The organism is Gimesia sp., assembly GCF_048260065.1.
Taxonomy (GTDB): Bacteria; Planctomycetota; Planctomycetia; order Planctomycetales; family Planctomycetaceae; genus Gimesia.
On the sequence record NZ_JBLXHC010000002.1, the window covers coordinates 115,343 to 173,013 of the forward strand.

The 57,671-nt window shown below is 51.3% G+C and carries 38 protein-coding genes (2 of these 38 running past the window's edge); 13 read left to right on the plus strand and 25 right to left on the minus strand.

Going from position 1 to position 57,671, the window contains the following annotated elements; all coding sequences use genetic code 11:
- Positions 1–525: the 3' portion of a cytochrome c gene (locus ACN0YN_RS03635; RefSeq protein ID WP_417383628.1), read on the plus strand. Its footprint begins 384 nt before the window's first position; the window shows 525 of its 909 coding nt (coding positions 385–909); its start codon lies off the left edge, out of view; it ends in the stop codon at positions 523–525.
- Between the two features lie 18 nt (positions 526–543).
- Here ACN0YN_RS03635 and ACN0YN_RS03640 read toward each other — a convergent pair whose 3' ends face one another.
- The gene (locus ACN0YN_RS03640; protein WP_417383629.1) at positions 544–2,202 is read right to left on the minus strand and encodes a transglutaminase domain-containing protein; all 1,659 of its coding nucleotides are present in this window, start codon (positions 2,200–2,202) and stop codon (positions 544–546) included.
- A gap of 135 nt (positions 2,203–2,337) precedes the next feature.
- Between ACN0YN_RS03640 and ACN0YN_RS03645 the strand changes: the two genes are divergently transcribed.
- Complete coding sequence (locus ACN0YN_RS03645) at positions 2,338–3,471, plus strand: dienelactone hydrolase family protein (RefSeq protein ID WP_417383630.1); 1,134 nt, start codon at positions 2,338–2,340, stop codon at positions 3,469–3,471.
- 21 nt (positions 3,472–3,492) lie between these two features.
- Positions 3,493–3,969: a phosphohistidine phosphatase SixA gene (gene sixA, locus ACN0YN_RS03650; protein WP_417383631.1), complete on the plus strand. Its 477-nt coding sequence runs from the start codon at positions 3,493–3,495 to the stop codon at positions 3,967–3,969.
- A 73-nt stretch (positions 3,970–4,042) separates the two neighbouring features.
- Here the strand turns inward: sixA and ACN0YN_RS03655 are convergent, their stop codons facing one another.
- The 10 genes from ACN0YN_RS03655 to ACN0YN_RS03700 form a co-directional block, all read right to left on the minus strand.
- Positions 4,043–4,714: an HAD family hydrolase gene (locus ACN0YN_RS03655; protein ID WP_417383632.1), complete on the minus strand. Its 672-nt coding sequence runs from the start codon at positions 4,712–4,714 to the stop codon at positions 4,043–4,045.
- 179 nt (positions 4,715–4,893) lie between these two features.
- Complete coding sequence (locus ACN0YN_RS03660) at positions 4,894–6,255, minus strand: (Fe-S)-binding protein (protein ID WP_417383633.1); 1,362 nt, start codon at positions 6,253–6,255, stop codon at positions 4,894–4,896.
- Positions 6,256–6,311: 56 nt separating this feature from the next.
- Positions 6,312–7,562, minus strand: coding sequence for an FAD-binding oxidoreductase (locus tag ACN0YN_RS03665; protein ID WP_417383634.1), 1,251 nt, complete (start codon positions 7,560–7,562; stop codon positions 6,312–6,314).
- Between the two features lie 71 nt (positions 7,563–7,633).
- Positions 7,634–9,142: an FAD-binding oxidoreductase gene (locus ACN0YN_RS03670; RefSeq protein WP_417383635.1), complete on the minus strand. Its 1,509-nt coding sequence runs from the start codon at positions 9,140–9,142 to the stop codon at positions 7,634–7,636.
- A 177-nt stretch (positions 9,143–9,319) separates the two neighbouring features.
- The gene (locus ACN0YN_RS03675; RefSeq protein WP_417383636.1) at positions 9,320–10,816 is read right to left on the minus strand and encodes a DUF3604 domain-containing protein; all 1,497 of its coding nucleotides are present in this window, start codon (positions 10,814–10,816) and stop codon (positions 9,320–9,322) included.
- Between the two features lie 167 nt (positions 10,817–10,983).
- Positions 10,984–12,507, minus strand: a complete 1,524-nt coding sequence (locus ACN0YN_RS03680) for a mercuric reductase (RefSeq protein WP_417383637.1) — start codon at positions 12,505–12,507, stop codon at positions 10,984–10,986.
- 32 nt (positions 12,508–12,539) lie between these two features.
- On the minus strand, positions 12,540–13,289 hold the full coding sequence (locus tag ACN0YN_RS03685) for a TVP38/TMEM64 family protein (RefSeq protein WP_417383638.1): 750 nt from the start codon (positions 13,287–13,289) through the stop codon (positions 12,540–12,542).
- Between the two features lie 72 nt (positions 13,290–13,361).
- Positions 13,362–14,990 (minus strand): transcription termination factor Rho, encoded by a 1,629-nt coding sequence (gene rho, locus ACN0YN_RS03690; protein ID WP_417383639.1) that lies wholly within the window; start codon positions 14,988–14,990, stop codon positions 13,362–13,364.
- Between the two features lie 1,152 nt (positions 14,991–16,142).
- Positions 16,143–16,940: a M48 family metalloprotease gene (locus tag ACN0YN_RS03695; protein WP_417383640.1), complete on the minus strand. Its 798-nt coding sequence runs from the start codon at positions 16,938–16,940 to the stop codon at positions 16,143–16,145.
- Between the two features lie 81 nt (positions 16,941–17,021).
- Positions 17,022–23,594, minus strand: a complete 6,573-nt coding sequence (locus ACN0YN_RS03700) for a ThuA domain-containing protein (protein WP_417383641.1) — start codon at positions 23,592–23,594, stop codon at positions 17,022–17,024.
- A 282-nt stretch (positions 23,595–23,876) separates the two neighbouring features.
- Here ACN0YN_RS03700 and ACN0YN_RS03705 point away from each other — a divergent pair, with 282 nt between their 5' ends.
- Both ACN0YN_RS03705 and ACN0YN_RS03710 read left to right on the plus strand, forming a co-directional pair.
- Positions 23,877–25,367 carry a sulfatase gene (locus ACN0YN_RS03705; RefSeq protein ID WP_417384118.1) on the plus strand — a complete coding sequence of 497 codons (1,491 nt, stop codon included), beginning with the start codon at positions 23,877–23,879 and terminating at the stop codon, positions 25,365–25,367.
- Positions 25,368–25,522: 155 nt separating this feature from the next.
- Positions 25,523–29,971: an amidohydrolase family protein gene (locus ACN0YN_RS03710; protein ID WP_417383642.1), complete on the plus strand. Its 4,449-nt coding sequence runs from the start codon at positions 25,523–25,525 to the stop codon at positions 29,969–29,971.
- Positions 29,972–29,980: 9 nt separating this feature from the next.
- On the opposite strand, the gene ACN0YN_RS03715 is transcribed toward ACN0YN_RS03710, so the two are convergent.
- The 5 genes from ACN0YN_RS03715 to ACN0YN_RS03735 all read right to left on the minus strand — a co-directional run bounded on the left by ACN0YN_RS03715 (position 29,981) and on the right by ACN0YN_RS03735 (position 35,216).
- Positions 29,981–30,934: a thioredoxin family protein gene (locus tag ACN0YN_RS03715; RefSeq protein ID WP_417383643.1), complete on the minus strand. Its 954-nt coding sequence runs from the start codon at positions 30,932–30,934 to the stop codon at positions 29,981–29,983.
- 247 nt (positions 30,935–31,181) lie between these two features.
- Entirely contained in the window at positions 31,182–31,784 is a 603-nt protein-coding gene (locus ACN0YN_RS03720) for an anthranilate synthase component II (protein WP_417383644.1), read from the minus strand.
- 5 nt (positions 31,785–31,789) lie between these two features.
- Positions 31,790–33,292 carry an aminodeoxychorismate synthase component I gene (pabB, locus tag ACN0YN_RS03725; RefSeq protein WP_417383645.1) on the minus strand — a complete coding sequence of 501 codons (1,503 nt, stop codon included), beginning with the start codon at positions 33,290–33,292 and terminating at the stop codon, positions 31,790–31,792.
- Between the two features lie 98 nt (positions 33,293–33,390).
- Entirely contained in the window at positions 33,391–34,803 is a 1,413-nt protein-coding gene (locus ACN0YN_RS03730) for a DUF6513 domain-containing protein (RefSeq protein ID WP_417383646.1), read from the minus strand.
- A 68-nt stretch (positions 34,804–34,871) separates the two neighbouring features.
- Positions 34,872–35,216, minus strand: coding sequence for a 4a-hydroxytetrahydrobiopterin dehydratase (locus ACN0YN_RS03735; RefSeq protein WP_417383647.1), 345 nt, complete (start codon positions 35,214–35,216; stop codon positions 34,872–34,874).
- Between the two features lie 424 nt (positions 35,217–35,640).
- Here ACN0YN_RS03735 and ACN0YN_RS03740 point away from each other — a divergent pair, with 424 nt between their 5' ends.
- The 3 genes from ACN0YN_RS03740 to ACN0YN_RS03750 all read left to right on the plus strand — a co-directional run bounded on the left by ACN0YN_RS03740 (position 35,641) and on the right by ACN0YN_RS03750 (position 41,004).
- Positions 35,641–38,550 carry a PSD1 and planctomycete cytochrome C domain-containing protein gene (locus tag ACN0YN_RS03740; protein ID WP_417383648.1) on the plus strand — a complete coding sequence of 970 codons (2,910 nt, stop codon included), beginning with the start codon at positions 35,641–35,643 and terminating at the stop codon, positions 38,548–38,550.
- A gap of 42 nt (positions 38,551–38,592) precedes the next feature.
- The gene (locus ACN0YN_RS03745) at positions 38,593–40,056 is read left to right on the plus strand and encodes a DUF1501 domain-containing protein (protein WP_417383649.1); all 1,464 of its coding nucleotides are present in this window, start codon (positions 38,593–38,595) and stop codon (positions 40,054–40,056) included.
- Between the two features lie 207 nt (positions 40,057–40,263).
- Entirely contained in the window at positions 40,264–41,004 is a 741-nt protein-coding gene (locus tag ACN0YN_RS03750) for a Swt1 family HEPN domain-containing protein (RefSeq protein WP_417383650.1), read from the plus strand.
- A gap of 52 nt (positions 41,005–41,056) precedes the next feature.
- Here the strand turns inward: ACN0YN_RS03750 and ACN0YN_RS03755 are convergent, their stop codons facing one another.
- Complete coding sequence (locus tag ACN0YN_RS03755) at positions 41,057–41,419, minus strand: cupin domain-containing protein (protein WP_417383651.1); 363 nt, start codon at positions 41,417–41,419, stop codon at positions 41,057–41,059.
- Between the two features lie 96 nt (positions 41,420–41,515).
- The gene (locus ACN0YN_RS03760) at positions 41,516–42,790 is read right to left on the minus strand and encodes a TIGR00300 family protein (RefSeq protein WP_417383652.1); all 1,275 of its coding nucleotides are present in this window, start codon (positions 42,788–42,790) and stop codon (positions 41,516–41,518) included.
- Between the two features lie 230 nt (positions 42,791–43,020).
- Here ACN0YN_RS03760 and ACN0YN_RS03765 point away from each other — a divergent pair, with 230 nt between their 5' ends.
- Both ACN0YN_RS03765 and ACN0YN_RS03770 read left to right on the plus strand, forming a co-directional pair.
- On the plus strand, positions 43,021–44,127 hold the full coding sequence (locus ACN0YN_RS03765; protein WP_417383653.1) for a calcium/sodium antiporter: 1,107 nt from the start codon (positions 43,021–43,023) through the stop codon (positions 44,125–44,127).
- A gap of 278 nt (positions 44,128–44,405) precedes the next feature.
- The gene (locus tag ACN0YN_RS03770; protein ID WP_417383654.1) at positions 44,406–45,395 is read left to right on the plus strand and encodes a Gfo/Idh/MocA family oxidoreductase; all 990 of its coding nucleotides are present in this window, start codon (positions 44,406–44,408) and stop codon (positions 45,393–45,395) included.
- 36 nt (positions 45,396–45,431) lie between these two features.
- On the opposite strand, the gene xerC is transcribed toward ACN0YN_RS03770, so the two are convergent.
- The 3 genes from xerC to ACN0YN_RS03785 all read right to left on the minus strand — a co-directional run bounded on the left by xerC (position 45,432) and on the right by ACN0YN_RS03785 (position 47,990).
- The gene (gene xerC / locus ACN0YN_RS03775; protein ID WP_417383655.1) at positions 45,432–46,373 is read right to left on the minus strand and encodes a tyrosine recombinase XerC; all 942 of its coding nucleotides are present in this window, start codon (positions 46,371–46,373) and stop codon (positions 45,432–45,434) included.
- 69 nt (positions 46,374–46,442) lie between these two features.
- The gene (locus ACN0YN_RS03780) at positions 46,443–46,673 is read right to left on the minus strand and encodes a hypothetical protein (protein WP_149302705.1); all 231 of its coding nucleotides are present in this window, start codon (positions 46,671–46,673) and stop codon (positions 46,443–46,445) included.
- A 105-nt stretch (positions 46,674–46,778) separates the two neighbouring features.
- The gene (locus tag ACN0YN_RS03785) at positions 46,779–47,990 is read right to left on the minus strand and encodes a hypothetical protein (protein WP_417383656.1); all 1,212 of its coding nucleotides are present in this window, start codon (positions 47,988–47,990) and stop codon (positions 46,779–46,781) included.
- 245 nt (positions 47,991–48,235) lie between these two features.
- Here ACN0YN_RS03785 and dusB point away from each other — a divergent pair, with 245 nt between their 5' ends.
- Positions 48,236–49,321: a tRNA dihydrouridine synthase DusB gene (dusB, locus tag ACN0YN_RS03790; protein WP_417383657.1), complete on the plus strand. Its 1,086-nt coding sequence runs from the start codon at positions 48,236–48,238 to the stop codon at positions 49,319–49,321.
- Between the two features lie 18 nt (positions 49,322–49,339).
- Here the strand turns inward: dusB and ACN0YN_RS03795 are convergent, their stop codons facing one another.
- From ACN0YN_RS03795 to ACN0YN_RS03810, 4 genes are all read right to left on the minus strand, one after another.
- Positions 49,340–50,650 carry a hemolysin family protein gene (locus tag ACN0YN_RS03795; RefSeq protein WP_417383658.1) on the minus strand — a complete coding sequence of 437 codons (1,311 nt, stop codon included), beginning with the start codon at positions 50,648–50,650 and terminating at the stop codon, positions 49,340–49,342.
- A 113-nt stretch (positions 50,651–50,763) separates the two neighbouring features.
- Positions 50,764–51,261, minus strand: coding sequence for an rRNA maturation RNase YbeY (ybeY, locus tag ACN0YN_RS03800; RefSeq protein ID WP_417383659.1), 498 nt, complete (start codon positions 51,259–51,261; stop codon positions 50,764–50,766).
- 18 nt (positions 51,262–51,279) lie between these two features.
- Entirely contained in the window at positions 51,280–53,607 is a 2,328-nt protein-coding gene (locus ACN0YN_RS03805) for an HD family phosphohydrolase (protein ID WP_417383660.1), read from the minus strand.
- Between the two features lie 142 nt (positions 53,608–53,749).
- Positions 53,750–54,715 carry a PhoH family protein gene (locus tag ACN0YN_RS03810; protein WP_417383661.1) on the minus strand — a complete coding sequence of 322 codons (966 nt, stop codon included), beginning with the start codon at positions 54,713–54,715 and terminating at the stop codon, positions 53,750–53,752.
- A 626-nt stretch (positions 54,716–55,341) separates the two neighbouring features.
- On the opposite strand from ACN0YN_RS03810, the gene ACN0YN_RS03815 reads away from it, so the two are divergent.
- A complete protein-coding gene (locus ACN0YN_RS03815; RefSeq protein ID WP_417383662.1) occupies positions 55,342–57,270 on the plus strand; it encodes an ExeA family protein in 1,929 nt (642 codons plus the stop codon).
- Between the two features lie 272 nt (positions 57,271–57,542).
- Positions 57,543–57,671 carry the beginning of a LysM peptidoglycan-binding domain-containing protein gene (locus ACN0YN_RS03820; RefSeq protein WP_417383663.1) on the plus strand. The gene runs 1,236 nt beyond the window's last position, so the window shows 129 of its 1,365 coding nt (coding positions 1–129); its start codon is at positions 57,543–57,545; the stop codon falls past the right edge of the window.

A 57,671-nucleotide genomic window follows, 5' to 3' on the forward strand; every position in this document is an offset into this window, starting at 1 on the left:
TATATTCACTGTCATCACGGCAAACATCGCGGGCCGACGGCAGCAGCCGTGGTCGGGCTCTGTCGAGGCAGTTTCGATCAGAAAAGTGCACTGGAATTTCTGACACAGGCAGGGACAAGCAAGGATTACACCGGGCTCTGGAAAGACGTAAAGAACTTTAAGGTACCCGATGCCCGTGCCATCCTGCCTGAACTGGTAGAAACGGCAAAAGTCCCTCCCATGGTGACTGCGATGGCACAGATCAGTCATGATTTTGAACTCTCAGATCAGTTACAGCAGAGTAAGCCGGAAGATACGAAGGAAAGATTACGGGTATTAGTTCTGCTGCGTGAAGGATTACACGAAACCGCTCGGAAATACTCGGATGACTATGATGAGATGTTCAAAAAATGGCTCACAGAATCAGAGCAGCAGGTTCAGACTCTGGAAGAGGCCCTGCAAAAAGGAAATCAAAAGGCCTTCAGCGCAGGGATGAAAGCCTTAAAGTCACAATGCAAACGCTGTCACAAAGCCTACCGGGACTGAATAAACTCTCACTCTTCTTCAATCGATCTCTTTCCAGATCAGGCTGACTTTCAGGCCTTTGGTATTTCCCGCAGGCTCTGTTGCCAGCTTCAATTCAAAGTCATTATTGCCTTGAGTGATGTGTGCCAGTGCACGTGGCGCAAATTGAAAACGGAGTTCGGCATCCGCCTGTTTGATAAGTGCGGCCGGGTCAGTCTGGTTCGGGCTCTCCAGTCTGATAAAACAGTGATAGACGGCCGTGGGTTGTTTCTTGATCCAGTCATTGAGTGAGATATGCAACCGGTTTTTTTCGAACGTTCCCTGCAGCGGCGTCCAGGATTTCTGGTTATGTGAAATGGAAATGCGTGGCGGAATTTCCGTTGATGTCAGCTCAAGCTTGATCTGTCCCGCCAGTAACACGTAAGGCCAGTTTAATTGCCATACTCTCTGACTGGTTGCAGTCTGCTTGAGTTGATACAGGTCCTTGATCGTGCGTTTGAGAATGCCGTTCCCTGCGACAGGGGGCCGAGGTGTGTCGGTTGCATAATTCCGATGAACCGATTCCGGATTGGTATACTGGAATTCGACGTAGTCTAATGGTTCCAGAACCGGCAATGCGCTGGTCTCTCTGATCTGTGGTTGCCGTTCATTTACCCTGTTGTCGGCTGTGGAAGTATACAGTTTCGCAATCAGTTCAGAGGAACTGCCCAGCGGATCTGTTGGTGTTTTGGTAATGAGCTGCGGTTGTTCTGCCAGTTCTTCGACTCCTGCGATCTGGCCCCGCTGATTGCGATAAAATACCTGGTGATCCGGGTCGAACATATGCCAGCTGCCATCATAAAACGATTCCGCAACGACATGACCTGAGAGCCCCCAGACGCGGCTCTGTAAACCGGCTTTTCTGGCGAGGACCATAAAGTTGGTGGCACAGTCATCACAGAATCCATAGCCATACACGTTCAGAAATTTCACGGGGTCATGAACTTCATCTCCCTGCTCTGCCGGGTAATAGTGATAGCGCCAGTCGACGAGAAACTTCCAGATGGCGATCGATTTCTCTTCCGCGTTCATGTCAGGTTTGAGAATACTGGCCAGCATTGCTGACTGGCTGGAGAGGTCTGGCGCTCCTTTGCGTTTCCAGGCAGGTGTCAGCCGGGTATTGGTATCGAGGTTCTGCCAGATCATTTTGAGCGGTTGTGTTTCCTGGGGAATGATTCCAGGGATCGAAATTTCGGAAATTGAATCTGTCAAAATGAACGAGGCTGTTTTTTGCCGGTACACCTCGGTACTGACCAGCTCATATTTTCTGCCATTGGTTCTGGGGTCAGAGGAATCACTGGTTGAGAAATAGAGTGTGCCTGGAGTCCAGTGGCTATAGTGACCCCCCCCCTGCTCTCGGATTCGGCTGTGAAGTGCATGGGGAAATGGGAGCGGTTTTCCATTTTCCAGCAGTTTACATCGGGACTTCGACTCTTTGTCAGCAGCGCGTGGAATTGTCAATCGGGAGACATAGCTTGAACCCTGTTCATGCGAGATGGCAGTTGGCTGGATTTGTTCGGTGAGAACTTCTGTTTTCTCTTCCGCATGAATCTCGGGCTGGAGAATATCTGTCGCAGCTGGTATCGGTCCCGGCAGAGTTGAAATGATGCAGATAACGAGAAGAAAATTCAATCGCGAATACATACGTATGTTACTCATAATGAACCCATGTTCGATGTCTGTGAGACTTAAGTGAAAAAACGATATAAAAATCTAATATGTAGTTGAGAATCATAGCAGGGCTGGGTGATAATGCACTCTCATTTTAACTTCTTTCCGTGTAGGACCATGCGAATGATTCGAACTGTTTTGGTGATCTGTCTGCTGCTGACATTTTGTTCGGTTCTCAGAAGTCAGGCTGAGGAAAAAATAGACAGAAAACGTTCAGAGCCAGCGAGTATCAACTCATCCTGGGATGATCTACTGGAGGGAATCAACTCCCCGGAGGAGTGGGTTGAGCATAAAAAAGAGCTCAAAAAACGTTACCTGAACCTGATTCGCGATCAGTTTAAACCGGAAAAACCTGACCTGCAGATTCAGTTTCATGATACTGTGATCGTGGACGGTGTCTATCGCAGACAGCTGATCAGCTATCAGGTCGAGGAAGATGAACGAGCTCATGCCTACCTGGGGGTCCCTTTGTTCTTAAGAGGTCCTGCTCCGGCGGTTGTCGCATTGCATGGGACATATAAACAGGGAAAAGAACGGGCAGCCGGCCTGGTTGAGAATCCTGATAAAGCCTACCTCGATCACTTATGTCGACGTGGGTATGTGGTCATTGCTCCCGATCATTTTGTCGCTGGCCACCGTATTCCGGAGGCAGGGCCTTACGATACCGAGGCATTTTACAAGAAACATCCTGAGTGGACTGCTGTGGGAAAATTTACCTACGAACACTCGATTGCCATTGATGTTCTGCAGACGATGAAAGAAGTGAACCCCGAAAAAATTGGCGTACTGGGACATTCACTGGGCGGGCATGGTTCGATGTTTCTCGCAGCTTATGATGATCGGGTGCAGGCCGCAGCCGGTAACTGCAGTGCCTCTTTTTTCCGGCAGAATGCGAAAGTGGAAGCCTGGTCCCGCGATCACTGGTATGTCTATTTTAAACACATCCGCCCCGATCTGTTGAAAGGCGATCTGCCTCCGATTGACTTTCATGAGATTATGGCATTGATCGCGCCTCGGGCTTTTCTGGATCTGTCCGGGCTGAATGACGGCGATCCTCTGACCCAACGCCAGCGGGTATTAATGTTGCTCAAAGTCATGGACGTGTATGAGCTGGAAAAGGCTCCGCAGAACTTCGCGTTTTTTGTGCACGGTAAAGGGCATTCCGTAGCTCACGAATCCCGAGAGCTCATGTATGGTTGGATGGATACTCACTTGAAGCCCTCCGCTGCAACCAAGACTAAACTGGTGACTCCCTGAAAATATGGAAAGTGAAATTAGATGGAACTGATTATTATCAGGCATGGAAAAGCCGAACATGCTGGTGTGGTACCTGGAGGTGACTCTGCCAGACCGTTAACCGAACATGGCAGTTATCAATTTCGGAAAGTGGCCCAATGGATGGTGGAGCATCAGAGTTGCCCGGACCTGATTCTGCATAGCCCGCTGGTAAGAACCACTCAAACCGCACAGATCCTGCAGGAAGCAGCGGATTTGAGTGACGACTTCTGTCAGCCTCAGAACTGGCTTGGTTTCGGTCTGAACCTGGAGAAACTGATCTCGTTCGTCAGTCAGACAGCGTATGAGCGGATCGCAGTCGTGGCACATATGCCCGATGTGGCACGGTGTACAGGGGAACTGATTGGTGGCGGCTACATCACATTCAAGCCAGGCAACGCTGCCTGTATCGAGTTTGATACCGTCATCAGATCAGGTCAGGGAAGCTTGAAATGGCATTTAAGTGCGCCCCTGTTTTAATCTGACTTCTCCGGTAATTTCTGCTGATCGATTGGTGTGACAGCAGGATCTTGGACTGGCCAGGCAATACCGTTTAAGAATGTTGCGGGGAGAACAGGTCCAGCACGCGTGCATCGGTCAGGCTGTCGGCAATGAACTGAGCTGCGCTGAAGTCACCGTAGTTACTGTATTCATGTGGAATCGAAACCACATACGCCCCTGCTCCGACTCCCGACTTGGTGCCTGTCTCGCTGTCTTCGAGAACGAGCATCCGCTCAGGAGTGACATCCATTTTTTGGGCGGCAGTCAGATAGATTTCCGGATGAGGTTTGCCGTGAGTGACATCTTCAGCTGTCAGGCTGATGGGAAAACGATGTATGAGGTCAAACTGGACGAGCAGCGTTTCCAGGTAAGGCCGCGGAGACGAAGTTGCGACACATTTGGGGATATTCAACTCTTCCAGATAATCCAGGAGTTCAAATAACCCTTTCATGGGTTTCAGGTGTTCCTGCAGCAGTGCCTGAAAGATCTCCTGACTTTCCAGCCAGAGTTCATGCGGATCTTCCGGTTTGTCGAGATGGCTGGAAAGATGTTCGAAACCTTCCAGTGCCCGGCGTCCCATCATGCCCCGCAGGATGTCAGGCGTCATTGTTTTTCCGCGTCGCTGCAGCAGGGCATCACCAGAAAGAAAAAACACGTGTTCGGTATTAAACATTAATCCATCCAGATCAAAGGCGACTGCCTGGATGGGAAGGTGGTCTGACATGAGTAAACTCTTTATCGAAAACGGTAACAGATTAAGCGGCTCTCTGGTGTAGGTTAGTGGTTCTTCCCCACAGGTTCAATCGAACCACTCAGACTGTGTCCAGTTTTACTGAAGCGTCTTCCGGTTTTTGAGGACGGAGCCGAATCAATCAGGAGTCACAATGTCTGGAGAAATACGCTTTAGAATGCCGGTTTCTGCCCACGATAACTGAGATCCAGCAGTTCCATGGGATGCGCGACCCAGAGTGGCTGGTGAGACTGACGGAGTTTGGAATCGATCTGCAATGTGCAGCCTACATTACCGCTGATGACAATTTCTGCCCCCGTCTCCAGAATGTTGTTCAGTTTGCGCTGGCCCAACTGGTCTGCCATTTCCGGCTGGGTCAGGTTGTAGCTGCCTGCCGCACCGCAGCAGATCGTCGATTCTTTGAGGGGAATCAGATTGAGCCCGGGAATCAGTTCCAGCAGCTTGCGTGGCTGATTTTGAACTTTCTGGGCATGAACCAGATGGCAGGCATCGTGATATGTGGCGCGGAAAGGAATTTCTCCCTGGGGTGCAATCGGACCCAGTTCAAACAAAAACTCTGAGACATCCTTGAATTTGGACGCCAGCAGTTTCAGTTTTTCCTTGTGTTCTGCAGAGACCCCTTCAATTTCTTCTGCGATATGACCGTAATCCTTGAGCATGGCCCCACAGCCGGCGACATTGACTATGATGGCATCAATGTTATCCAGATCAAAAGCAGACAGATTTTGTAACGCAAACTCCAAAGCGGCCCGGTCTGCTCCACTGTGATAATGAATAGCGCCACAGCAGGCCTGTGTTTTGGGAATGACGACTTCGCAGCCATTGGCCTGCAGAACGCGCACCGTGGCCCGATTCACATGGCTGTACATCGCTTCCGAAACACAACCAGTAAAAAAGGCAACGCGAGCCCGCTGAGTTCCCTGGGCTGGCAATACTTCAGGCAGATCCGGTTCAGCCGGTTTGAGACGCGGCAGCAGATCGTTCATGCGTTTCAGCTTGCCCGGCAGCAGGCTGGTCAGCTTCAATGCGTTCATCGCTTTGTCGATTCGCAGTGCCTGCATGACGCGCGCTGGCAGTAATGTCAGACGAATCCGATTGGGATACGGAAACAGCCGATAGAGAATCCAACGGTGGAACCAGTCCTGCTCTGCTCCTTTTCCCTGGCGGTGATCCATTTTCTGAATGTCGACACGGAAGGGTTCGATCAGGCGTCCGTATTGCACTCCGGACGGACAGGCGGTTTCGCAGCTGCGACAGTCCAGGCAGAGATCCAGATGGCCACGCACGGCATCGGTCAGTTCAACCCGCTGGTCGACGACGGCTCGCATCAGATAAATACGGCCGCGCGGGCTGTCGTTTTCATTCCCCGTTTCCAGGTAAGTGGGACAGGCTGAAGTACACAATCCGCAGTGAATACAGTCCAGAAACTTTTCGTAAGGGATTTCCGAACCAGGAATGTCTGCCGGGGCTTTAGTGGCATCAACGGGTTGAGAGAAAGAACTTCCAGGTTTCATATATAAACTCGTATTCGAGATTCTGTTAGTCAAAGGAGATAGCAGTGGAGACGATTCTAGATTTCAACCAGTTCATTAAACCGTTGTGAATTCAGCAGGTGTTCAGGATCTAACGCGTTTTTAAACTGTTTCATCAGTTCCCAGCCTGCGGGGGGCGAACAGAAAAGCGGCAGCGAATCAGACCAGTCAGACTCACACTGGTAGATATTCAAATAACCTGTTTTCGGATCAATGGTGGTTTTCAGCTCCTTGAAGATCTGCTGCACTTCATCCAGGGAACTGGCGGAGTCGGGTAAATGCCCGAAAACGATTCCATCTGCCGCATGTGCCTGCACGGCGATGTTCAGCTGAGTGGCTTTTTCAATAAACTTGATCATCTGTGAAGGCAGCAGAACCGCTTTGAGTGTCACCGGGTCATCGGACGAGGTTTGATATTCGGTAAATGCGTTATAGAGCCGAGTGGCTTCTTCCGTTTCCACGGTCTGCACACTGAGGGGGGAATATTGATTCCATTCAGCAGCGATTTGTGTTGTCTGCCAGTTGACTTCGTTTTCAGGCCCTTCGTAACAGACGCATAAAATATGATGATCTGCCGGGAGTTCCAGACGCGCTTCTGCGGCGATTTGTCTGGCTGCTTTGGCATTACAGTATTCCACGGCGGTCGGACGTGTGCCTGAAGTCACAATGGCTTCCAGAGCCTGATCAACCGTCTGGCAGGAATCGAACTGAAACCAGACCATGGACATCGATTGTGGTTTTGGTCTCAGGTTGAGCGATACCTGACTGATGACCGCCAGCGTACCCAGTGAACCAACCAGCATTTTTCCCAGATCGTAACCGGCAACGTTCTTCACCACACGGCCACCGGATTTAAACAGGTTCCCCCTGCCATCGATCGCGGAGATCCCGATCACATAATCGCGAATGGTTCCATAAGAAAACCGTTTCGGACCACTGGTATTTGTCGCAATCACGCCGCCGATGGTTGCCCGGTTCGACTGAGGAACGTCCAGGGGGAGTCTCTGACCTTCCGCGGAAACAATTTTTGTCAGTTCATCGATGCGCATGCCGGCTTCGACAGTAATCGTGAGGTCTTTGACAGGGTAATCGACGACCCGATTAAGTTGGGAAGTACAGAGCTGGATACCGGTCTGGCTGGAGGGACAGCAGACAGCCAGTGAAGTTCGTCCCCCGACAGGAAACAGCTGACTGTGATTTGCAGCGGCGTTTTCTGTCATGAAACGGCTTAATTCCGTTTGGGATGCGGGAACAAATTCTTCCTGCGAGCCGGATTGGAGCGGAGACATAATTCTACTTTCAGGAGCCTTGTTGCAAAAAATGAATTGCTGTTGAGTTGTGTGATCAGAATGTATCAGGTTCAGTGTGGTGCGCGTCTGCCTGGATGCGCCTGCGCCACCGCGGGTGCATTATCGGAAGTATGTGGCGGCAGTACCTTGTCTCGACTGCAGATCTGTCGTGGATTAAAAATATTTCTGACCTTTTCCATCGTAGCCAGATCGACTTCATTGAAAATGCGACTCATGAAATTGATTTTTTCCACACCAATGCCATGTTCGCCCGTCACACTGCCACCTAGTTCAAGGCACTTCTCCAGAATTTCTTCACTGGCTTCGAGCACCTGCTGGATTTGTCCCTGGTCGCGTTCATCAAACAGCAGGATGGGATGCACGTTCCCGTCACCTGCGTGAAAGACGTTGACGATTCTCATGCCATATTTTGCGCTGGTCTGTTCAATAAAATCGAGGATTTCCGGAAGTCGAGTTCGGGGAACGACGCCATCCTGGGTACAGTAACTCGGGCTGAGTCGACCAATGGCACCGAAGGCCTGTTTGCGACTTTTCCAGATCAGCATGCGTTCTTCGGGAGTGTCGGCACGCTGAATCTCACGTACATTATTCCTGTTACAGATTTCGAGGATTTTCGAGACTTCCGCATCTAACGCGACTTCCAGCCCGTCGACTTCAATCAGTAATACTGCGCCCGCATCCAGGGGGAAGCCAAAGTGAAACGCTTCTTCGACGGCCTGGATGATGCCATGATCCATCATTTCCAGGGCGGAAGGAATGATCCCTTCTGCGATAATTTCGGAGATCGCCCGGGTCGCATCTCCGATTGTCTGGAAGACGGCCAGCATCGTGCGATGCGATTCGGGATCGCGTGTCAGTCGGACGATGGCTTTGGTGCAGATGCCGAAGGTACCTTCATTGCCGACATACACACCATGCAGGTCATAGCCGGGCACTTCTGCAGTGGGACCTCCCAGTTCGATGATCGATCCATCAGGCAGCACTGCTTCCAGACCCAGTACATGGTTGGTGGTGACCCCATATTTTAGTGTGTGAGGTCCTCCCGAGTTGGTGGCAATGTTTCCGCCAATCGTACAGGAGCCCTGGCTGGAAGGATCAGGAGCGTAATGATAACCGGTCCCCTTCAGAGCATTGGTCAGATGCAGGTTGACCATGCCTGGCTCTACGATTGCGTATCGGTCTCTGAGGTTCAGTTCCAGAATCTGTTTCATGCGTGTCAGCACGATCATGACCCCGCCACCAATGGGCAGGCAACCGCCTGAGAGACTGGTGCCGGCACCGCGGGCCAGGAACGGGACATTAAATTCGTTACAAAGTTTAACGGTCGCTGAAACCTGTTCGGTTGTGGTCGGGAAGACGACAATATCCGGAGCGGATTTATCGACGATGTACCCGTCACATTCGTAAACGAGCAGTTCATCTGCATCGTACAGAATGCCGGTTTGACCGACGATTCCGGTTAATTTTTGAATCAGAATGGAGAACGGTCGGCTTCCTGCCTCCAGCTTCTCTAACACAGGAGCTGACAGGTTGAGGGTCTGGCTGGTATCGTCAACCATTGTCGGGGGTAGCTTTCAATAAAGTTGAAAGGAAATTGTTAAGATAATTAATAGGTGTATTTTAAATCAAAGTCAGCTCAGGAATCAATTCTCTGCCTGCTGCTTCATTCAATTCGAGAGGTTTAAATGCTGTATTCGCGGTAGAAAAAACGAAATCCGTCGATTCTGCGGAGAATGTCATTTCTGATTGACCCAGATCGGACTGGACCAGGCCATCTCACCATTCGACTGAATGACACGCACATAGTACCAGTCATCCTGGCTGCCATCACCCTGATCCGTGAATTGGAATTCCGTATTCCACTGATTATGGAACACAATACGATGCAGCATGGCGGATTCCCAGGGAAATGGCCGCGTAAACAGCATTTCATTGCTGACCGCCAGATCGGAAAATTTCTGCGTCAACTGGCATTCACTGGGCTGCTGACAGGAAACGGAAATCCGGGTGTCCGCATTCCCCTGGATCCGCATGACGACCGCTTTCTGGGACCAGTCATCGACCTGTTGCTTGAGAGCCGTGAACGACTGGATTTTTATCTGCTGTGGCGTCTGTTCCAGGATGCGATCGCGGCGGAATTCATCCATGGGGCCGGTGGTAAAACAGGGTTGGATCTGCTGGATCTCGCCACCTTCGACATCGACACTGAAGTTCCAGTCAGCCGTGCCACCCCAGCCTAATGCCGGCCAGGGACCCCAGCCATATTCAAATCGCAGGACAACCGGCTTTTCCCAGGGATTGGAGCCATTCGATTTGTCGACGGGAAAATCGCGATGAATGACGCGTCCATTTTTCAGAACTTCGACACGGTCAATTTCATCCCAGCCCTGCACTTTGACTTTCAGTTCACGTTGATCGGTATACGCTAACTCTTGTCCCATGATCTGGTCATTGAGAAAAAAGTCGAGATCGATTCGATCACCTGAAACGGCATAAGTCCGACGACTGCGCAAACCATCGAATAAGGCATCGCGCGTCAGTTCGGTCGCTTTGATGGCAGCGAGCCCTTCACGGTAACCGCCCGGATGTCCCAGGTGATCGTCCGTGCTGGCAACCACACCGAGCCGATATCCCTGATTCAGATAATACTGAAGCGTGTGTTTCGTCCAGCGTCCCCCTTCCGTATGTCTTTTGTAGGGGAACGGAGCGCGATCGTGCTCGGCGCAACCCCATTCGGAATGGATTTCCAGAACCGGAGAAACATCGGATGCCAGTTTGGTTGCATCAAATCCGCGATGGCCCAGACGATTGGCAGGATGATGGGGAATCATCAGGCAGCCCCGCTGGCGGGCGAATGCCTGTAGTTCAGCCAGGTCTTCAATCAGTTCGTAGTCTCCCTGAAGATCCGGAAATAGAATATGGTAGTCCCCTTCTTCGGTGCCATGCCTTTCGTAGCCGAGAATGGTGACAAACTCGCCTGGTGAATCAAAGTCCTTCGCCAGTTGAACGACTTCCGGCCAGCGGGCGCGGGCGATATGAAATCCGTTTTTCCACTTGTGTGTGATTTTACCATCGTATTCGACGATATCAGGCCAGTAGGAATGGGGCGTGAACGCATAGAAATCCAGATGGTTCCGCGCGATTTCGAATGAGCGGTCAAGAGATCCCAGTGCATAGCCGACATGGTTGTGATTGTGTAAGTCGCCGAAGAAATTCTGATAGTCGGTGGTCATGGGTTTCTGGCAGTTCTGATAGGGCTGATTTCTTAGTGGATAAGCTGTCGAGCTCTTGTTCGTTGCATCAGAGCAGGCTTTGGATTTATCAGAAGCAATCTGCAGAATGAATGCAAGTCTTTCTGCTCACTCCACGATGAAAATCGAAAGTTAACGTTGTATTCAAGTCAGCGGCTCCAGTAGAGCCATTTTTCAAAAATGCGTTTTATCAGTGGACTGAGCCGCGTACGATTGTATTGATCGCCGATTTTTCGGATGGCATCTGCCTGTGTCGGATAGGGATGAATCACACTGGCCAGTCGTTTTAATCCCATGCCGGATTTCATGGCGACCGAGATTTCTGAAATCAGATCGCCTGCATGGCTGGCGACAATGGTGGCGCCCAGAATTTGATCTGTTCCCTGTTTCACATGAATTTTCACAAAGCCATTGGTTTCACCATCCAGTAAGGCGCGGTCGACCTCTTTCAATTCCTGGGTAAAGGTCTGGATGCGAATCTTCTTTGCAGCCGCTTCCTCTGCATACAGTCCGACATGCGCAATTTCAGGATCGGTGTAGGTACACCAGGGAATCTGCAACTTGCTGGATCTGCTTCGACCTTTGAACAGCGCGTTTCCAATGACGATCCGTGCTTGGAAATCAGCGGTATGCGTGAACTGATAACGCGAACAGATATCGCCGGCAGCATAAATGGCAGGATTGGTGGTCTGCAGATAATCATTCACGACCACGCCGTTCCGTTCATTGTATTCGACTCCGGCCTGTTCCAGATTTAATCCCTGTACGTTGGGAGCACGACCCGTGGAGACGAGGATCTCATCGGCGATGATTTCCTGCAGTCCTTCATGTGTGTCGATCTGAATTCTTTTACCGGCTTCGGTTCGAGAGACTTGAGTGGTGGCTGCGTTGAGCAGGATTTTTACACCCTCCTGTTCCAGCTGGCTCTGAATGATTTGTGCAGCATCACGGTCTTCTCTGGGGAGAATCTGAGTTTGAGATTGAATCAGAGTGACTTCCGAACCGAAACGCGCGAATGTCTGTGCTAATTCACATCCGATGGGCCCTGCTCCCAGAATGGCCAGTCGAGGAGGCAGTTCTGTTAAGGAAAAGATGGTTTCATTGGTGAGAAAGCCGGTTTCTTTAAGCCCTTCAATCTCGGGGACAGCCGCCCTGGCTCCTGTGGCAATCACCGCTTTTTTGAAATCGAGCTGCTGTTGTTCAACCTGGATCGTCGACTGGTCGAGAAAGCTGGCTTCGCCGATGAAAACGTCCACACCCAGGTCTTTGAACCGTTGTGCTGAATCATTTTGACTGATGTCGGCCCGTAGTTGACGCATGCGTTCCATTACCTTGGGAAAGTTGACGGCCACTGATTCAGGATCGACTTGAATTCCCAGATCGTTTGATTTTTTGATTGCATGCAGTGCCCGGGCAGATCGGATGATGGCTTTAGAGGGGACGCAGCCTGTATTCAAGCAGTCGCCTCCCATCAGATGTCGCTCGATCAACGCGACTTTCGCCCCCAGTCCCGCGGCACCGGCGGCAGTGACCAGACCGGCGGTGCCGGCACCGATGACAACCAGATTGTATCTGCCATCCGGTTGAGGATTGATCCAGTCAGGCGGGTGAACCTGATTCACCAGTTGCTGATTATATTCATCAGGGGGATCAATCTGAAACGGTTCAGTCATGCTGATCTCTTACTATTGTCGTCGAGTGCGGCTCAAGTCTGTTTCTGCAGTCGGTTCACAATTTTTTTCACGAGCAGAGGAAATGTTCCCAATAGAATAAAAGCAATAATCAACTGTGGCGATAAAATTCCGCGGGCGCCCTGCCTGGACAGTTCCTGTAAGCTGGGCACACTTGTGCCAGCGTAGACATAAACGGCGGTGCCAGCAAGCATCCCCAGTTGACTGACCCACCAGAATGTCCAGACACGAATTGTGGTCAGGCCCATCAGCAGATTGATGAGAAAAAAGGGAACCGCGACCACCAGTCTCAGTGTAAACAGGTAGAAAGCGCCTTCCTGTTCAAACCGGCGATTGAAGCTGGCAAAGCGATCGCTGTAACGACTTTGAATGGCAGAGCGAAACAGGTAGCGACTGGTCAGGAATGCCAGGGTTGCGCCGGCCGTCGATGCGAAACTGACGAGCAGCAGGCCTTTCCAGAATCCAAAAAACCAGCCGTAAGATAAAGTCAGCGGGACTGCACCCGGCAGAGAGAGGCCTGTGATTCCGGTATAGATCAGAAAGGCGATCAGGTAAATCAAGACCGGATGTCCTGATGCAAAGTCCTGCCAGCGGTCTTCCTGAGTGGCCAGGTATTCGAGCGTCAGGACATCACGATACTGGAAATAGACCAGACCAGAAATTCCCGCCAGAACGATCAACAGGATGATACGCGGGTATCTGGCAGACTGCGATTCACTGGATTCAGTATCGTGTGACTGCGAATCGGAATCGGCACGGTCCACCAGTGATATCCTGTTCTAAGGGATCCTGCAGTTGAGTGATTCGCTGTCTTGCCGGCCTGGACTCTGGGAGCCTTAAAGGATGGCGCGGATCTTTTCCAGAAACTCTTTGTTGCTCGGGAACTTCTTAAGAGTACTGGTGAGCTGTTCCATGGCTTCGACCGGGTTCAGAGAAATCAGGCTGCGGCGGAGCATGGTGACACCATCCAGGACTTCGGGATCCAGGATTTTTTCCTCACGACGGGTTCCGGAGAGCGTGATATCAATGGCAGGAAAGATGCGGCGGTCGGACAGTTCCCGGCTGAGAACCATTTCCATGTTGCCGGTTCCTTTGAACTCCTGAAAGATCACTTCATCCATTCGGCTGCCCGTATCAATCAAAGCGGTTCCCAGCACTGTCAGTGAGCCACCCTCATCAAATCGACGGGCGGTTCCGAACATCTTTTTGGGGATGTCCATGGCTTTCACATCCAGACCACCACTCATGGTACGTCCGGTATTACCCACCCACTTGTTGAAGGCACGTGCGGTACGGGTGATACTGTCCAGCAGAATGAAGGCGTCTTCGCCTGCTTCAGCCAGTCGCTTACCACGTTCGAAAATCAGCTGGCTGGTACGAACGTGACTTTCGACATCGCGGTCCATTGAGGACGAAATGACTTCGCCTTTAATGGAACGTTGCATTTCCGTTACTTCTTCGGGACGCTCGTCAATCAGCAGTACCATCAAACGGATTTCGGGATGATTCGTACTGACGGCTTCTGCGATATCCTGCAGCAGCATCGTTTTACCAGTTCGAGGTGGAGCGACGACCAGTGCACGCTGACCTTTACCGATCGGCGTGAGCATATCCATGATCCGCATTGTGATCGGCATGGCTCCTGTTTCCAGTTTGATCTGTTCAAACGGGTTGATGGGAGTCAGTTCATCGAACGGTTTGATCTGCATGTATTCTTCAACGGTCCGCCCATCAATGCTCTCGATGGATTTGAGCCGGGGACCCTGACCACGAGTACCAGGACCAACTTCACCGCGGATCAGGATGCCTTCACGAAGATTGTGTTTTTCGATCAGAGAGCTGGAAACAAAGGCGTCCGAGTCCTGTGCCTTGTAGTTGGATTTCGGGTCTCTGATAAAGCCGTAAGCTTTGGGGTGTAATTCCAGAACCCCTTCGATGGTTCCTGAAATCGTTTCGTCGGCAGGGGCATTCGAGCGAGGTCTGCGGGTCTGTGTTCGGTTCCCTCCGCCATTGCCACCGGAACGAGATCGATTTCCGCCACGATTGGAGTTGGAACGACCTCGGTTGCCTCCCCCCTGATTCTGGCCTCCCTGTCGTCCTGGTCCCTGGTTGGTCGTTCCGTCTGATTTTCTTCTGCGTCTTCTGCGGCGACGATTGCCTCCGGATTTGTCGGATGATTGATCACCGTCGGAGTGGTTTGAGTTGTTATCGCCTGTGAATTCAGAAGAGGTATCTGACATGCTTGCGGGTTCTCTTTCAGGTTCTGCATCGCTGTGGTGGGAGTGCGAGTTTTCGAACATTTCGAGGTTTTCTTCGGCCTTGCGATGGTATTCGTCCTGCAGGGCGTCGGACTCACTTTTGTCTAAAGTGTCCTCTGTCGCGCGTTCCACTTTTTTTCGTGGTTTTGTAGTTTTTCGACGTGCAGGTTTTGGTTTGTCTGAAGTTTCAGAACTTTTAGCGGCCATACAGAAACACCAAATGATTATAAAAATAGTTACGAAATAATTAGAGACACAACTACAGCATGAACGACTCATGAAGTGACAGACAAATGCTTCAAGACTGAATCATTATCAGCAGAGATTCTGCAATGATACTTGAATGCAGCTGGCATACTTCTGAATGTGCCGACTCTTAATTCAGAGGAAACCACGTTACAGCCGGTTAATGGTACCGGCGTGATTCTGATTTCTTGAAGAAAGACTCACACAGTGGAATAACGCGCCCGTCTGCGGACTCGACCGTCTTGGCCTGCATATTCCAACTCTAAGGACAATCGCTTTTGAAACAGTAAAGAGATTTAGCCCAGGCATTGAGAACAGAATGCTTTGACAAACTTGTTGACGAATGCCTCTTACAGGGTGATCGTCTTGCCGATATCCTTTCAGGCAAAAAATATTGTGGTCAAAAACTGTTACTAGAATTCAATCGTTTCAATCAAGTTCCGTCAACCGATAAATGGTTGCTAATAGGGAACTTTTAAATGTTTTACTAACTCGTCCCGGAATTGGTTTTCGCTCGGTTGTCATTGAAAAAAGCTGACAAATCAATGAAACGATTCCGGTGGCTTTCTGATGTCATTTCAACAAAACAGAAACAGCGTGCAGATTACCTTCCGAGGATAATATTTTTTAGCCAGTGAACTGGTAAGGTCGTTTTACAACTGGTTTAGATACTTCAGTATCATTCAGTGCAAACATGAAAGAGCAATTACTTTCAAGAAGCAGGCGCCCGCCCGAATTAAACCAAGGGAGGTGCCGATGAAGACTAAAGCCCCGCCGGAAACGACTCACATACATAAAAGCCAAATGGGTAATCAGTGTTTTCTTTATACTGACTGGTGGGTTATTGATCTCAAAAAGCGGGGGGAGATCCTCATTGAAAAACGGCTTTCCTGAGATGTCTTAGTTAAACAGTGTTTATCAAAACTATCTCATAGCGTCAATACTAATCGTATCGCCAGCTCGTTCTACAAGTATCTTAACTTATCCTCAGGCAAAGTCAATTCACTATCTTGATTCTATCGGATGTTTTGTTCAGGAGCTTTTTTAAGACTTGGCAATAAACATGATATTTCCGGTATTTCTTCAATATTCGGGACTGATAACCGTCTGAATTCAGGGTTCAAGGTTGGGAGGCAGGCCGGACGGATACGCTTGCTGTATGAACTCCTGGATGCGTTCAATCCGGTTTCCAGGATCGGGATGTGTGCTGAAGATTTCCGGCTGCCGACCGGCTCCTGCAGAGCGTTTCAGGATATCCATTACGGCGATCATGGCGCGTGGATCATAGCCTGCCAGGACCATGAGTCTGATGCCCCAGCGGTCCGATTCCAGTTCATCGTTTCTGCCATACTTCATGTTTACCATGGAACCGATCATCGCCGCCATCCGGGCACTGCTGACATCTCCCCCGGCGACGCCGGCTGCGCCAGCCAGACCTTGTGTGAGTTCCTGTTTTGCCATCTGTTGCGCACCATGTCGGGAGAGGACGTGTCCAATTTCGTGTCCCAGTACGCCAGCCAGTTGCCCTTCTGTTTCCAGCTGATTGTACAAGGCGGCGGTGATGAAGATCTGACCTCCCGGTAAAGCAAACGCGTTGACTACCTGGTTGTCTTTGAGCAGATGGAAATTGAATCGATAGGGGTTGTGCCGCCCCTCTTTGGCGAGGGCTGCATTAAAATTATCAAGCAGTCGTCTCCCAACACGATCGACATACGCCTGGGCCTGTTGATCCGGGTGTTCTCCATGATGCTGCTGCAGGATGGTGGGCAGCGCCTGCAGGCCTAACGCGATTTCCTGCTGCTCTGTCAGGGCAACGTGTTGATTCTCCCCGGTCACTTCATTGACATCGGACTTCATCACATACGAGATATAACTGAACAGCGCGATGCCGACCGCGATGATGAGTCGCATTTTGAACGATGAATTCCGAGAACCATACGAGGTTCTGATATACCGTGTCATCTGATATTGATCCCAAACAGAACAGCCACCTCAGTTATTTCTGAAGGAGCGAGGTTGATCTTCAAGACTCTGAATGTAACGCCAGATGGCCTGGAACTGCAGGTCAGCATTCCCATCCAGAATATGTGTAATTTTCGTTGTTTTCCCGTCTGCGGAAAGACGGGGCATTTTGGTCGAGATATCAAATCGCGGCGGATCGAGGACAAACCGCCGATAGTAGTCATCGTCGAGCCGTTCTCTGATGTGCACGAAATTAATCCCTGGCGCAATTTTTGTCTTCTCATCACCGGTTGGCAAGTGGTCTCCAATGCCATGACACTGCCGGCAGTCGAGCGCGGTTTTCGAAGTCAGTTGCTGGCCCAGTTGAATTTGCGATTCTGAATGAGCATTTTCAACCTTTGGGTTTTCGGTTGAGGGGGGAGTGGACATTCCATGCTGGGCTGCCATTCCGCGTGTCAGTAAAGCCGCATGCGCAGGAAAAGCGGGCATGCGGGAATTCAACCAGGGGCGGGGACGCCAGGAGAGCTGCCCTCCTATAAACATTTCGGACCAGTGTGGTTTCAGTTTTTCACCCGCCCAGGTCAGGCTCGGAAGGGGTTCCGGAGGTAATCCCGACTCCCCTTCTTCGACGACAATCAAGGCACGTGGACTGGATACAGAATCCCTGGTATGACAGGCGGCACAGTTCAACTGATTCATCCAGCGGTCCGCTGTTTCCGTATCGCTCCGCCGAAACAGGGAAGCCGATTCGGTTTTGAGAACCGCCTGGATTGCAGAACGTTGTTCCGGATTCAATGTGAAGTCGGGAACGGGAGCGGGCTTCTGTTCTGTTTCGGCAAGGCACCCTGAGGAGAGTGATTGTGCAGTGATCGAAACTGGCTGAAATCCTGTCGCTAGCAACTCCGATTCCAGCGGCAAACGATGGCATTGAACGCACCCCAATGTTTCGTACAGCGTCTTACCCCGACTCGCGGAACCGGCAGGCGGAATCATGGCGTTTTGAATTTTCCCTTTGGAATTCTCAATCAGATACACCGCGAGGCCGGCTGCTTCCTCGTTGGTTAATTTGAAATCAGGCATGCGACTCCAGCGGTGATGTTCCTGCGGTGATTTCAGAAAACGGATCAGCTGTGAAGCCGTAAATTTACGTTTAATCAATGCGAGTGAGTGTCGTTGATATTCATCTGGTTCATCGGCGACAGAAAAATGATGGCAATTGATGCACCCCAGGGCTTCATATGATTTTGCTCCCGCAGCCAGATATTTTTCTGTATTGGCTTCCGAACTGAAGTCAGGTGTTTCGACACGGTCGGAGACCGGCTTCCGGGCCTGGGAGACAAACCAGGCTGTTAAATCGGCTGCTTTCTGTATGGTCTGTTTCTCAGCAGGATCACCCAGCAGCGCGGGCATGCTGGAGTGGGCCCTTAAATTTTGTGTATTTAACAGCCAGTGAAATAACCAGCGTTTCGTCACTCGCGTGCCGATATTCTTCAAATCCGGTGCAGACTGTGACAGTTCGGGCATCACGGAACTCTCTGAAAAAAGTTTGTCCGCCTGCAGCCGCGCGAGTGAAAGGGAAGCGTCTTCTCCCGGCACTGTATGACAGGCCAGACATCGAAACTGTGCGAGCAGTTCACGTCCGTGACGGAACTGCTGTCGTTCCAGCAGCTGTTCGTCATTGCCTGTGTGGCTCAAGAATTGAGGTGAAATCGGTTCGGTCGCAAACGTCTGACCTTTCCAGAGTAATCGTACTTGAGCACGTCCATCAGGCTGGCTCTGGTAGTCCAGCTGCACCCGGTTAAAGCCTTTGTTTAATCGAACAGATACTGGTGATGCCTTTCTGAAGTCTGAGCCGGTGATCTGGATGATCTGTTCTTGATTCACCTGCAAACGTGCCGTTCCCGAACCTGCCAGGCTCAACTCGTATTCACCGGCGATGGGAACGCGCAGATAGCCCTCAGCAGTGGCAGTGAATCGACCCGGTTTTAAAAAGGGAGTGACCGGTTCTGCAGAGCCAACCGACAAGGCCAGCAGACGGCTGGTGCGCGCATCGGTGACGAGGGAACCGGCTGACTGATTCTGTTTGAACCGCCAGAGGATTCCCGGTTTTAACTCTTGTACCTGAGCTGGCGTGAGAAGTTCGTTTTTCTGACGACGTGTTAAAATGGATTCTTCCATTTTGCGGGAGGGGACCGAATTGATCGTATGGTAGTAGGTCTGTTTTAATGATTCGCCAGACTGACTGGTCAACTGCCAGGTGATTCCCATCTGCATTACGGGAATGACACGGGACAACTCCAGGAAGACCGTTCGCTGATCTGGCAAAAGAGTGGCTGAAATCACTTCGACTTCGTCTCGTCCTTCCGTCTGGGGAGCCGAGACGCGGTATTCCGGCGAACCATAGTTTTGTGACCAGAGATAGTTCCATTGTTCAATGGCATAATGATCCGGATTTTCAGCCGACCTGCGATCCAGCGGATTGCTGAACGTCAGGGCAATTCCATTCTGCATCGTTTTGACAGCGACCGGGAGGTGGACCGGTTTTCCCGTATAACGCACGCGTTGCAGGCAGCCATCGCGGACGGCGTTCGTCACCCAGCCTCTGAGTCCACTGACATAAAGTTGTCCGTCTTCGGGACTGAACCGCCCCCGCATGATGCCCGATTCAAACTCTAAAGGCAGTGTCAGCGTTCCCCCCTGAGACTGACCGTTGATGACTTCCCGCAGTGTGAGCAGCAGTTTACTTTGACCGTAAGACAGGTGTAACAGCTGCTTTTCCAATGGTCCCCAATCCTGGCTGGTCACCCAGACCTGTCCGCCGCTTGAGTTGTCCTGCAGTCGGGGAATCCAGCAGAGCGGAGGATCATACCCTAGAGGGCGATCGGCGGTGATGTGCGGTCCCCCAAAGCCGTAATAGCCGCCCTGCTTCACTTCGGTAACGTTCGAAGCGGGAGTCCAGTTGCCTTCCTGTGGGGAGGCGGTGATGATGTTGCCCGGACCCATCCCCATACCATTCGGATTGCGAAAGCCGGCGGCGATCTGGTTCAGGCGTTTGCCGTTCCTGCTGATCTGCATCACTCCCTGCTGGGCATGCATGAAATAAAAGTTCCCAAAGGAGTCGGTTTCGAGGCACGTGACATAGTCGTGTCCACCAGTCGAAGTCGGGATCTGATTGTTGAAGCATTCGTAGAAGTCGGCTTCGCCATCCAGATTCTGATCATGCAGAATCGTGATCTGGTCGCGGCCGAGCACATGTATTTTGTTGTTAACGACTTTCAGTCCCAGTGGCTGAAACAGTCCGGTGGCGAAACGCTTCCACTTCAATTCGCTGAGGACAGCGTCTACACCACTGACCAGCCAGACATCGCCGTGTACGGTTGAAACCGCCAGGTCACCGTTGTCCAGAAAGTCATGTCCGCTGATAAAGAACAGGGCCCGGTATGGATTCTCGTGGGGAATAGTGAGCGTATCCACGACATAGGGAGCATTGTTCTGAGAGAGGAGCCCTTTCGTCGTGAGTATTTTGGTCCAACGTGGCGGTCCGGGAATCAATTGTGTCTGGAGTGAAGTGGGAACGGAGAGTGCGGGGGCATTGCTGGCAGGCTTTGGTTTGAGTTCCGGGTTGATCTGATAATAAATGAGAAACCGTTGTGTCGTTTTGCGTGGGGGAATGACAAAACTGGCGGTCCCCTGCGCTTTATCTGTGCTGATGCGGGATTGAATATCGGTTCCGCCAACACAGCCGATCCGAACGGGAGCCTTCTGTTTCGTTGTGATGAATTGATGGGGGTGGCTTGCAGAGGTTTTCACTTCACCGGCAGCAGCGACAAACAGTTCCAAAGGTGTCTCCCCGGGACCGATTTCAAAGGCACGTGTGAAGCAGGTGTGTTCTGGAGAAGTCTCCAGCCAGGGAGAGTCGAATACCGTCGTTTCACCAATGCGGTATTCGAGTGTGACCCGGTTTTGATTCACGTGGGAGCCAATAAACTGAAATGGCTGGTTCCAGCCGGGCCCCTCTGCTGAAGTAAAATGAATTTGCCCGACCGGCGACGGCGCTCGGATCAAACCGAAACGTTCGGGAGAGGGCTTGAGAAATCCGTTTGACCAGATGCCGCGTACTTTGCCATTTTTTGTGTCATAGCAGATCGTAGATGCCTGATTCAGGCCCACACGAATTGAGAGCCCTTTCTTCACCGGGCCCGTGGGTAGTGGGACCGTACTAGCCAGCCAGGTGCCGATCTCGGTCTGTTGCCAGCGATTATCACTGGTCGCTTCGACAGGTTGGTTGAACCCGACCGCTTCCTTTCCCCAATGGTCCCGCTCTTTTTCTGGTGCAGATTGCGCTGAGACCTGAATTTGATCGGAAGTATCAAAGGGGAGCAGGACGAGAGTCTGTTCATCCTGTTTCAGTGGCGCTGTGGGAATGGCTGTGAAATCTCGCGTCCCTTTCGAGATGCGAAAGTCATCCAGCAAACCGTCACAGCCAAGCCTGTTTTCCACGAGTCGACCGGAGGCGAGATTGTGCGATGCCGGTTCACTCGATTTTCGTTTAGGAAGTTTCGAATCAAGTGACTGTTTGCCATCGACATAGAGCCTGATGCGCGCCTCTTCGAGGATCATCGCGACAAAATGCCACTTCTCATCGCAGATGTTGACCTTCGTTTTATACTCCCCTCCCTGACCGGGCAGATAGACGCTGAAAAATCCGCTGCCGGCGTAAGAGTACATTTCCCAATGCGCAGCCGCACTTTTGGGATCACAGGCGAGCAGGATGTTGAATGCCGACTTGCTGTTGAGTTTCACCCAGCCTTCTGCACTCAATGGGCGAATATCTAATTGGCCTGCGCGCGTTTTCGTCAACACGGAACCAGCTTTAGCATTGAGTGCATTTCCCCATTTTCCGGGAACGAGAGTCTCCTTCTGCGCGGGTTTGACTTCAGCAGCTGGCGGCGGATCGAATTCATGAACCGGTCGCCCGGCGGCCCAGGCAGTGGCGCGACGCAACATTTCAGTCGCCGCGAAAGCGTTGTATGTCTTTTCACTGTGCCCGAGCAGTGTCTGGAAAATGCGTCCTTTGCCGTAATGGTAGGTCCAGGCCAGCGGTTCGTTTTTTTTCGTGACTTTGGATTTGGCCGTAATGAGAGGTTCGACCGGTTCCGTGCCGTCCTGCCGGAAATAGAGTTCATCGGTCACCGGAAAATCCTGCAGGTTTCGGGTGAGAGGATGTGTGTCGTCTGTGATCTCTACGGTGAAGTCACCGAAGGCATCGTGTCCGCTTTTCTGCTCCCCCTTGCCGTGATGATTCCAGACACGGCGGACAATTTTACGATACTCGGGCCAGTCGGATGCTCCTGCCTGGGGGAGTGAGAAATGAAAGGCACCGTTGGCAAAATGAATTAAGATCAGTCCCCCGCCCTGTTGCAGATAATTCATGAATCCGTTGCGCGAGGCTTCACTCAAGGGAGTGCCGTCATGCCAGTTGGCGTAGTTCTGCACGATGACCTGATAGTCTTTGAGATTTTTTTTCGAGAGGTCTTCAATGTCATTAGTCACATCGACTTTGATGCGTGGATCTCGCTCCAGCAGTTGTTTGATGACGGGCGTGGTTTTTTTCCAGTTATGCCAGGCGTGTGCCTCATTACCGGCGAACATCAGGACTCGAATCGGTTTCGTGTCGATCAAGGCAGGTTCGGTCCCCTGCACGCCTGCCAGAGCGGCAGTGATTTCCTGATGAGTGTAGTATGAGGCTTCCACGCCGCTGGGAGGAACTTCGATCCCCGCCGTCCAGGCAATCGCATTCAGGATGAATTTCCGAAAAGTAGCGTTCTGCCAGTTATCATAAAAATGACCGCAGGTCGTACCAAAGCCACGTCCTCCCTGGCTGCGTTCTTTAGCCCAGGCGACGATGTTGCCATTTTCGGTGCGCCCTTTGAGATCTGTGACTTCGAGTAACGTGGTCAGTTCCTTATCTGCCGGCTGAAAGCGAATGTTGTAATAAAACTCTTCGCGGAGTTCGAACGGCTTGACACCTCGACAGACGGGATGCTCGGGATGAGGCAGCGTCACCGGAGCTGTGAGTGTTTTGATCGCTGAATACCAGTTCCGTTTTCCGTTGTCTTCCCAGTCGAAGTAGCCGCCGGACCAGCTCTGGATCTGTCTGGCATATTGATCCGGTGCGAAGGTAGAGAAATGAAACGTCAGGAATCCACAGCCACGATCAATCTGCTGCTGGATCTGTTTTAAATGTGCTGCATTCGCGAAGTGGGGTGCTTCGGTGAATTTCTCTCCGTCTCTGCCATCGGAGATGACCATGATTGTGTCGGCGTCATTCAGGGTCTCCGGGTTTTCAGGCCAGCCTTCCAGATGATACTCGACTTTGACTTTGTCCCGGATATTTGAATTGTCGAGCATGACCTTGAGCAGTTTGACCGACCAGGGATAGTCATGAATTCCGTTTCCCACGGGGCCATGACTTTTGGGACCTGCGATCAGGACAATTTTATGTTGATCACTGTCTGGCTTCGATTGAGGTTCTGCTGACAGAAGCGCTGTCACAGGGAGACAAAGTACAAACAGGAATCCGATTAAATGTCGTGAAATCATAATACCTCTGGATCTCATTCATTCCGGTGGGATCAGGTTCTTCAGCAGGGACGGTTTACGGTGGTCATGGATTGCTCAAAATTTTATTTTACCGATGCGAGCGAGAAAATACTTCCAGCAGATTAGAAAAAATGAAATTCGCTCAGGTTGGACCCGAATCTCCCCTGGCTGCTACAATTGCTGGAATCTCAATTGCGGCTGGTCTCTGCATTGTTCATGATGGAGAAAATGGATCGGCCGTCTGCTGTTCAACAATACTTTGATATTCATCTGGAACTTGATATGTCTCTCAATCGTGCGCTCGCTTTGCTGCTGACACTGTTTCTATTTTTATCGCCTGAATTGCAGGCTGTCGAAAAACAGCAGACGGCGAAACCGAATATTCTGGTGATTCTCTGTGACGATCTGGGGTATGGGGATCTGGCCTGCTATGGTCACCCTGTGATTAAAACCCCGCATCTGGATCAACTGGCCTCCGAGGGGATGCGGCTGACGGACTGTTATGCCAGTGCCCCGGTCTGCTCACCTTCACGAGCCGGGCTGTTGACGGGCCGGACCCCTAATCGACTGGGCGTGTATGACTGGATTCCCGAAGGGCACCCCATGCATCTCAAGCGGGAGGAAGTCACTGTCGCGCAACTGCTGCAGCAGGCGGGGTACGATACTGCACACGTGGGTAAGTGGCATTGCAATGGGCTGTTCAATTCCAAAGAACAGCCTCAACCTGGTGATCATGGTTTTCGTCACTGGTTCAGCACTCAGAATAATGCCCTGCCCACGCATGAGAATCCCAATAACTTTGTTAGAAACGGAGAACCGCTGGGTGAGATCGAAGGGTTTTCCTGTCAGATCGTCGCTGATGAAGGAATTCGCTGGTTGAGTGACTGGCGCGAAAAAGAGAAGCCGTTCTTTCTGCATGTCTGTTTTCATGAACCACACGAGCGGGTGGCTTCTCCTCCGGATCTGGTCGAAAAGTATCTCGATAAAAGCCTGTATGAAGATCAGGCACAGTATTTTGCCAATGTCGCCAATATGGATCAGGCGGTGGGAAAACTGTTGAAGAAACTGGATGACATGCAAGTCGCCGACAATACGCTGGTGTTCTTCACCTCTGATAACGGTCCCGAAACACTCAATCGTTATGGGAAAGGCTCACGTCGTTCCTGGGGATCGCCGGGTGTGCTGCGGGGCATGAAACTGCATATCTATGAAGGGGGAATTCGCGTGCCGGGCATTGTTCGCTGGCCGGGCAAAATTAAAGCGGGTCAGGAGATTGCGACCCCCGTCTGCAGTGTCGATCTGCTGCCGACGTTTTGTGAAATCGCTGGCGTGTCTGTACCCGATCAGCGTCCCCTGGATGGTACCAGCCTGATACCGCTGTTCGCCGGGAACGAGATCAATCGCAGTACGCCGCTGTTCTGGAATTACTATCGCGCTTACAGCACACCGCGTGTGGCCATGCGCGAGGGGGACTGGAAAATCGTCGCGCACTGGAGTGGCCCGGAAGGCATCATCCCGCTGGGAGGGAACGTCAACTCGGTCTCACAGGAAATCATCAAGAATGCGAAGTTGACGAAGTTTGAGCTATATAACCTGAAAGACGATATCAGCGAGCAGCATAATCTGGCCTGGCAGGAGCAGGAGCGACTGGATGCGCTCAGGTTGAAACTGGTCCAAAAGTATGCGGCTGTTCAGAAAGAAGGCCCCGTCTGGGATACCAGCGAATACGAACAGAGCCGGGAAAAGTCGTTGTTTAAAAAAACAGCGAAATAAAAGGTAGCTCTTTGAGGATTGTTGGGGCCCGGTCAATTGACGGGAAATTGAATTCCTGCCTGAATCCCTATTCTCAACCGTCGGCGCGACTGTTAAAGTGAAACTCCGCAGTCAATTTGTCCTACCTGTTTTTATTAAAATGATCTGGTACAGCCATGCCTTATCTACGTATTTTTTGCCTGTTGTCTGTGTTCTGCCTGCAGGTTCTGACTCAATCCGCTTCAGCCGAGGTTGTTCGCAATGTCGGTTTTGAACCGACCTGCTTCGCTTTGACGGGAGCCCGGGTCGTCACTCAGCCGGGAACCGTTCTGGAGAAGGCGACGGTCCTGATTCGCGATGGATTGATTGAGGGGGTGGGCACGGATCTGAAAATTCCTGCTGATGCAGAGGCCATCGACTGTACGGGACTGGTCATCTATCCGGGATTCGTTGATGCCGGTTCCAGTGAGTTGCTGAATAAAGAGGTCAAAGCCCCGCAGCCAAGTGAGCGAAAAGTCGACTTCGGTCGCTATGCGCTGGCGGCGACGCGTCCGGATAATCGAAATTACCTCAGCCCGGAATTTCTGGCGAATGATGCAGTCATCCGCAAAAAGAACAGTTTCGAACAATATCAGAAGGCCGGCTTCACAACACTGCATCTGCTTCCCCGGGGAAAGATCGCCAGTGGTCAGGGAACGCTGCTCTCGACCAGTGAACTGCCGGTCAGAGAAGCAACACTACTCAAATCGACGATGAGCGCCTTTCGCCTGTACGCGCCGCATGGGGATGTCTATCCCACAACATTGATGGGCGCGCTGGCCCATTTGCGCCAGACATTTCTGGATACACAACATTACGAGCAGCATTGGGAACTCTATGGAGAACAGAGTGCTTTCGTAAAACGTCCGCCGACAGACCCGGCTTATGCCGAGCTGAAAGAGGTTCTGCATGGCAGGAAAACTCCGGTGTTCTCGGCTGACTCGCGCGATGAAATCTTACGGACACTCGATTTCTGTGCGGAGTTCCATTTGAAGCCGGTGATCTATGGAGGCGAAGAAGCCTACCTGTGTCTGGATCGTCTGAAGCAGGAATCGAGCGGATTAATAATTCGGCTGAATATCCCTGAGAAACCGGAAGTGAAAGAACAGGATGATAAGAAAAAGCTGACGACGAAGTTTTCTGATCCGCTGCGTGTGCAGCAGGAAAAGTTGCGTCTCTGGAAAGAACAGATTCAGGGCCTCAGTCAACTGGCAGAAACGGGATTACCGATTGCTGTTTCTTCAGAATCGATGAAAAAACATGTCGAAGACCTGCTGCCTCAACTGCGGGTGGCGGTAAAAGAAGGACTTCCCGCAGATCAGGCACTCCGTTTTCTAACGCAGGATGCTGCCGCGTTACTGGGGATGAAGAATCGACTGGGAACGCTCGAGACAGGCAAACTGGCGCATGTGACGGTCATGTCTGGTCCGTGGAATGAAGCAGATTCGAAAGTGCGTTACCTGTTCGTTGATGGTCTGAAACTCGATTTTGAAGAGAAAAAGAAAGAAGAAAAAGAGGGTAAGACTGAATCCGGAGCTAAACCCAAACCGGAACCTGCAACCGTCGATTTAGCCGGCGAATGGGGTGTGGAAATTCAGTCGGCCCAGGGGAAAGTGATTGGCCAACTGCAGCTCGCACAGGAGAAGACGTCATTACGGGGTACGTTTTCCAGCGAAAAAGGGGATGGAAAAGTCACAGCGGGGAAAATTGAAAAATCGCAGTTTGAGTTTACCGTCGCAATCGGGGCGGGCGAGCATTCAATTGAATTGCAGTTTAAAGGGGAACTGGGGAAAGAATTAAAGCCGGACAAATTATCCGGTAAACTGAAGTCGGCTTTCGGGACGGAAACACAATGGTCGGCGGTTCGAAAAGTAAAGCAGGAATCTCCGGTTTCAGCGAATCCGATTCAACTCTCCCTGGAGGGAATGGACGACGGCGATGATCTGCTGGGCGAGTCTGACAATGAGATTCTGGTCGCTGAAAAACCGGTTTTGAAAAACGAAAGCCGACCGAACCTGCATCAGTTCAACACGGAACTGAAGGCCGACCGGATCAGCCAGGCTGCTGCGACTGGCGGGAACCTGTTATTGAAAAACGGGACTGTGATTACCGTCACTGGAGAGACGATGCCTCAGACATCAGTCCTGGTGAAAAATGGAAAAATCGCTGCGATAGGCGAGGATCTGAAAGCACCTGAGCAGACGACAGTGATCGATGTGACCGGTCTGTATGTGATGCCCGGCATCATTGATACGCACAGTCATATCATGATTACCGAGGGGATCAACGAGTATTCCCAGTCGATCGTGCCTGAGGTTCGCGTTCGCGATGTCGTAAATACCGCTGATCCATCTGAATACCGGGCGTTAGCGGGGGGAGTGACTGCCGCTCGTCTGTTTCATGGTTCGGCGAATGTGATTGGTGGCCAGGATGCGGTCGTGAAACTCAAACACGGCAAATCAGTCCGGGAGCATATTCTGCATGATGCACCTCAGGGGGTGAAATTTGCATTGGGGGAAAACGTCAAATATCGTACTTCGCGTTTTCCTAATACCCGTATGGGGGTCGAAGCGACGCTGCAGCGAGCGTTTCTGGAGGCCATCGATTATCGTCGCCAGTGGCAGGAGTATGAGAAGTTACAGAAAAAAGAACCGGATGCAAAACACCTGCCGCCTCGACGGGATCTGCGCCTGGAAGCACTGGCGGACATTGTCAATCATGAAAAGTTTATCCATTCGCACTGCTACCGTGCCGATGAAATTCTGATGCTGTTGCGCGTGGCTTCGAACATGGGCATTCGCGTCTGGTCGCTGCAGCATGTTCTGGAAGGTTACAAGATCGCTCCCGAAATTCTGGCGCATGGTGCGAGTTGCAGTACGTTTTCGGACTGGTGGGCGTATAAAATCGAGGCTTTCGATGCGGTTCCCTATAACGCGGCACTGCTGAATGAAGCAGGCATTAATACCGTGATTAAAAGTGATGACTGGGAATTGATCCGGCACCTGTATCTGGAAGCCGCCAAGACGGTTCGCTATGGAAACATGTCGTTTAATGATGCATTGCGCACCATCACAATCAATCCCGCGAAGGAACTCGGGCTCGATCAGCAGATCGGTTCGATTGAGATCGGTAAGGATGGTGACTTCGCTGTATTCAGCGGTCATCCTCTGAATGCTTACTCGCGGTGTGAGCTGACGATTATTGAGGGGGAAGTCTACTTTGATCGGAAGCAGCAGCCCACAGCGATGACGGAAACAGCGGAACGACGTTCTGCGACGCCTCAGGTTTCGATTACCGCGCAGTCGGATCAAAAGCTGGACTTACCGGCAGCAGAAGTGACCGAGTATGCGATTACCGGTGCCACACTGCATCCGGTCGATCGAGGGGACATCGCCAATGGGACGATCATCGTTAAGGACAGAAAAATCACTTATGCAGGGCCTGCAAAAACACTGCCTGTAGAGATGACCGTAATTGATGCAGCAGGCTTGCATATTTTCCCGGGGATGATCGATTCCGGTTCGACGCTGGGTTTGACCGAAATCGATAAGGTACGCGAAACACGCGATTATGAGGAAAGTGGTGATCTGCAGCCTGATCTGCGGACGGGGGTAGCCATCAATCCCGATTCCGAACTGTTTCCTGTCGCCCGTGCGGGGGGGATCACCACCGTGCTGGTCAGTCCGCAGTCCGGTCTGATTTCCGGTCAGTCTTCCCTCGTTCAGACAGCGGGTTGGACGGCACCCGAAATGGTGATGGAACTGGAAGCGGGTTTGCAGATCGACTGGAGTACGAAACAGGAACGCCAGGATGAATTGAAAGACTTTCTGAAGCAGGCACGCCTGTATCAGAAACTGAAACAGCAGACGAAAGAAAAAGGGACACGCGAGCCGGTAACCGACCCGCGGTATGAAGCGTTGATTCCTTACCTGAAGCAGAAGAAGCCGGTCTTTATCGAAGCGAATTCTCGCGAAGCGATTGCGGGTGCCCTGCTCTTTGCGGAAGAGGAAAAACTGAAAATTGTGATTACAGGGGGCGCAGATGCCTGGAAACTGGCGCAGGAATTAAAATCGCGAAAAGTTCCGGTGATCATCGGGCCGGTGATGCAGAAGCCACAGGACGACTATGATCCGTTTGATGCACCGTATGCGAATCCGGGGCACCTGTATGATGCCGGAGTCTCATTCTGCATTCGTTCTCACAGTGCCTGGAATTCCCGGAATACACCCTTTGAAGCGGCGATGGCAGTAGCTTATGGTCTGCCCGAACAGGCTGCGTTACGATCAGTTACCCTTTCGGCTGCGGAAATTCTGGGAATTGACAATCAGGTTGGATCTCTGACGGCGGGTAAGCTGGCGAATCTGGTTATCGCCGATGGTTCTCCGTTACAGCATACCTCGCATATCAAAGCGGTCTGTGTCGGCGGAAAATTACTACCACCGGAAAGCAAGCAGACGCGACTGTATGAACGGTATCGGGGGCGTTTGCAGAAGCTGAAGAAGTCTCAGGGCGACCCTATGCCAACGCCGATTCCACTGGAAACTCAGAAAACAGCACCGGCGAAGAAACCTGCGAATACCAAATAACAGATTCGTTTAGCGGACGACGCTGCCTTCGACCTGTTCGATTTTCAGAACGTGCATTGTGCGGCTGAAACGATCCGGATTCTTTTTGAATTCTTCGCGTGATTCCAGGTCCACGAACAGGTACAGGTTGTGATCATAGTAGGCCCCGTATTTGGTATCGCCGGGAATGGCGCGGTCCTGCTTATTCAGGATCACAGGATCGCAGCCCAGCAACTGGGGAGCATAACGTCCGGGATCGATCTTGAAGATTTCAAGTTCTGTTTTGGTCGAGAGCAGATAGGTGATTCCCTGGTAAGGCCAGCTGAACTCTTCTTTCCCCTTCTTCCATTTACGGTCCCGGGTCAAGGCGATCGGGCTGTACCCTTCCAGACCGATTCTGGCGGGCTCGCTTGCGACGTACGTTTTTTCTGTTGTTTCTTCCTGTACTTCGGTTTCAACGGCTTCCGCTTCAGCGGCGTCTTTTTCCTGCTGCAGACGTACCATCAGTTCCTGTTTGCTTTTTTGGGCAAGATAGACTCTGCGGTCATTTTCATAACGCGATGCTCCACGCCCCAGAAAACTTAAATAGGTATTTTGCTGCTGCATGCCATCGGTACGCGTAATGATGGTTCCTGTGGGGGTCAGCAGAATATCGCTGGGCAGCGATCGGACGTTAAAACGATCAACCAGTTGTGGATATTGATCACTGTCGATCTTGACGCCGATGATGCGTTTGCCAAGCACTCTTTTTATTGTTTGCGTACTTAAGACGGTCCGTTCCATCTGATGGCAGGGGCCACACCAGGAAGCATGGAAATGCAGGAGCAGCGGCATGTCTTTATCCTGCGCGAGTTTTTGCGCAGCCTGAAAATCATGCAGCCATTCACCAGCAAACGAAGAGCTGATCGATATCGTAAGCAGAGTGAACGCAACTGTTACGATTGATACAAATTGATATTTCACGTTTCTGTTGGTGAATCGCATGAATAGTTTCCCCGCAAATCTTCTTCGATATATGAACGAGCTCGCGTTCAATAAAAAAGCGACATCAGAGAATCTAATTCTCTGATATCTTCGTTGTTATCGGTTGGCTGAGGGGAGGTTGTTTTGAAGTATTGCACTCGATTGGAAACGTGCAGACAGGAAATGAAAAAAAGGCAGGGTCGTAACGGATTCACCCGGAAGGCAAAATGCAAACTTAAACCAGCTTAACTAACCGGACCAGGAAAACTCAGCGATGCGTGTCTTGTGTTTGAAGTGTCGTGTCTGGAAGGAACGAGAGAAAGTTTTCCAGCAGTTGCAGGCCACATTTGGTGAGGATCGATTCCGGGTGAAACTGTACACCGAATAAAGGGGCACTCTGATGTTCAATTGCCATTGGTATGCCCTCCTCTGTACGAGCTGTAATCTGCAGTTCGGCTGGCAGGGTGGCTTCATCGATGATCAGCGAGTGATATCGGGTAGCGGGAAACGGATCAGGCAGACTGGATAACAGGCGTGAATTTTGATGATAGATCAGAGAGGTCTGGCCGTGCACGGGTTGTGGGGCGCGAATGATTTTCCCCCCCAGGCTGGCGGCAATCGCCTGATGGCCCAGACAGACGCCGAGGATGGGGATCTGTCCGGTGAAGTGGCGGATCAGTTCCTGGCTGAGACCGGCCTCTTCCGGAGTACAGGGACCCGGTGAGATCACCAGAGCAGACGGCTTCAGTTCGGCCGCCTGCGCAAGAGTGATCAGATCATTTCGGACGACGTGCGTTTGCTGACCCAGCTCTGCAAAATAGCGGGCCAGGTTAAACACGAAGCTGTCGTAGTTATCAATAATCAGGATCATCAAATTTATTCTGAAGCAGCTGTTTCATTGAGAAGTGCGGCAATCATTCCCGCCGCCTTGTGCAGGGTTTCTTCGTATTCCAGTCGGGGCTGACTCTGGGCAACGATGCCGCCTCCGACCGGGAATTGAATCCAGCCTTTACGGACGGTGAACGTTCGAATCAGAATGTTGCTGTCAAATTCTCCGTTCAGACCAGCGTAAAACAGGCAGCCGCAATACGGGCCGCGCACAGTCGGTTCGAGTTCCGCGATGATTTCCATCGATCGGACCTTGGGGGCACCGGTTATCGAACCGCCGGGAAACGACGCTGCGAGTAGATCCCAGACTGTCTGATCAGGCTTGAGCTCACCACGGACTTCTGATACCAGATGCTGCACCGTTTCATACGTTTCGACGGAACAGAGTTGGGGCACGCGGATGCTGCCGGGCAGACAGACACGCGACAGATCGTTGCGGAGCAGATCCACGATCATCACATTTTCGGCCTGATCTTTTTCACTTTCCCGCAATTCATCACGCGTGAGCAGATCAGCCTCGGGTACATACTTTCGGCGTCGGGTCCCTTTGATGGGACGCGTTTCGACTTCATTGTCAGAGACGTTCAGAAAACGCTCGGGCGAGGCACTGAGGACTGCCCAGTCATCCCAGCCGAAGTAGCCGGCAAACGGAGCGGGGTTTTTGGAGCGTAAATTCAGATAGAGTTCCACGGGGTGCGTGGTTGTCTGGCTGAGGAGGCGATGAGAAAAATTCGCCTGAAAAATATCACCCGCGTAAATGTATTCAATAATATCTGCTACACGGTTCTGAAACTCTGCTTTACTGAAATTGCTGAAAATATGGGGATACTCTTCCAGCGGAAAGGCAGAGGAAAGTGCTTCCAGAGTAAGCGGATCTTCCGTGCTTAACTGTGGCAACTGCTCGATGCGGTTGCTCCGATCAAAGAGAACGGTATCGATGCGTGCTTTGACAGACTGGCAGCGTTGGGCAGCCCGTTCGTAACTTTGTGAATTCAGACTCTCATCAAAGCCCTGGACGATCAGCCAGGCGCGATGTTGATGATGATCCCAGGCGATGGCCCAGTCGTAAAAGCCGACGGCAAAATCGGGGAGCTGGAATTCATCCTCTGGTGCGCGGGGAAAATCTTCCCAGCAGCGCCCCAGCTCATAAGAGAGCAATCCGGCAAACCCGCCCTGAAACGGAGGGAGTCCCGGAACCGATTCGACCCGCTGGCGTGCCTGGACTTCGCGCATGAGCTGAAAGGGATCGGTTCCCAATTCGGCGGTCTGAATCTGTGTCCGCGTGAGTGGCTGGCACATTAAGTATGAATAGCGTCCCTGCGAAGAGGACTGCCGGGCACTGTCCAGAACCAGCAGGCTGTCTTCTCCGGCAAACTCAAGCAGCAGTTGTTCCAGGTCCGGACAGGGGATCAGTTCTTCCACAAGCGGGAGCTGTTCCGCGATGGGGCTCCCCTGCTCTTGAGTCAGATCCTGAGATAATTTTCCAGACATGATACATCTATATAATTTAAAAAAACGTGCTGCGAGCAACCGTCATTTCGAAGTCATTGTGACCACAGTATAACAGGACCCGGATCGAGAAGGAATCATCAGCGAGGTCCACATTGGGGGTCTTCGCCCTGCTCGCGACGGCGGTCGAGCGCGCTGATTTCGGCTTGCGTCAAAAACCCCCAGTTTAAGGGCTGATCCTGCTGGTACTGTTTACCCAAGGTGAGAGCCGTCATCGCTTTACACATTTCGTAGCCCAGATAAAAGGCATGCGATGCGTCCAGATCTTTCGGGTTGGCTGACTGGAACTGATCAAAGAGTTCGAAGGGATCGGTCCCTTTCCAGTAGCCATCCCGGTTCATGACATGCAAGGCATTTTCTTCTGCGAAAATACGATAGTTGGGATCCCGGATCTGAGCCGCCAGATTTTCCAAAGCTTCTGAACCGAGTTCTTTGAGTTTCGGGTCACGTAACATGACCAGTTGATAATCGACGTGTTTCGGCAGCGTCTGGTTATCGATGGCATATTTCACCAGGCGCCGGGCGTGATTGAATTCGCCGATGGCACTCCGCGCCCAGTTAATGACTTCGGTTGCCAGCACACTCTGGATTTTCAGTTCCTGGCAGAGCGCAGCCAGCAGCACGTTCATGCCGGCGGTATCGACTTCCGTCAGTTCGGTCAGATTGCCGATCCCCATCATGATTTCTATATCCGGAAATTCCCTGCGGGCCCGGTAATAGCGTTCCAGCGATGCAGCAAAGCCGTAGCCGATTGGTTCGAGAATGGGATCAATGCGAAAAGGGGTCCTCTGTTTCGTGAGTTCTTCCACGATGGCGTGCAGAGACTCAAAATCGCTGGGGACATCCGGGATGGCAACAACTTCCACGCCCAGTCTGGAAACCCAGTCGAGATTCGTGTGGTTACAGCTCAGTATCAGTTCCGCACCATTGGCGACAGCTGCTTCCACTTCGGAGCGCTCGAAACTGTCGATCGAAATGCGATGACCTGTCTCGACGAGCATTTTTACGATCTCACCCGTACGGGCCCAGCTTTCTCCGGGAACACAGCCGACGTCGATCAGGTCTGCACCATTTTTGCGATAGTGGTCTGCCTGACGCAGAATTTCCTCGTCTGTCAGAAACGGGGCATGATTGATTTCTGCCAGAATTTCGATGTCATATCGGGAGAGATCTTTAGGCGGACGATTGGCCTGTCCGAAAAATTCAGGGAGGTCGAAATGATCTTTCGGACCCCGTTTGAAGGGGATTCCGAAATGATCGGTCAGCGTCTGCAGGTCCCCTTTGCAGAGCCCGGGCAGCATGACCCAGTCGATGTCTGCGGGAACGGTGAGCCTGCGCAGGATCAAGGGGACATGCATCAGGGCGGCGACCTGGACATTCAAGACGACGACTTCAAACTCAAAACCGACCTGGGGCGCCAGTTTGTCTAACACGCCTCGTAATGAAAATTCAGCCAGCCTGCCGGTTACGAACAGGATGCGTTCCTGTTTCATCGTTGATCTTTCTTCAAAGCTGCATCCTGTTCTCTCTGGTCAATCAAACTCGATGGATTTGATTTCAATCAGTGGACCCATTTTTTCGGAAATCCGTCCAGTGCGGAATCGTCTTCCGGCTGCCAGAGTACGGTTTCTTCAATTTTTCTGGCGAGGCTGATGTCTTTCCCGGTGATGGCGTGCACTTTGTGGGTCTGAAGTTTCACTGTGACCGCTGCATAGCCAACGCTCAGATCCGGATGATGATTGCCGGCTTCTGCCAGGTAACCGATCGTATTAACCAGCATCAGTGTATGCGACCAGCCGGGCGTGCCATATTTTCTGCGAATCCAGCCATCGCGGAGTTCCCAGTGGGAGTAAGTGTTCAGGAATTCCTGGATTTCGTCTTCGGTGAGAGCTTGATCTTCAGTCATGATTCCCCCTTCTTTGCTAATCCTGTCGGATGACGATTCGGTCAAACCAGTTGGTGATTCGGCCGATATGATTAATATCCTGTTTTCGAAGGCCAATGCAGCAACCGGGCTTTCTTCAATCGGGCAAGCTCAGTCATTACATGCAGTTATCCCGGAAAACAGGACTGCTTGGTGTCTACTGTACTGCATTTCGGTTGTGAATTAAATGGGGCTCAAGTCCGGATTTACACAACAATGTTAAGAATACGGGTGAAACAAAATCGAACTAAACCTAAGCTTCACAAGGTTTAAGTGCAAAAAACAGACTACACTTTGCGTCTCTGGCAGAGTAGAATAGAGACAGAGGAGATTGTCGGCTCGAATCAGACTTTCTCCTTCCCTCCCAATATTTTCCCACCACGGTTTAACTGAGAAAGAGTTGAAAATGAAGCGGCTTTGGATTCTGTTTCATCCATCATCAAAACCCGGCCTGTCATCAGGCATCTGCTGGTTGACCGTTTTTGTTTTTTCTGCGTTGTCAGCACCCGGCTTGAGTGTTGCTGCCAATAAAATTCCAGCCGAGCAGATTGAGTTTTTCGAAAAAGAAATTCGTCCGGTTCTGGTGAAACGCTGTCATGCCTGTCATGGATCGAAAAAGCAGGAAGCGAGTCTGCGTCTCGACTCTCACGCGTGGATGATGAAAGGGAGTGATACCGGCGCAGCAGTTGTGCCGGGAGACCCTCTGAAGAGCCGCATCATTCAGGTCATCCAGTATCACGACGATGACAGCCAGATGCCTCCTGAGAAAAAAATGCCGGACAATGAAATCGCAGCGTTGACGCGCTGGGTGAAGATGGGAACGCCCTGGCCTTTTTCTGAGAAGGATGCCAAACTGGCTCCGACCAATGGTGCTTATGATTATGAAACGCTGGCGGAAAGCCACTGGTCCTTTCAGCCTGTGACAAAACCACAACTGCCTGAAGTGAAAGATTCGCAGCGGGTCTCCTCACCGGTCGATCATTTCGTGATTCAACGTCTGGAAGAGAAAGGCCTCAATCTGTCGCCTGCCGTTGATCGTCGCAAACTGATTCGTCGTGCCACCGTCGATCTGATCGGCCTGCCTCCCACTTATGAGGAAGTCGAAGCATTCGTGAACGATCAATCGCCGAATGCTTACGAGAAGCTGATTGATCGTCTGCTGGCTTCTCCGCATTATGGCGAACGCTGGGGACGGCACTGGCTGGATGTAGCCCGCTATGCGGACACTAAGGGTTATGTGTTTACTTCGGAACGCCGCTACCCGTATTCCTACACTTATCGCGATTATGTGATTCGTGCATTCAATGAAGATTTACCGTTTGACCGGTTCATTCTGGAGCAGCTGGCAGCTGATCAACTGGATCGCAAGGGGGATGACCGTTCGCTGGCTGCTTTGGGCTTTCTGACCGTCGGTCGTCGCTATCGGGGTAATATTCATGATATTACTGACGACCGGATTGACCTTGTTTCGCGCGGTCTGCTCGGACTGACGGCGTCGTGTGCCCGCTGCCACGATCACAAATTTGATCCCGTTCCCACCAAAGACTATTACGGGCTGTATAGCGTGTTCATCAGCAGTTATGAACCGGAAGAGAAAGATCTGCCTTTAATTGGGAAACCGAAGTCAGAGAAAGCGTACAAGGCTTATCAGACGGAACGGGCAAAACGGCAGAAAAACGTCGATGACTACATTCATGGCGAAGCGGATAAGCTGAGAGCAAACGCCCGTCTGACCGTAGGTGATGTGCTGCAGGCAGTCGCTGAAAAACAGAAACTGGCTCCAGGCGACCTGAAGCCTCAGTACGAAAGTAAGGAAGCCCCTCATCGACGTTATGTTGACCTCTGGCGTTCTTATCTGGCACGGAATGCGAAATCACAGCATGCCGTTCTGTCACCCTGGAATCAGTTCGTCGCGTTGAAAGTGAAGCCAGAAGAATTTCCCGCGCGTGCTGCGGAAATCGTTCAGAAGCTGTCGCAGCAGGAAGCGGAAACACAGGCCGACAAACGGGTAAACCGTCTGGTCGTGCATGCGTTGAAAAATAATCCGCCGGAGAACATCTACGATGTCTGCCGTGCTTATGGAACTGCTTTCAAGGAAGTCGAACAGGCCTGGCTGAAGGAACTCGCAGCAGCAGACAAAGCCAAGAAACCTCTGCCCGAAAAACTGGAAGATCCTGCTGCAGAAGAATTGCGGAAGATCCTGTATGACGCCGATTGCCCTGCTGCCTGTAACGATGGTGAGGCAGCGTCGATGTTTAACCGGTCACAAAGGAATAAAATCCGCGCGCTGGAAAAACAGCTGGAGACTCTGGATGTGACATCACCGGGTGCCCCGCCACGGGCAATGGTGATGTTAGACAAAGATAAACCGGTCACAAGTCATGTTCACTTGAGAGGAAATCCAGGGCGTCGCGGTGATCAGGCACCAAGACAGTTCTTCCGGATTCTGGCTGGTGAAGATCGCAAACCGTTTGAAAAAGGGAGCGGTCGTCTGGAACTGGCGCAAGCGATCGCATCAAAAGAGAATCCATTGACCGCGCGCGTCTTTGTGAACCGGGTCTGGATGCATCATTTCGGCGAAGGGCTCGTGAATACTCCCAGTGATTTCGGTGTTCGCAGCGAGACCCCTTCTCATCCCGAACTGCTGGACTACCTGGCATCCCGTTTCATGGAAGAAGGCTGGTCGGTGAAATCTCTGCATAAGATGATCATGCTGTCAGCGACCTACCAGCAGGGCTCACAGGAAAGCAAAGAGGCGCAGCTGATTGATTCCGATAACCGTCTGCTCTGGAAACGGTCACCGGCTCGACTCGATTTTGAATCGATGCGTGATTCCCTGTTGTCCGTTTCAGGACAACTGAGTGAGGAATCTGAAGGCAGAGGCTTCCTGATTGATCAGATGCCGACCGAACCCAAGCGGACTGTCTACAGTTTTGTGGACCGCAACAATCTTCCCAACGTTTTCCGGACGTTCGACTTTGCGAATGTCGAATCTAGTACCGCTCAGCGGCCTTATACGACAGTGCCTCAGCAGGCTCTGTTTGCCATGAACAGTCCGCTGTTAATTGAACAGTCACGGTTACTGGTCAAAGATCTGGATCTGGAAAAAGTTGCGAAAGAGCAAAGCGTTGATGCTGCGATCACGAAGCTCTATCAGCGGGTTTTATTAAGAAAGCCTGCCGCGGAAGAGCTGGAACTGGGCACTCAGTTCCTCGCACATCACCACGACCAGATTGAAACTCCAATACGCATGACCGGCTGGGAGAAGTACGCTCAGGTGCTGTGCACTTCCAACGAGTTCATGTTTGTTGATTAATCATACAGCTGCAAAATTTTAATATTACAGGAGCCTGTCATTATGGCTGATCAAATCCCTCATTTTAATTGTGATCCGATTCTGACCCGGCGGCAGATGCTGCAGCGTTGCGGGACCGGCCTGGGTTCTCTCGGACTGGCTTCCCTGATGGCATCCGAAGGCATGCTGAATCAGGCTCAAGGGGCCTCTGCTGGCAGTCCGACTTCGCCGATGGCACCGAAGAGAGCCCATTTTCCGGGTAAAGCCAAACATGTGATTCATATCTTCCTGAACGGCGGGGCTTCACAGGTTGATACCTTTGATCCCAAGCCTGCATTGGCGAAATATGCCGGCAAAAAATTACCGATGGAAAACCTGCGGACGGAGCGCAAAACCGGTGCTTCCCTCCCCTCGCCTTTCAAATTCAAAAAGTATGGTGAAAGTGGTCTGGAAGTCAGCGAGCTGTTTTCCCATCTGGGGGAATGCGTGGATGACATTGCCTTCGTGCGATCCATGTATACCAACGTGCCTAACCATGAACCTTCATTAATGATGATGAACTGTGGCGACCTGATTCAGCCCCGCCCGAGTATGGGGGCCTGGGTGACTTATGGTCTGGGGACAGAGAACCAGAACCTGCCCGGCTTTGTTGTAATGTGTCCCGGCGGATATCCGATTACCGAATCGGCCAACTGGCGCTCTGCCTTTTTGCCCGGAGCTTACCAGGGAACTCATATTGATACGAAACATACTGATATCGAAAAGTTGATTTCGAATATCAAAAATAAAGAGCTGGCTTTGCCCGAACAGCGTCGTCAGCTGGATCTGTTGCAGGCGTTGAATCGTCGTCATCAGGCGGTGCGGTCTCAGGAATCCGCGCTGGAATCGCGGATTCAGTCGTTTGAACTCGCTTACCGCATGCAGATGCAGGCTTCGGATGTGTTTGATGTGAATAACGAACCGAAACACATTCACGAAATGTATGGCACGGGGGTACATGCCCGCCAGATGATGATTGCCCGCCGACTGGTGGAGCGCGGCGTGCGTTACGTGCAACTCTGGCACGGTGCCGGTCAGCCCTGGGATAACCACGACGAAATCGAAAAGAATCATCGTCGTTTAGCCGGAGACTGTTCGCAGGCGATTGCTGCTCTGCTGAAGGATCTGAAGCAACGCGGGCTGCTGCAGGACACGATTGTGATGTGTGGCGGCGAATTTGGACGGACCCCTGTTGTGGAACTGCCAACCCCCGGCGCGAATGCCGGTAAAATGAATGGTCGCGATCATAATAACCATGGTTTTACCGTCTGGCTGGCTGGTGGTGGTGTCAAAGGAGGACAGGCTTATGGTGCCACGGATGAATTCGGTTTTGCAGCGGTGGAAAATAAGGTTCACGTGCATGATCTGCATGCGACCGTGCTCAAACTGCTGGGTTTCGATCACGAACAGTTGACCTACCGTTTCTCGGGTCGGGACTTTAGGTTGACAGACGTTCATGGCAAGGTGGTTGAAGATCTGATTGCCTGATGCCAACTCTGTTCAGGATTATGCGTGCTACAACCGATTTGTTGAGCGTGAACAAATAAATCCCCTGCTTTACACGGTTTATGTTGTATAGGTCCTTGACCTTATCAGGAAAATAGGGAAGGATTGTTCATGCCGTTCAGAATGGGGGATTGGGGTGGCATCCCTCATATGCAGTTCTGAGCCGGAAGCATCTATTGGGGGAAATGTGTGGCCGGAGATAATGAGCGTATCAAGCGGACTCTGGATTTACTCGGAGTCGGCCTCTATCCAGTTATTGAAGAGGAAATGAAGGCTGTCTACAAGGATGACTGGATCGACCGGGCCAAAGAAAGCTTTCGTAACTCTCCCCTGACCTCTCAACCGGAGGGGGACGCCATTCGCTGGGATGCCCACTCGACTCTGCTGATTCTGTGGGATCACTGGAACAGTGTTTTCCGCAACCGTCTGTCACCTCTGGAACGAAGTTTTGTAGGCGAGTTGAGAGAATACCGAAATCGCTGGGCACATCAGAGTCAGATCAGTACGGATGATACGCTGCGGATTCTGGATACGGCTGCCCGATTGTTGCAGGCGACGGGAGCCATTGAGGAGGCCCGGCAACTGCAGCGCGAGCGGGATCAGCTCTTGCATCAGATTATGCAATACCAGGAGCAGATCATCATTGATTCCGACGACAATCGACGGGAACGGATGCGTGATGCCTTCATCTTTCTGGTTTGTGGATTAGCCATCGATCTGGGGATCTTCTTTTCTTACGGGACCGGTGGCCTGGCGATTCTGTTTGCGGTCTTCGTCGCAGCGGTCTTTGCGTTCCTGGCCTATCAGCGGTGGGTGACCCCCGACCGCCCTGCGTATGGCGCTCACGAGTGTACGAATTGCGGCAAGATCATTTATGGTGAAAACTGTCCGTACTGCAATGACACTCCACAATCGACTCAGTCTGCCTGAGAGATTCGATCACTGATTCTGTGATCAAGGCTTGTGATCTCAGTACGTGCTTTCAGTCGACATATTCGTCTGCGGGATCGAATTTGGGGAAGACAATATTGATGATCTTCATGGATCCGAGTGCACGGTGCCGCACTCCGGGGGGGATCACAATAGCCATTCCCGCGTGGACGGGAATAATTTCGTCATCCAGCTGCATCTGGGCATCACTGCCACATTCGAGAAAGTAATACGTTTCTGTCAGTTTTTTGTGATAATGCAGTTCTGCGTCTTCTGAAATTTCAGTGACATGCAGTGTACCGGGAAATTCAGAGACGTCCGCAAAAGCCCGCCGCGCGGTACCGCAGGGACAGGCTGTTCCCTGGATCTCTGCGAAGTCGGCAAGATGGTATTTTTTTTGAGTCGATTCTGTCATTACAAATTCCCGATTGAGCTGATTGTTTCTCTGTCTGAATTATTTTTTTATCGCAGCTATCCTGATTATAGCGGGTTGTCAGAGAATACAAAACGTTCAGCCTGTTTTATTGATTTCCTGCAGCAGGACCCGCAGGAACGGTTCGACATCCGTGACCAGCCCGACCGTCTGAAAGGTGCCTCGATCGGCCAGTTTTGTGACGGTGGCGGGGTTAATGTCGACACAGACTACTTTCACGCTGGCAGGCAGGAGATTGCCGACCGCAATGGAATGCAGTGTGGTCGCGATCATCAGGCAGAACGAGACGCCCTGCACCAGTTCGCGCATCTTGTGTTGTGCCTCAATGGTATCCGTGATGACATCCGGCAGCGGGCCATCATCGCGGATACTGCCGGCCAGCAGAAAGGGGACCTGATTCTTTACACACTCATACATGATTCCGGAATTCAATACCTTCTGATCAACGGCATTTTGAATGCTTCCCAGTCGACGGATGCGGTTGATGGAACGCAGGTGATGTTCGTGCCCTTCCTCACTGGAGCCGCCATGTTCCATGGAAATGCCCAGGCTCGTGCCGTAGAATGATTCCTCAATATCATGCGTCGCGAGTGCATTGCCGGCGAACAGCAGATTCACATAACCTTCCCGAATGAGCTGGCTGAAGTGATCTCTGCTTCCGGTATGCACGACAGCAGGGCCCGCGACCACCAGAATTTTCCCGTTTCCATTGCGTGCCCGTTTCATTTCCGAGGCAATTTCTCTGACCGTCACCCCTTTGGGTTTTTCGCTGGAAACCGTACTGTTCATAAAGGAGAAACCGGAGACTTCCGGAGCGCTTCGTTCTGTTGGAATCACTCGCGTTCCCCGATTTCCGATCACCACAAGTTCCCCTTTTTTGACATCAGCCATCGGCAGACAGTGGGCCGATTTTCTATCCGGGCTGACGACGACCCCGCAATCCATTTCCTGTAATTCAACGGGAATCCATTCTTCCGCGATGCGGATTTCGGTTTTCTGATTTGTGCTGCAGTAAAATCCTTCAGGAAAGGCCCCGTTCATGTCAGCTGGTTCCAGAATACAGTCATGCTGCTGAATGGGAACGGCGCCATGCTGGGCGATTTGAGTCAGGATTTTCTGGAGTGTTGCTTCATCCGGTGCAGAAACTTGAATCTGTGCCCGACTGCTGTCTGTCCGCAGATGACCGATGGAAATATCATCAATGGCAAAGTCGCCGCCCAGTACTGTGATCTCATCCAGAATCTTGGGCAGCAGCAGGCTGTCGATTATGTGCCCCTGTATTTCGATCTCTTCACTGAATCGGGCAGCTTCGTCGGGGTGTTCTTCAGATGATTGGGTAGATCGATTGTCCATATGTGCTCATCCCTGCCAGTTGGTTCAATATTAAATTCGAAATGAAGCGATGCGATTTTTCCGGAAATCGTTGATCACTCTCTATTATTTTACGTTTTTCAGATTAAAAACACACACTCTAATTTTGTTTTGGGTCAGCACTATCAAATTATTAACTGACTTTTTACTATTTTGCAGACTGATCGAATTATAAATCCCGAAAATCAAACAGGAGCAGGAGCTTACCCTTTATGTATCTGGCTGTGGAGCCGCTCGAATTTTTGCGAATTTTTATTGGACTGGATGCTCCGGCATCGATCCTCTTCTGCAGCCTGCTTATCCTGCTGGGGATGCTCTGTATTACTAAGGGAGGGGATCTGTTTACCGACAGCTCTGTCGAGATCGCCAGGCTGACACGCATTCCCCCCGTGATTATCGGGGCAACGATCGTCAGTATGTCGACCACGTTTCCGGAGTTGATGGTGTCGGTTACGGGAACTCTGGCAGGCAAAGGTGATCTGGCGGTGGGGAACGCGCTGGGATCCTGTTTGTGTAATATCGGTCTGATCATTGGTTCCTGTGCCTTACTGAAAGGTTATCTCTCCCGGAAACGAAAGACCGAGAGCGGGATTCCGGTTTCGCGGCTCACCATTGTAGGGCCAGGTTTTTTCATGCTGTTCTCCGGAATACTGGTCTGGGTCTTCAGCCTGTTTTCAACCGGTGGAGCCGTCACGCAGTCTGGTGCGCCGGCTGAATTTGCGATTGCCCGCTGGCAGGCGGTGTGTCTGCTGTGTGTGCTGGCAGCGTATATTCTGTTTTCGCTGAGAGTGGCGATGGCTTCGCGTCACGATTTTGGAGAGGAACTTGAATTACCGCCTCTCATTGAAAACCAGGTCAAATACTGTCTGAAACTGGCGCTGATGTTTTTTATTGGTGCCTGTCTGGTGGTACTGGGAAGTCGCCTGCTGGTCACGAATGCCGTGCAGGTGGCGCGGTATTTTGAAGTTTCAGAATTGTTGATTGGTCTGACGATTCTGGCAGTGGGGACGTCCCTGCCCGAATATACCATTTCTGTCTTATCGATCATCAAAGGACACGGTGCACTGGGAACCGGGAACATCATCGGGGCCAACGTACTGAATATCAATATGGTCATCGCCATTTGTGCCCTGATCCATCCCCTGCCCATTCAACGTCAAACCGTGATTCTGGACGGGCCTGTTGTCATCCTGCTGATTGTCGCCATGCTGGGCCTCGCCTGGAAGAAAAAGGTGATTTCGACTTCCAGTGGTGCGATATTACTCGCAATTTATATCGGGTACCTGCTGGTTGCGACTTTCGGGTTTGCCAGCAGCTAGTGTCTTAGCAGTCCTGGAATGGCTCGTTGGCCGAAATGGTCCGCACGCTTGCTGGCGTGCTTGCCTGACATTGACCACCGGTCAACGCCGGATTGCTGGAACACCAGTCTTTGGGCTTCTGTCGAGTATAGGCTTGATTCACGGACCAAAATAAGAATATGATGTCAGGACTCGAATTGTATTTTTAGGGAGTTCACTGCAGGCCGATCTGGTCATTTTTTGAGCTTTCTGGATGTTCCCGTTAATCACTTATTCCCAGATTCAGTAATGTTCCCGATATGGTCAGAATTGGAATTATAGGGCTAGGCCCATACTGGGAACAGCGCTATGAGCCTGCTTTGCGAATGATGGATCAGCGTATCCAGATCAAAGCAGTCTACGATCCGGTTCGCAGTCGTGCAGAACAGGTCGCGGCGCAGTGGGATGCGGCCGTGGTTTCGGGGATCGGCAGCCTGGCGACACGTTATCCGGTAGATGCCTTTTTGCTGCTGCATTCTGACTGGATGAATCATTATCCGTTAACCATTCTCAGCCAGCAGCACCGCCCTGTTTATATTGCGGGCAGTCTGGGGGAAGACCTGGAACTGCTGGAGATGATTCACGCCCGGGCGACAGAACAGCTGGTGACTCTGATGCCCGAGTTCAGCCGACGTTACTGTCAGGCGACGAGCCGCCTGTTTGAACTGGTTGTCACACAACTCGGGAATCCGGTTGCGATTCAACTGGAAACCTGCTGCCCTGCCGCTGATCAGCAGGTCGAAGTTCCCGGCCAGAAAAATGAGACCGATTTTCTGGTCGGTCTCATGGACTGGTGTTGTTACGTAATGCGTACCAGGCCGGTTCAAGTGGAAACCACTCTGCAGTCAGATTCGAGTGATCGATCGGAAGATTATCGACAGATTAAAATCGAATTTCTGCCCGATCCGGTAACGGGAGTGGAACGCGTTGCCTTGATCAAAATCAAGACGCAACAGCGGGAGACGGAGCCGCTGTTCCCCCGACATCAGATTCAATGTCGCAAGGGGCAGGCTGAATTTCATTCCCCGGATGAAATTCACTGGGAGAATGCATCACAGACTATCACGGAGTCGTTGAAAAGTGATCGACGGGAACTGGAAGTGATGTTAGATCATTTCTGCCGCAGGGCTGTTGGCGGGATTATCCCGGTAGCCAACATCAAAGACGTCTGTCAGGCAATTCAACTGGTCAGACTTTCGCGAGCCAGTCTGGATGCAGGTAAACCGCTGACTTTTACCGCGGCGAAATAGAATCGCTGTGAGAGAAACTCACTGGACTGATCCGATTTATTTTTTCGGTCGTTTTGCGTGAGGATGCGCTTTTTCGTAGGTTTCCAGCAGACGTTTCGTACTGACGTGAGTATAAATCTGCGTTGTCGTCAGGCTCTTATGTCCCAGCAGTTCCTGTACGCTGCGTAAGTCTGCTCCGCCATCCAGCAGATGTGTGGCAAAAGTGTGTCTTAACGTGTGCGGGCTGGTTTTCTTATCCAGTCCGGTCTGCAGGAGGTACTTTTCCAGCATGCGTCCGACACTGCGTGAAGTGAGCCTGGTTTTCAGCCGATTGAGAAATAAGGCATCCGAATCGGGATGACCGGCCGGTTTGGCTTCGCGTTCTTCCAGCCAGTGCGCCAGCGCTTTGGCCGCGAAACTACCAATGGGGGCAATGCGTTCCTTGCGACCTTTACCGAGGACGCGAATGATGTTGGCATCCCGGTCCCAGTCACTCAGGTTCAACGCCACCAGTTCAGAAACACGCAGTCCGGCAGAATAAAGTGTTTCCAGAATTGCTCTGTCGCGCAGACCCATTTTCTGGTTGGCCGGAGGTGCTTCGAGCAAAGTGCCGATCTGATCGGTGGTTAAAAAATGCGGTAATTTTCTACCGGTCCGAGGCGTACGGAGCGGTTTAGCGGGATTGGTTTTTGAGTACCCTTCCCGACAGCAGTAACGGAAAAAACTGCGCAGGCAGGCCAGACGTCTGGCGATCGTGGTTTTTTCGTACTGGCATTCATGCAGATACGCGACGTACCGTCTGAGTTCACTGATCCCGATCTGATCGGGAGGAAGTAGAGATCCTTCGTACTCGGACAGGTATTCCACCAGGCTTTCCAGATCTTCCGCATAAGACTTCAGAGTCAGGTCTGAAGAATTTCTTTCGATTTGCAGATATCGCAGAAAGTGGTCAATCGCATCATGAAGGTCAATCGACCTGACTGCTTGCGAAGAGATCATATAACATTCAAAATCGTCTGGTGGTGATTGTGGAGCGAAATCAGGTGAATTAACTTCACTGAGGTCGCGTCAGGCAGTTTTACGCAGGCGACCTGACTGTTCCTCAAGCTCGGCTTCCCGACGGAGTTTACGAACTTTCTGGCTCATGACTGCTGCATCATACCAGGTAAAACTCAAGTCTGTATCAGCCGCATATTGACCGAGTGTCTGCAGCATTTGTGAAGAACTGGCATCATCGTAGAGAAACACATAACGTTCTGAATCTTTAACTAACGCAACGACATTCATTTGTTGTTTCACTGTAGCAGTCCTTTGTTTATCGTCAGAGCACTGGAATCTAAGACTGGATAGGTTGGGAGCGCTCATAAAACCGCAATAATAAATATCGGCTTCTGAGCGGTGGGATTATCGATATTTTCTTACTTTGAAGATGATCTGATGCTTAGCTTGTCCGCCATGCAGTGTTAACATCTCTAGAATCATTAAATGTGATGTAAACCGTATAAAGTCCTCACTCCGGTGCAGATAGGCTTCCCAGCCACCACTGCGGCGGTCTCCACTGACTTCGAGATAATCGCGTAAGTGGGCTACCAGAGCCGCATCCGAACCATCGAAGAGACGTGTATACGACATGAAAGGCTGGTGGGGGTCATACGTTCCGACCTGAGTGGGGGGACAGTAGTCTTCGAATTGCTTCACAACCGAAGTATTGTTTTGAGGTGGGACAGAAGATGCAGAAAGTCCTGGATTTGGAGCGGCGAGAATCTGCTGCCCTGCTCCGACTGTTGGCTTTGCTTCCACTTTTGATTGTGAATCCGTCGGCAAAGGAGCGTGCAGTGGCTCATCAAGGGATTGTGATCCCTGATTGGCCTGGGCGGCTGCCTGAATGATAGCCGACTGGTTCTGAGTGTAAGGCCAGGAATCAAGCGAATCGGTAGACTGTCCTCGAATGACCGCATTCTCAGTAGCGGGAGGTTCAGAATACTCGACAGGACAACCTTCCGGGCAGTCTGTCATGCCCGCTTTACGAAGTTCTTTCTCGGCCTTACGGGTTTCTTTTTTCTCGATGTGAGCTGCGTGTCTGACTTCTTTATTCTGTCGATGCTCTTCGTGTCTGACTTCTCTGGCTGCGACGCGATCCATTTTGAACAGCTTGTTCAACATCGATTTTTCATCATGGCGCTCTTCGACAAGCAGCGGCATTCCCGGGATGAATTCCTGAGAATGAGGGGAATACCAGGAGACCTGCATGCCAATGCGAGGCGGATAGTAAGGCGAGTAATCGGTAATCGCACCGATGACGACCGCATCTACGTTCAGAATTTTTGCCAGCTTCAGCACATCATCCGGATTGTTCATCGACAGCTTGTTTTCGACCATCGCGACTTCAGAGACACCCAGAGGCAGGACCTGAAATCCTGGTACCTTCTGCAGTTCTGAATAATAGGCGAGTGCAAAGCGGCGACCGTCAACATCCGGTTCCTGGCTCAGATTAAAAAACGGAACCAGTGCCACGGTTTTGAGTCTGGGATTGGGATTGGTGACCGAGGTATGCATAATCACACACCCAGGCAGGCTGCCAAAGCAGATCAGCATTAATAATATGCGTGTCAGCACCAGAGAATTCCCATGGGATGAAGTCAGAAAGGATCGATATCAACGTTATCGGCATAACCGTTAGAGTAACTTCAATAAGAAATGTCTAAGTAGACCCCCTATTTTCACTTTTGCGGTATTTACCCTGTTTTCAGGTAGTTCGAACCTGCGAGATTCTCAAAGGGGGGCATTCTCAGAGCCTGATGTGCCTGATAAAATGCGTTGAGTTATCGATTTGCAGCCCTGTTAACCCGATGAATGAGCTCATGAAACCAGATTGTCCGCCGAAACCCGATTCCCGTCCGCCCGTTTGTTATGGCGCGCTGCAGCTGGAATCACGCTATCTGCTGTCTCCCCTGGCCGGGTATACGAATTTACCGTTTCGACGTATCGTGCGTGAACTGGGGGGAGTGGGGCTGGCGACGACCGATCTGGTAAATGCACGGGGGCTCCTGGAAGGGAGTGAGAAGACACTCCAGCTGACTCAGACCTGCCCTGAAGATTCTCCGTTTGCTGTTCAGATCTTTGGGAGTGAACCGCAAATGATGAAAGAGGCGGCGCAGTTACTCGAATCGCGGGACGTCGATTCCATTGATATCAACATGGGCTGCCCGGTGAATCGGATTGTCAAAGGGGGCGCTGGTGCCAGTATGATGTGTCGGCCCAGCGATACTGTTTCGCTGGTGCAGACGGTCGTGGAAGCAGTCAAGATCCCTGTCTCTGTGAAGATGCGACTGGGCTGGGATGACAGTGAATTGTCTGCGCCGTTTTTCGCGCGGGAATTTGAAAAAGTGGGTGTGGTTGCGGTCGCCATTCATGGCCGGACCCGGGAACAGGGCTTTCGAGGTGTGGTGAATCACGATGGCATTCGAAAGGTGGTCGAAGCGGTCGAGTCAATTCCGGTCATCGGCAACGGTGATGTGACGAATGTTGCAGAAGCGGATTTCATGCTGAAAACGACCGGATGTGCGGGCGTTTCCATTGGCCGTGGGGCTCTGGCGAATCCGTGGATCTTCAGGCAACTGGTGCAGTGGGAGCAGACCGGGGCATACGATCCCCCTGGTAATTTTGATGATCGCCTGGAACTGTTACTGCGACAGTTTCGATATCTGCTGGAAATGACGACCGAAAAGCGGGCGATTTCCATGTTCCGGAAAATGGGGCACTGGTATCTGAAGTCAATGCGCGTGAAACCCGCTTTGCGACATGAATTTCAACTGGCATCGAATCTGGATGAATTTGGTCAGGCAATTCGCAAAATTGCCGCAGAAGGACCTGCCGTCGGTTCCCGCAGTGGCGTCCTGCCGGATATGCACATTCCCGTTCCTGGCGGACCGGTGGAACGCTGGTAGACAGCTAATGCGCTGATGTCATTTGTCCGTGTCGTATTCCTCGACCAGCGAGGTATCCAGTTCGATGCGGAGCTTGTTGATTCGGCGTTCGTCGGATTCAAGGACTTCGATTCTTAACTGCTGCCAGGTCATTGTTTCCCCCGGTTGAGGCACTTTCCCGATCTGGGTGATCACAAAACCGCCAATGGTATCGAAGTCTTTCCCTTCCGGCAGATCGTAATGGTACTGTTCATTCAGGTCATCAATGTGAACCCGGGCATCGACTTCGAGCGTATTTTCCCCGGTTTCAAAAATCATCTGCTCTTCTTCTTCATCGAATTCATCGACAATGTCGCCGACAATTTCTTCCAGAACGTCTTCCATCGTGACCAGCCCGGCGACCCCGCCGTACTCATCGATCACAATTGCCATGTGCACATGCTCTTTCTGCATGGTCTCCAGTAGTGAGTCGATCCCCGTTGTTTCGGGAATATAAAAAGGTGAAAACATCAGTTTCTGGATGGTCAATTCTTCGTGAGACTCGGAATTCTGATTTTCTTTTGAGAAATGTTTGAGCAGTTCCCGGGCGTAGAGAATCCCCACGATATCGTCTGTCGATTCTCCAATGACGGGAATACGGGAATGCCCGACATCTATGAATTTCAGCAGGGCTTCATCCAGTGTGGCGTTCACAGAGATGTATTCCATATCCATGCGCTGCGTCATGATGGCGCCGACATCTTCGTCCTGCAGTTCCATCACGCGCTGGATCATTTTTCCTGCTTCTGATTCGAGGATCCCTCCGCGGGCTCCTTCTTCCACGACCGAGAGAATTTCTTCGCTGATATTGGCTTCCCGACCGTTTTTATTTTCTTCCTTGCCAGCCAGTCGATGCGAGAAGCCATCAAGTTTCCAGCAGAGCCAGGTGACTGGGCTGAAGAAAACAGGCAGGAACTTGATCACAGGCCAGAAGACCTGCAGAAAACGTTCGCCGGCAATGCGGGAGATCGTCCAGGGAAACGCCATCAGTAGCAGGAGCCCGGAAAGCACGATCAACAGGATCTGAATGGTAAACTGGATGGTGACGGCGGGGGTACTGAAGTCGCGCGGAACATCGATGTATTTATGAGTGACAATGATGGAGATCAGAATCACACCAGTCAGCCAGAAGAGGTCGGCAGCCAGCAGCACGGTGGGGTGAGATCGCAAAATTTCGCTGAATCGATCGGGGACTTCAGCTTCGTTACACAGAGTTTCCAGGCGACTTCGTGAGAAATCGCGCAATGAAAATCCTGACAGGGCTGCTGTCAGAGTCAGGAGTAACAGAACAGAAAGAGTCAGCGGGATCATATGTCTTGTAAACGTTCAGATAAGATGTTTCGAAACAGATTCTGTTTCACAGCCAGAATCGCATTATAGTTATACTGGTATTTATTCCAGGTGTCATTCTCAATCATCTGTTTTCACTCTTCCCTTCTGGGGATTGAGATCTGCCAGTGGTCGAAGATCTGTTGCTCACGCTGACGCATAACAGGAAGTTCTTCTTCCGTGAGATCGTCATAGCCGCAGAGATGCAGCAAACCATGGATCACATACAGCAGGAGTTCCTGCTCTGCCGGCCAGTGGTATTCGGCAGCCATGGCAACTGCCATTTCCGCGGAGACGATGATTTCCCCTTCTATCTGCCTGCCTGCTCCCCGGAGTTCTGTTTTCGTCGAATCCATGGCAGTATCGCAGTCCAGCAGAAAACTCAGCACATCCGTGTCGTAATCGTGTTCCAGGTACTGCTGGTTCAACTGGCGGATGGTGGGGTTATCGACGATCGCCAGACTGATTTCGGCCTGTCTGACCTGTTCGGACTGCAGCAGAAAACTGATTGCTGCTGTCAGCTGTTGTTCGTCAATTTCGAGGTGTGTCTGGGAGTTCTGGATTTCAATCTGGAACTGGTCTATTGTATTCATTCCGTTTTCAATCGGGGATTAAGCGGAGCGCTCTTCCGGATATTTAATACGTCCGTGGTAAATACCAATCAGGGATTTTACCAGTGATTCTTCCACAACATTGATTTCACTCAACGTGAGTGAGCATTCGTTAAACTGCCCGTCGAGCAGACGTTTCATTACCAGTGAGTGTACCAGCGATTTAATGCGTTTAGGCGTGGGATCACTCAGGGTTCGGCTGGCACTTTCGACGGCATCGGAGAGCATCATCACCCCTGCTTCCCTGGTCTGCGGTTTGGGACCCGGGTAGCGGAACGAAGACTCTTCGGCATCGGTTTTATGATCCGGGCTGAGGTCCGCCTGTTTCTCTGCTTCGCGGAAGAAGTATTCCACCAGCGTTGTACCATGGTGTTGTTCAATAAAGTCGATGATCGGCTGAGGCAGATTGTGCTGGCGTGCCAGGTCGACGCCATCTTTGACGTGACCGATGATAATCAGAGTACTCATCGCCGGTGCGAGATTGTCATGCAGACTGCCACTCCCCTGCACCATGTTTTCGATGAAGTACTGTGGCTTCAACATTTTTCCGATGTCGTGGTAATAAGCGGCCACGCGTACCAGCAGACCATTGGCGCCAATTTTGTCAGCCGCCGCTTCGCCGATGGTGGCAACCGAAATCGAATGGTTATACGTACCCGGAGCACGACGCACCAGTTCCTGCAGCAGTGGATGTGATACGTTGCTCATTTCCAGGAGACTGATATCGGTGACCACGCCAAACAGAGACTCGATAAACGGCAGACTGCCTGCGACCAGGTAACCAGCGGCCAGACACCACCCTGCCCCCTGCAGACTCTCCCAGACAACCTGCTGGTCAAAGAATCCGTTGGAGAGTTCCTGGTTGTTCACGAGATTGATGCCCCAGTAGACCAGGAAGTAAGTCAGTCCCATACCAAAGCCCAGCTTGATCAGCGTAGATCGGGAAGAGACGTTTGCCAGGGATGTCACCGCCACCGCAGAAACACTCATCAAAACGACGAAATGCCCCAGTGAGGCACCTGTCGACAGACAAAGCACGAGAGACAGCGATAAAGCAGTCAGAATGGCCATCATCTGGTCATAGACAATCGCAAAGACCATCACCGTCACTACCAGCGGCAGCACTTCTGCACGCCAGGGATCATAGGAAAGCAGACGCGCCAGAAATATGGTCAGAATGATTACGCTCAGATAGATACTGAGGCGGCTGACCGTACGGGCCACCGCTTTTTTACTTCGCAGCAGATGGTATCCATTCAGAACCGCAAGAACGACCAGCATGAGAAAGATGATGCTGACGCGAATCACTCGTTCATAAGTCGGGACCTTTTTTTCCTTGGCTTCGTATTCGGCACGCAGTAATGCCAGTTGAGCGTCGTCAATCAACTGGCCTGGTTCCACCAGAATCGTGCCACGCTGGAAGGTGTCAAAAATTTCTTCCACCTGATTTCTGGCCTGATTGCGTTCCTTGAGCGTTCTCTGGGCATCGTAAGTCAGAGTGGTGGGCGCCTGAAAATAAATCCAGTGAGTAAGAACTGACTTCAGCGGGGTCAGGCGTTTGTAGACATTGTCTTCCAACGGTCGGCCGACACCCCCGTTTGCTGACAGTTGATCAGGCAGACGAATATCAAAAGTGGTGACTTTGAGCAGTTTCCCGGTTTTTTCATTGATAATGGCAATATCATCGCCAGCTCTGATCTGGTTTTGGGTCAGATCGTTTTCATTCACAATTCCATAAGTAGCCAGAGGTGAAATCAGGTTTGTAAAGTCATCGACCAGGTCTTTAATTTTCTGGGTATCATTGGAATCGGGGCTACTGACCAGCGATTTCAGTTCTGCAAAAGTCTGTTCTGGTTCTTCCGGAAACTTGTCCACAAACTGTTCCAGTCGGCGGGACGGAGTGAGCCCCAGTTCCGCCCGGGTGTCAGCATTCAGCTCATCCAGCGATTTGGCATTGGCAATCCTGACCAGATCTTCCTTCAGCAATCCTGGCAACTTGTCGATCAGGTCCGGCTGCTGTTTGAAGTAATAGGGAACTTCCGATTCCTTCTGGGTCCGTTCCCGTTCTGTTTCAATGGGATTGGCGACTTTGAAGGTGGAATTGGCTACAATCCCGTGCTCGGAAAACATGCCCAGGCGATAAGGAAACGGGGCTTTCCAGCTTTCTACGGCCACCATCAGAATCAGGATGGTCAGCAGGCAGATGCTCAAGCGGGAGAGCGTCCCCCGATTGCTCAGTAATTCGCGCAATCTTGAACTCAATTTGGAGGAATCGCGCAAACTGGCAGCGAGTGCAGTTCGGGATTTCTTTGAGCCAAAAAAAGCCATGAATTAACCTGAGATGATCTGAATGAAAAACGAGGGAATGTGGATGAGAATTAGACTGTGTCCAGTTTTACTGTCGCGTCTCCAGAAAAGTTTGGACCGAGTTTAATAGATTGTGTGACGATCTGGCTAAATGTAATGCCTGCTAATGTACGAGAGAATCTTCGTTCTGGTAAGCCTTGACGATTTCACCAACGAGTCTGTGTCTCACAATATCTTCGTTTTTTAATTGAGTGACTCCCACACCTTTAATGTTCCGCAGACGGTTGATGGCGTCTGTCATACCGCAGGAAACGTCAGGTGGTAAGTCAATTTGTGAAATATCTCCGGTGACCACAATTTTTGATCCCATCCCCATGCGGGTCAGGAACATCTTCATCTGGGTGACCGTCGAGTTTTGTGCTTCATCCATGATAATGAATGTATTGTCCAGAGTACGCCCGCGCATGAAAGCCAGAGGGACGACTTCGACAATATCATTCTCCATGTAGCGCGTGACCTGCTCATAGTCGAGCAGACTGCCGAGTGCATCCAGCAGAGGACGTAAAAACGGGTTCACCTTGGCCAGCATGTCTCCCGGGAGAAAGCCCAGCTTTTCACCCGCTTCCACAGCGGGACGCACCAGTACGATCTTCCGAACCTGTTCGGTCCGCAGCGCGTTGATGGCCATCGCTACGGCCAGGAACGTTTTACCGCAGCCGGCAGGTCCTGTACAAAATACGAGGTCATGTTCGGCTATGGTCTTGATGTAGTCTGACTGCCCCGGTGTTCTGGGGTGGACCTTTTTGGTTTTCTCGAAGAGGTCGATCGAAGAGGGCGTGGCGATGGGAGCCTGCTTGGACTGTTTCCCCGTTGAATTGCCGTTGGAGAGCGCGGTCTGAACCTGCTCACTTTTCAGCTGTTTTGTATTTTCAACGATTGCCTTCAATTCAGAGAAAATGCGGAGTGATTTCTGGATCTGGGCATCATCGCCGATGATACGCAGTTCATCGCCTCGATGAACGACATCTACACCCAGTGCATCCTGAATGAGTCGTATATGACAGTCTTGTGTGCCCAGCAATATGGGAATCTGATCCGGATCAGAAAAGGAAAGAGTGGCTTCTGACATCAGAATTTCTACGTGCGCCTCCTGAGACCTAAGGAAAACATTTCAGAGCTTGAAAATAATGACAGGAAAATTTGTATTTCGCTACACTGAAATCAATGAAAAATACAATAAAACCAAGACCCGAACGTGCAGACAAAACCGGTCTGTTCAGGCTGAGATATAAAGTCTACTCCAGCAATCCGGTAAGAGAAAGGAGAGAGTTGGTTCTAAATGGGGTGATTTTCGTAAGTAAATAAATATAAAAGAGTTGTGTTATGTGTATTTTCTTCAGGAATCCCCGTTTTTTTTCAGGAACGAATCAAAAACGAGACTGGAAGGTTTCAGATACATTTGGTTTTTCCAGCAGGTTACCCAGTTTAAATAACCGGTAATGTTTCGTTCTGAATGCGGTTGATGAATGTCAAGATCTATGGTTTGGGTAATGCGCCTGAGGGACCCTGATCAGATACTGTCGATTGTAATGGTAATACTCAAGAAGTGACCATAACCTGTTCGATGAATTGTTCATACAGAGCGAGATCAATCAGGATGAGAGATGCGCTGCACGTTCTGTTCCTCCGTTCAGAATCAAAACATCCAGTCTCCCGCGGGAACTGATGCAATCATACGTGAAAAGGTTTTTGGAAATGTACGAAACAAATTTTGGGTTCACGGATCGACCCTTCACCGTTTCACCTTCACCTGCCTGTTTTTTTGAGGCAGCAGAACATCAGCACGTTCTCGATGAATTACTGGTAACCATTTCCAGTCTGAATGGGATCACAATTTTGACCGGTGATGCCGGCACGGGAAAGACGGCTGTCTGTCGGCAACTGATTGCACGTCTGGAAGATCAGTTCCAGATCCAGTTCGTCGAACACTGCAATTTTCCCACTGTCCGGGCTTTGTTACAGACGCTGCTGTACAACCTGACCGACTGTTATGAGAAAGTCAGCGAGCAGGAATTAAGACTGGCATTGACCGCTGAAGTCCGTTCTTCTTTCTTGAACCACGGACAGCCTCTGCTGGTACTCGTCGACGAAGCACATTTACTGAGTGTTCCGTTTCTGGAAGAATTACGTGTTCTGTCTGATATTGCCTTTGATGGCAAACCGGCACTGCAGTTACTCCTCTGTGGACAGACCTCGCTGGAAGAAACCTTGATTCAGCCTGCATTGTCCTCTCTGAATCAGCGGATTGGCTGTCAGGTTTATCTGGACCGAATGACACGCCAGGAATCAGAGTTATACATTCAATATCGTATTGAGCGGGTTTCAACGAAAAAACGCCCCTGTTTTACCGATGAAGCAGTCAAATTCATTACGCATGTCAGTGATGGTCTGCCACGTTGCCTGAATCAGATCTGTGATCACAGTCTGATGCTGGCGTACTTACAGGATTCACCCGTCGTCAACGAACCGATTGCCCGGGAAGCCTTTACCGATCTGCAACAGCTGCCGTTACACTGGAATGACCCACTGCCGGCATCCTCTCCCCTCGATGAATTACGCGGTTCCCGTTCAGAACTGGCATCGGCAAACTCTGGCATGGTGGAATATGAAACCGAATATGAGATCGATACGGTTCTGGAAGATCAGCTGAATCAACTGGTAGGAAGTTCAGAAGAGGATTCAGAGGCTGTCTCCGAAGATTCCAGCTGGGATACAGAGGATTTATTCTCCTTCGGAGAGGGAATCGAAGCGATTGAGATCGGCAGTGACTCCGAGGTGCAACAGACTTCGGAAGTGGCACACGAGGTACAAAACCAGCTGGAAATCCCTGTCCCCCTGGAAAATCAGCCTGCAGAACCCGAGCAGATCGAAACCGCTGTTTCTCCAGTGGAAGTCAGGGAAACTGTAACATCACCGGAACTGAGTGCCGGCTTCACAGAGATTATTGATCGTTATGCCGCCATCGATGCAGGGATCGACCCTGCTACCCTGCCCGCTGAAACCCAAGGGAAAATCAAACGCTCTCTGCAACTGCGACCTCCGCAGTTTCAATCGATTTCAAAACCGCAGCAGGTCAGCCAGGAAGAGATCCAGATCGTATCGGAGTCTATTCCTGAAACAACTGAAGTTGCTGAAAACTTCGATCTGGACGCAGCGGAACTCCCGGATGTTCCAGAGATTGTCTTCGACAATGCCGATCTGAAACATCTGAGTTCGGATGTACTGGAAGAACTCTCCCGGGAGATCTCCGGCGGAAGCGGTTCGTTCGAAGACCTGCTGGCCGCTCAGGTCTATGAAGTTTGTGCAGAGACCCGTAAAGGCCTGTATGACGCGTTGAATGATATTCGCAGCTATTCCGAAACGACTTCCATTGAAGTGTCGGAAGAGGAACTTGAAATTTATGATGTCGTTCAGCCCGAGTACGAAGAACCTGAATTTTCTGAACCTGAAAGTCCGGTCTTTTCCAGCCAGAAGTTCGAAATGCCTGCGGGGAATTCTGTCCGCATCGATACTCAGGCCGAAAGCCGCACCGGGCAGTCTGCAACCGCCCATCTGAGAGGCCCGGCACTGGGACGCTATAAGAATCTGTTCACCCGCCTGCGTCACAAACAGGAGTCGAACTGATCCGCATTATCCGGAGTCATCATCAGCGCCAGCAGTTGACTCTCTGAATGTGATAACAGTTGCCGGTTCGCCAGATGGAATATCTGGTACAGGCCTATCAACTGGTGAGTCTGTTTCGACCGTTCGCCATATTTTCTGCATGATCGACTCAAGTGTGATCCTGCAGCGGCGATCTTTGTGCGCTATGCCGATCTTGAGAAAATCTGATTTTCTTTTAAAGAATTTCGCCCGATACGCTAATTACACAGCGTATTTTTCGAGGCGAGGTTCAAATGCATCAAGATAAAAAAGTAGGATTAGCACTGGCTTTGCTGGTGATTGGTTTTGTAGCGGCTTTCTGTTTGAGGCAGGATCGTAACACGACAGTTCAAATCCCCGAACTGAACGATCCGCATTACCTC

What these genes read in the sequence shown, in the direction of transcription:
- rho (WP_417383639.1), bottom strand. Translation starts at nt 14,990, where the DNA reads ATGGCCGCTAAAAGTTCTGAAACTTCAGACAAACCAAAACCTGCACGT.
- ACN0YN_RS03640 (WP_417383629.1), bottom strand. Translation starts at nt 2,202, where the DNA reads ATGAGTAACATACGTATGTATTCGCGATTGAATTTTCTTCTCGTTATC.
- ACN0YN_RS03695 (WP_417383640.1), bottom strand. Translation starts at nt 16,940, where the DNA reads ATGCGACTCATCATCGCGGTCGGCATCGCGCTGTTCAGTTATATCTCG.
- ACN0YN_RS03805 (WP_417383660.1), bottom strand. Translation starts at nt 53,607, where the DNA reads ATGGCTTTTTTTGGCTCAAAGAAATCCCGAACTGCACTCGCTGCCAGT.
- ACN0YN_RS03675 (WP_417383636.1), bottom strand. Translation starts at nt 10,816, where the DNA reads ATGACCACCGACTATCAGAATTTCTTCGGCGACTTACACAATCACAAC.
- ACN0YN_RS03755 (WP_417383651.1), bottom strand. Translation starts at nt 41,419, where the DNA reads ATGACAGAATCGACTCAAAAAAAATACCATCTTGCCGACTTCGCAGAG.
- ACN0YN_RS03670 (WP_417383635.1), bottom strand. Translation starts at nt 9,142, where the DNA reads ATGGTTGACGATACCAGCCAGACCCTCAACCTGTCAGCTCCTGTGTTA.
- ACN0YN_RS03795 (WP_417383658.1), bottom strand. Translation starts at nt 50,650, where the DNA reads ATGATCCCGCTGACTCTTTCTGTTCTGTTACTCCTGACTCTGACAGCA.
- dusB (WP_417383657.1), top strand. Translation starts at nt 48,236, where the DNA reads ATGAAACCAGATTGTCCGCCGAAACCCGATTCCCGTCCGCCCGTTTGT.
- ACN0YN_RS03735 (WP_417383647.1), bottom strand. Translation starts at nt 35,216, where the DNA reads ATGACTGAAGATCAAGCTCTCACCGAAGACGAAATCCAGGAATTCCTG.
- ACN0YN_RS03770 (WP_417383654.1), top strand. Translation starts at nt 44,406, where the DNA reads ATGGTCAGAATTGGAATTATAGGGCTAGGCCCATACTGGGAACAGCGC.
- ACN0YN_RS03760 (WP_417383652.1), bottom strand. Translation starts at nt 42,790, where the DNA reads ATGGACAATCGATCTACCCAATCATCTGAAGAACACCCCGACGAAGCT.
- ACN0YN_RS03645 (WP_417383630.1), top strand. Translation starts at nt 2,338, where the DNA reads ATGATTCGAACTGTTTTGGTGATCTGTCTGCTGCTGACATTTTGTTCG.
- ACN0YN_RS03710 (WP_417383642.1), top strand. Translation starts at nt 25,523, where the DNA reads ATGCCTTATCTACGTATTTTTTGCCTGTTGTCTGTGTTCTGCCTGCAG.
- sixA (WP_417383631.1), top strand. Translation starts at nt 3,493, where the DNA reads ATGGAACTGATTATTATCAGGCATGGAAAAGCCGAACATGCTGGTGTG.
- ACN0YN_RS03665 (WP_417383634.1), bottom strand. Translation starts at nt 7,562, where the DNA reads ATGTCTCCGCTCCAATCCGGCTCGCAGGAAGAATTTGTTCCCGCATCC.
- ACN0YN_RS03655 (WP_417383632.1), bottom strand. Translation starts at nt 4,714, where the DNA reads ATGTCAGACCACCTTCCCATCCAGGCAGTCGCCTTTGATCTGGATGGA.
- ACN0YN_RS03715 (WP_417383643.1), bottom strand. Translation starts at nt 30,934, where the DNA reads ATGCGATTCACCAACAGAAACGTGAAATATCAATTTGTATCAATCGTA.
- xerC (WP_417383655.1), bottom strand. Translation starts at nt 46,373, where the DNA reads ATGATCTCTTCGCAAGCAGTCAGGTCGATTGACCTTCATGATGCGATT.
- ACN0YN_RS03720 (WP_417383644.1), bottom strand. Translation starts at nt 31,784, where the DNA reads ATGATCCTGATTATTGATAACTACGACAGCTTCGTGTTTAACCTGGCC.
- ACN0YN_RS03705 (WP_417384118.1), top strand. Translation starts at nt 23,877, where the DNA reads ATGTCTCTCAATCGTGCGCTCGCTTTGCTGCTGACACTGTTTCTATTT.
- ACN0YN_RS03680 (WP_417383637.1), bottom strand. Translation starts at nt 12,507, where the DNA reads ATGACTGAACCGTTTCAGATTGATCCCCCTGATGAATATAATCAGCAA.
- ACN0YN_RS03660 (WP_417383633.1), bottom strand. Translation starts at nt 6,255, where the DNA reads ATGAAACCTGGAAGTTCTTTCTCTCAACCCGTTGATGCCACTAAAGCC.
- ybeY (WP_417383659.1), bottom strand. Translation starts at nt 51,261, where the DNA reads ATGAATACAATAGACCAGTTCCAGATTGAAATCCAGAACTCCCAGACA.
- ACN0YN_RS03730 (WP_417383646.1), bottom strand. Translation starts at nt 34,803, where the DNA reads ATGAAACAGGAACGCATCCTGTTCGTAACCGGCAGGCTGGCTGAATTT.
- ACN0YN_RS03815 (WP_417383662.1), top strand. Translation starts at nt 55,342, where the DNA reads ATGTACGAAACAAATTTTGGGTTCACGGATCGACCCTTCACCGTTTCA.
- ACN0YN_RS03700 (WP_417383641.1), bottom strand. Translation starts at nt 23,594, where the DNA reads ATGATTTCACGACATTTAATCGGATTCCTGTTTGTACTTTGTCTCCCT.
- ACN0YN_RS03765 (WP_417383653.1), top strand. Translation starts at nt 43,021, where the DNA reads ATGTATCTGGCTGTGGAGCCGCTCGAATTTTTGCGAATTTTTATTGGA.
- pabB (WP_417383645.1), bottom strand. Translation starts at nt 33,292, where the DNA reads ATGTCTGGAAAATTATCTCAGGATCTGACTCAAGAGCAGGGGAGCCCC.
- ACN0YN_RS03745 (WP_417383649.1), top strand. Translation starts at nt 38,593, where the DNA reads ATGGCTGATCAAATCCCTCATTTTAATTGTGATCCGATTCTGACCCGG.
- ACN0YN_RS03740 (WP_417383648.1), top strand. Translation starts at nt 35,641, where the DNA reads ATGAAGCGGCTTTGGATTCTGTTTCATCCATCATCAAAACCCGGCCTG.
- ACN0YN_RS03810 (WP_417383661.1), bottom strand. Translation starts at nt 54,715, where the DNA reads ATGTCAGAAGCCACTCTTTCCTTTTCTGATCCGGATCAGATTCCCATA.